The sequence below is a fragment of the Herbaspirillum sp. BH-1 genome (assembly GCF_002870055.1).
GTDB classification, from domain to species: domain Bacteria; phylum Pseudomonadota; class Gammaproteobacteria; order Burkholderiales; family Burkholderiaceae_D; genus Herbaspirillum; species Herbaspirillum frisingense.
Genome location: NZ_PKOI01000005.1, coordinates 286,429 through 336,566, shown reverse-complemented (window position 1 = coordinate 336,566; position 50,138 = coordinate 286,429). Strand labels below are relative to the sequence as shown.

At 63.8% G+C, this 50,138-nt stretch carries 45 protein-coding genes and 1 pseudogene (1 of these 46 running past the window's edge); 23 read left to right on the top strand and 23 right to left on the bottom strand.

Annotation, left to right across the window (positions count from 1 at the left end; all coding sequences use genetic code 11):
- Positions 1-306: 306 nt before the first annotated feature.
- Positions 307-1,644: a DUF6402 family protein gene (locus HBH1_RS09805; protein ID WP_102662590.1), complete on the top strand. Its 1,338-nt coding sequence runs from the start codon at positions 307-309 to the stop codon at positions 1,642-1,644.
- Positions 1,638-2,060 (top strand): hypothetical protein, encoded by a 423-nt coding sequence (locus HBH1_RS09800; protein ID WP_102662589.1) that lies wholly within the window; start codon positions 1,638-1,640, stop codon positions 2,058-2,060. Before HBH1_RS09805 ends, HBH1_RS09800 begins: the two co-directional genes overlap by 7 nt.
- A 200-nt stretch (positions 2,061-2,260) precedes the next feature.
- Here HBH1_RS09800 and HBH1_RS09795 read toward each other — a convergent pair whose 3' ends face one another.
- The 6 genes from HBH1_RS09795 to HBH1_RS09770 form a co-directional block, all read right to left on the bottom strand.
- A complete protein-coding gene (locus HBH1_RS09795; RefSeq protein ID WP_102662588.1) occupies positions 2,261-3,361 on the bottom strand; it encodes a porin in 1,101 nt (366 codons plus the stop codon).
- 527 nt (positions 3,362-3,888) lie between these two features.
- The gene (locus HBH1_RS09790) at positions 3,889-4,665 is read right to left on the bottom strand and encodes a peptidylprolyl isomerase (RefSeq protein ID WP_006712622.1); all 777 of its coding nucleotides are present in this window, start codon (positions 4,663-4,665) and stop codon (positions 3,889-3,891) included.
- A gap of 91 nt (positions 4,666-4,756) precedes the next feature.
- Positions 4,757-5,041 carry a BolA family protein gene (locus HBH1_RS09785; RefSeq protein ID WP_006712621.1) on the bottom strand — a complete coding sequence of 95 codons (285 nt, stop codon included), beginning with the start codon at positions 5,039-5,041 and terminating at the stop codon, positions 4,757-4,759.
- Entirely contained in the window at positions 5,038-5,658 is a 621-nt protein-coding gene (locus HBH1_RS09780) for a septation protein A (RefSeq protein ID WP_102662587.1), read from the bottom strand. Before HBH1_RS09780 ends, HBH1_RS09785 begins: the two co-directional genes overlap by 4 nt.
- Positions 5,659-5,791: 133 nt before the next feature.
- Positions 5,792-6,187, bottom strand: a complete 396-nt coding sequence (gene msrB / locus HBH1_RS09775) for a peptide-methionine (R)-S-oxide reductase MsrB (RefSeq protein ID WP_006712619.1) — start codon at positions 6,185-6,187, stop codon at positions 5,792-5,794.
- A gap of 64 nt (positions 6,188-6,251) precedes the next feature.
- Positions 6,252-7,727, bottom strand: a complete 1,476-nt coding sequence (locus HBH1_RS09770) for a protein adenylyltransferase SelO (RefSeq protein ID WP_102662586.1) — start codon at positions 7,725-7,727, stop codon at positions 6,252-6,254.
- A gap of 173 nt (positions 7,728-7,900) precedes the next feature.
- On the opposite strand from HBH1_RS09770, the gene HBH1_RS09765 reads away from it, so the two are divergent.
- The 5 genes from HBH1_RS09765 (at position 7,901) to HBH1_RS09745 (ending at position 11,907) form a co-directional block, all read left to right on the top strand.
- On the top strand, positions 7,901-8,836 hold the full coding sequence (locus tag HBH1_RS09765; RefSeq protein ID WP_102662585.1) for a branched-chain amino acid ABC transporter permease: 936 nt from the start codon (positions 7,901-7,903) through the stop codon (positions 8,834-8,836).
- Positions 8,837-8,838: 2 nt separating this feature from the next.
- Positions 8,839-10,062 carry a branched-chain amino acid ABC transporter permease gene (locus HBH1_RS09760; RefSeq protein ID WP_102662584.1) on the top strand — a complete coding sequence of 408 codons (1,224 nt, stop codon included), beginning with the start codon at positions 8,839-8,841 and terminating at the stop codon, positions 10,060-10,062.
- Between the two features lie 8 nt (positions 10,063-10,070).
- Positions 10,071-10,829, top strand: a complete 759-nt coding sequence (locus HBH1_RS09755) for an ABC transporter ATP-binding protein (RefSeq protein WP_102662583.1) — start codon at positions 10,071-10,073, stop codon at positions 10,827-10,829.
- Complete coding sequence (locus tag HBH1_RS09750) at positions 10,822-11,532, top strand: ABC transporter ATP-binding protein (RefSeq protein WP_102662582.1); 711 nt, start codon at positions 10,822-10,824, stop codon at positions 11,530-11,532. Before HBH1_RS09755 ends, HBH1_RS09750 begins: the two co-directional genes overlap by 8 nt.
- Before the next feature lie 93 nt (positions 11,533-11,625).
- Entirely contained in the window at positions 11,626-11,907 is a 282-nt protein-coding gene (locus HBH1_RS09745; protein WP_102662581.1) for a hypothetical protein, read from the top strand.
- Positions 11,908-11,966: 59 nt separating this feature from the next.
- Here the strand turns inward: HBH1_RS09745 and HBH1_RS09740 are convergent, their stop codons facing one another.
- The 3 genes from HBH1_RS09740 to HBH1_RS09730 all read right to left on the bottom strand — a co-directional run bounded on the left by HBH1_RS09740 (position 11,967) and on the right by HBH1_RS09730 (position 15,641).
- Positions 11,967-13,274 carry an MFS transporter gene (locus tag HBH1_RS09740; protein ID WP_102662580.1) on the bottom strand — a complete coding sequence of 436 codons (1,308 nt, stop codon included), beginning with the start codon at positions 13,272-13,274 and terminating at the stop codon, positions 11,967-11,969.
- Between the two features lie 138 nt (positions 13,275-13,412).
- Complete coding sequence (locus HBH1_RS09735; RefSeq protein WP_102662579.1) at positions 13,413-14,171, bottom strand: SDR family oxidoreductase; 759 nt, start codon at positions 14,169-14,171, stop codon at positions 13,413-13,415.
- A 36-nt stretch (positions 14,172-14,207) separates the two neighbouring features.
- On the bottom strand, positions 14,208-15,641 hold the full coding sequence (locus HBH1_RS09730; protein WP_102662578.1) for an aldehyde dehydrogenase family protein: 1,434 nt from the start codon (positions 15,639-15,641) through the stop codon (positions 14,208-14,210).
- 304 nt (positions 15,642-15,945) lie between these two features.
- On the opposite strand from HBH1_RS09730, the gene HBH1_RS09725 reads away from it, so the two are divergent.
- The 3 genes from HBH1_RS09725 to HBH1_RS09715 all read left to right on the top strand — a co-directional run bounded on the left by HBH1_RS09725 (position 15,946) and on the right by HBH1_RS09715 (position 19,147).
- A complete protein-coding gene (locus HBH1_RS09725; RefSeq protein WP_077237178.1) occupies positions 15,946-16,722 on the top strand; it encodes a FadR/GntR family transcriptional regulator in 777 nt (258 codons plus the stop codon).
- A 41-nt stretch (positions 16,723-16,763) separates the two neighbouring features.
- Positions 16,764-17,705 carry a LysR substrate-binding domain-containing protein gene (locus tag HBH1_RS09720; protein WP_102662577.1) on the top strand — a complete coding sequence of 314 codons (942 nt, stop codon included), beginning with the start codon at positions 16,764-16,766 and terminating at the stop codon, positions 17,703-17,705.
- 260 nt (positions 17,706-17,965) lie between these two features.
- Positions 17,966-19,147, top strand: coding sequence for a GGDEF domain-containing protein (locus HBH1_RS09715; protein ID WP_102662576.1), 1,182 nt, complete (start codon positions 17,966-17,968; stop codon positions 19,145-19,147).
- Positions 19,148-19,160: 13 nt separating this feature from the next.
- Here the strand turns inward: HBH1_RS09715 and HBH1_RS09710 are convergent, their stop codons facing one another.
- The 3 genes from HBH1_RS09710 to imuA are packed head-to-tail and all read right to left on the bottom strand — an operon-like array spanning position 19,161 to position 24,597.
- Positions 19,161-22,418 carry an error-prone DNA polymerase gene (locus tag HBH1_RS09710; protein ID WP_102662575.1) on the bottom strand — a complete coding sequence of 1,086 codons (3,258 nt, stop codon included), beginning with the start codon at positions 22,416-22,418 and terminating at the stop codon, positions 19,161-19,163.
- 9 nt (positions 22,419-22,427) lie between these two features.
- A complete protein-coding gene (locus HBH1_RS09705; RefSeq protein WP_102662574.1) occupies positions 22,428-23,912 on the bottom strand; it encodes a Y-family DNA polymerase in 1,485 nt (494 codons plus the stop codon).
- On the bottom strand, positions 23,839-24,597 hold the full coding sequence (gene imuA, locus HBH1_RS09700; RefSeq protein WP_102662573.1) for a translesion DNA synthesis-associated protein ImuA: 759 nt from the start codon (positions 24,595-24,597) through the stop codon (positions 23,839-23,841). Before imuA ends, HBH1_RS09705 begins: the two co-directional genes overlap by 74 nt.
- 239 nt (positions 24,598-24,836) lie before the next feature.
- Here imuA and HBH1_RS09695 point away from each other — a divergent pair, with 239 nt between their 5' ends.
- The 3 genes from HBH1_RS09695 (at position 24,837) to HBH1_RS09685 (ending at position 26,258) form a co-directional block, all read left to right on the top strand.
- Positions 24,837-25,127, top strand: a complete 291-nt coding sequence (locus tag HBH1_RS09695; RefSeq protein ID WP_102662612.1) for a nucleotidyltransferase family protein — start codon at positions 24,837-24,839, stop codon at positions 25,125-25,127.
- Positions 25,124-25,513, top strand: a complete 390-nt coding sequence (locus HBH1_RS09690; protein ID WP_102662572.1) for a HepT-like ribonuclease domain-containing protein — start codon at positions 25,124-25,126, stop codon at positions 25,511-25,513. Before HBH1_RS09695 ends, HBH1_RS09690 begins: the two co-directional genes overlap by 4 nt.
- A 397-nt stretch (positions 25,514-25,910) precedes the next feature.
- On the top strand, positions 25,911-26,258 hold the full coding sequence (locus HBH1_RS09685; RefSeq protein WP_102662571.1) for a KGG domain-containing protein: 348 nt from the start codon (positions 25,911-25,913) through the stop codon (positions 26,256-26,258).
- Between the two features lie 248 nt (positions 26,259-26,506).
- Here HBH1_RS09685 and HBH1_RS09680 read toward each other — a convergent pair whose 3' ends face one another.
- Positions 26,507-27,262 (bottom strand): YoaK family protein, encoded by a 756-nt coding sequence (locus HBH1_RS09680; RefSeq protein WP_102662570.1) that lies wholly within the window; start codon positions 27,260-27,262, stop codon positions 26,507-26,509.
- Between the two features lie 246 nt (positions 27,263-27,508).
- Between HBH1_RS09680 and HBH1_RS09675 the strand changes: the two genes are divergently transcribed.
- Entirely contained in the window at positions 27,509-27,763 is a 255-nt protein-coding gene (locus HBH1_RS09675) for a hypothetical protein (protein WP_102662569.1), read from the top strand.
- A gap of 361 nt (positions 27,764-28,124) precedes the next feature.
- On the opposite strand, the gene HBH1_RS09670 is transcribed toward HBH1_RS09675, so the two are convergent.
- Positions 28,125-28,655 carry a CBS domain-containing protein gene (locus HBH1_RS09670; RefSeq protein WP_102662568.1) on the bottom strand — a complete coding sequence of 177 codons (531 nt, stop codon included), beginning with the start codon at positions 28,653-28,655 and terminating at the stop codon, positions 28,125-28,127.
- A gap of 374 nt (positions 28,656-29,029) precedes the next feature.
- Here HBH1_RS09670 and HBH1_RS09665 point away from each other — a divergent pair, with 374 nt between their 5' ends.
- The 3 genes from HBH1_RS09665 to HBH1_RS09655 all read left to right on the top strand — a co-directional run bounded on the left by HBH1_RS09665 (position 29,030) and on the right by HBH1_RS09655 (position 30,468).
- Positions 29,030-29,317, top strand: a complete 288-nt coding sequence (locus HBH1_RS09665; RefSeq protein WP_166757899.1) for a PQ-loop domain-containing transporter — start codon at positions 29,030-29,032, stop codon at positions 29,315-29,317.
- Positions 29,318-29,509: 192 nt separating this feature from the next.
- Positions 29,510-30,082, top strand: a complete 573-nt coding sequence (locus tag HBH1_RS09660) for a DUF4142 domain-containing protein (RefSeq protein ID WP_102662567.1) — start codon at positions 29,510-29,512, stop codon at positions 30,080-30,082.
- 146 nt (positions 30,083-30,228) lie between these two features.
- The gene (locus HBH1_RS09655) at positions 30,229-30,468 is read left to right on the top strand and encodes a hypothetical protein (RefSeq protein WP_102662566.1); all 240 of its coding nucleotides are present in this window, start codon (positions 30,229-30,231) and stop codon (positions 30,466-30,468) included.
- Between the two features lie 421 nt (positions 30,469-30,889).
- On the opposite strand, the pseudogene HBH1_RS09650 reads toward HBH1_RS09655, so the two are convergent.
- The 4 genes and pseudogenes from HBH1_RS09650 to HBH1_RS09635 form a co-directional block, all read right to left on the bottom strand.
- A pseudogene (locus HBH1_RS09650) lies at positions 30,890-31,432 on the bottom strand (type 1 glutamine amidotransferase domain-containing protein); the annotation flags it as partial.
- A gap of 70 nt (positions 31,433-31,502) precedes the next feature.
- Positions 31,503-31,715 carry a hypothetical protein gene (locus HBH1_RS09645; protein WP_006465236.1) on the bottom strand — a complete coding sequence of 71 codons (213 nt, stop codon included), beginning with the start codon at positions 31,713-31,715 and terminating at the stop codon, positions 31,503-31,505.
- Between the two features lie 256 nt (positions 31,716-31,971).
- Entirely contained in the window at positions 31,972-32,238 is a 267-nt protein-coding gene (locus HBH1_RS09640) for a hypothetical protein (RefSeq protein ID WP_102662564.1), read from the bottom strand.
- A gap of 2 nt (positions 32,239-32,240) precedes the next feature.
- Entirely contained in the window at positions 32,241-33,935 is a 1,695-nt protein-coding gene (locus tag HBH1_RS09635; RefSeq protein WP_102662563.1) for a thiamine pyrophosphate-binding protein, read from the bottom strand.
- 208 nt (positions 33,936-34,143) lie between these two features.
- Between HBH1_RS09635 and HBH1_RS09630 the strand changes: the two genes are divergently transcribed.
- The 4 genes from HBH1_RS09630 (at position 34,144) to HBH1_RS09615 (ending at position 40,787) form a co-directional block, all read left to right on the top strand.
- Positions 34,144-35,220 carry a non-homologous end joining protein Ku gene (locus HBH1_RS09630; RefSeq protein ID WP_102662562.1) on the top strand — a complete coding sequence of 359 codons (1,077 nt, stop codon included), beginning with the start codon at positions 34,144-34,146 and terminating at the stop codon, positions 35,218-35,220.
- Positions 35,217-37,862: a DNA ligase D gene (ligD, locus tag HBH1_RS09625; RefSeq protein WP_102662561.1), complete on the top strand. Its 2,646-nt coding sequence runs from the start codon at positions 35,217-35,219 to the stop codon at positions 37,860-37,862. The genes HBH1_RS09630 and ligD overlap by 4 nt, the downstream gene beginning before the upstream one ends.
- A 181-nt stretch (positions 37,863-38,043) precedes the next feature.
- Complete coding sequence (locus HBH1_RS09620) at positions 38,044-39,162, top strand: nucleotide excision repair endonuclease (RefSeq protein WP_102662560.1); 1,119 nt, start codon at positions 38,044-38,046, stop codon at positions 39,160-39,162.
- A 239-nt stretch (positions 39,163-39,401) separates the two neighbouring features.
- On the top strand, positions 39,402-40,787 hold the full coding sequence (locus tag HBH1_RS09615; protein ID WP_199181557.1) for a hypothetical protein: 1,386 nt from the start codon (positions 39,402-39,404) through the stop codon (positions 40,785-40,787).
- A gap of 73 nt (positions 40,788-40,860) precedes the next feature.
- On the opposite strand, the gene HBH1_RS09610 is transcribed toward HBH1_RS09615, so the two are convergent.
- From HBH1_RS09610 to HBH1_RS09590, 5 genes are all read right to left on the bottom strand, one after another.
- Complete coding sequence (locus tag HBH1_RS09610; protein ID WP_102662559.1) at positions 40,861-41,658, bottom strand: transporter substrate-binding domain-containing protein; 798 nt, start codon at positions 41,656-41,658, stop codon at positions 40,861-40,863.
- A 66-nt stretch (positions 41,659-41,724) separates the two neighbouring features.
- Entirely contained in the window at positions 41,725-42,381 is a 657-nt protein-coding gene (pdeM, locus tag HBH1_RS09605; protein WP_102662610.1) for a ligase-associated DNA damage response endonuclease PdeM, read from the bottom strand.
- Entirely contained in the window at positions 42,381-44,981 is a 2,601-nt protein-coding gene (locus HBH1_RS09600) for a ligase-associated DNA damage response DEXH box helicase (protein ID WP_102662558.1), read from the bottom strand. The genes pdeM and HBH1_RS09600 overlap by 1 nt, the downstream gene beginning before the upstream one ends.
- Positions 44,953-46,650: an ATP-dependent DNA ligase gene (locus HBH1_RS09595; protein WP_102662557.1), complete on the bottom strand. Its 1,698-nt coding sequence runs from the start codon at positions 46,648-46,650 to the stop codon at positions 44,953-44,955. The genes HBH1_RS09600 and HBH1_RS09595 overlap by 29 nt, the downstream gene beginning before the upstream one ends.
- A complete protein-coding gene (locus HBH1_RS09590; protein ID WP_102662556.1) occupies positions 46,643-47,704 on the bottom strand; it encodes a ligase-associated DNA damage response exonuclease in 1,062 nt (353 codons plus the stop codon). Before HBH1_RS09590 ends, HBH1_RS09595 begins: the two co-directional genes overlap by 8 nt.
- Positions 47,705-48,065: 361 nt before the next feature.
- On the opposite strand from HBH1_RS09590, the gene HBH1_RS09585 reads away from it, so the two are divergent.
- On the top strand, positions 48,066-49,007 hold the full coding sequence (locus HBH1_RS09585) for an HDOD domain-containing protein (protein ID WP_102662555.1): 942 nt from the start codon (positions 48,066-48,068) through the stop codon (positions 49,005-49,007).
- Between the two features lie 510 nt (positions 49,008-49,517).
- Positions 49,518-50,138, top strand: partial view of a transporter gene (locus tag HBH1_RS09580; protein ID WP_199181556.1) — the 5' portion only. 120 nt of this gene lie beyond the right edge of the window; the window shows 621 of its 741 coding nt (coding positions 1-621); its start codon is at positions 49,518-49,520; its stop codon lies off the right edge, out of view.

Genomic DNA, 50,138 nt, shown 5'->3' with positions numbered 1-50,138 from the left:
AGCTCCGGACCCACCGCCGAACTACGCTGTGGTCCAGCCTATATTCCTTGGCAAGCCCTCTGGCACTGCCTCCCGCCAGATATTTCTGCACTACTTCCTGCTTGAACTTCACATCGTACTTCGCCATGAAAAACACCCCAAAGGTTGGATTTATGTCCAACTTTTGGGGTGCAGTTCACATGGGGTTTTTTTATTGCCAGACCGTGTGTCGACTGCGATGCAGTCAAGCTGGCTCTTTGGACGGCAGATCAGCACGATTTCGGACGTTAGCATGTTGGGCTCATCATTTCCCCATTCGAGAGTCACATGGCAAAGGTCAGGAAAGTCCCTTATTACGTAATCGAACGTTCTCTTCTGCGAAGTCCGCGCTGGCGGCTATACAAGGGCTCGGCCGGCGCGGTTCCCATCAATACATTTCAAACGATTTCCTTCGATCGGCTCCCACCAGGCTCGGCTACGAAAGCAGACCCCCTACTACCCAATGTGACGCCGGGAGGTGTACGAAAGGAAAAAACGCGCGAAGAAAAAAATAATCCGGGAAGTCCTGATAGGCCGGAATCAGCGACTCAGCAAAAGCGGATTTCTCTATTTCGACAGCGCTATATCGACGCTGAAGATCGGGAAAAGCTTGCGATCTTCGATCTTCAGGATATTCCGGCAGCGATGGAGAAAATGGGGTGGCCAGTCGCGGCCAAAGCGGCAAGAAGGTGGTTTTCTGGCCAAGCACATGTCTATAACGATCAGCCTGATTCTGAACAGCCGCTGGATGACTCGATCGTGTCACTGCGGTGGGTGCTTGGATATAAGGCCGTCAAGAGTAAATTTGACGAGTTGCTTCGCTCAGATATTTATTCCGAGAAGGCGCTCGCGTTGGTGGAGCGTAAATTGCTTGAGCGGGTTCGCGATGCCTTCCAGCGTTCTCAAAGTGCCAAGCCAAACCTAAACTTTGAGACAGAGATCATCAACTCAGACCTCCGACAGTTTCATATTGACTGGCACTTCCAGCGAAAGAAAATAAGCACGTTTGACACCTCAGATTGGGACTGGATGACGCCGACTGATTTAACTGCGACGCTAGGAAATTTTCTTCTGTATGTAGCGATAGGAAGAGTTGAGGTTCAGGGGCAGCGATATTTTGATTACAGCCAGAATCCTTATCGGTACTGTATGGACGCGGAAGCCAGGATGACCCATGTCTACGTGTATTTGAAGGACAACTACTCTTTCAATGACAAGGACCCGGCAAATAGCCAGTATCTCGGTCACTGGAACAAGCATGGAATGACTTCTTCTTTGGTGATGGCTGCCAATGAGCTACTTGGTCAGTATTATCCGTCAGTGAAAATGCGTCTGAAAGGCGGAAAGAAGGAGGAATACAGAGTGGACTGGGACTATCTACCTTTTCCGCAAAAGCCGCTTGATAAGCCAATCGACACGCGACGTTCCTTTTTGAGGAAATTTGTGGAGATGGATGTTTATTGGCCTGTATTCAACCGCTCCTACAATGATTGGAGAGCGCGCAACGACCAGGGTGAGGATTTCATGATCTACAGTAAGCCTGAACTTCATAAGCTGGAAACTCCCATCACGATCAAACTCGGTACGTTAAGCCGTCCCTGCAAAGCCGGATCACCCATATGCTGAGTAGGTCCGCCCTGATGTTTGTTTCGGCTTTCCTGATATTCGCGATCTATCTTGGCTTATCCGGAGGACACAAGGTTGATTGCGGCAGGTTCGACTACACGGAAAGATTAAATGGCGGATCAAAGGAAATTCTAGGGCAGCAATACCTCATCACCATTTGCGGCAGCGGCACCGGCAATGGCGGGTTGTATGCCGATGATCCTCCTGACGTCGCTGAAATAAAGGTCTCAGATAGAGCGGGACACGTGCTGGTCAGGAGATACCTGACGATCGAATGGGATAACCCCTTGGGTCACCGGGCCTTGAGTATCGATCACGCCGGGATCAACTATCAGGACGACGCGGATCAAAAAAATTACGTCATTCCAGTACCACCATCTTTTTCTGAGCAATTAAAGGCCAAATTCCTGTTTTAGAGCGTTTATCCAGTCAGGATGAGGTTCAGCCGACCGGAGGAGCGGATGAAGTTACTTTCAGGAGCTTCCACAGTGCTGCTGGTAAGCACCAAAAAACAAAAAAGCGCAGTTCCGAAAGGAACTGCGCTTTTTCTTTCTGCTTTCTGAATGCTTCCCGTTGTTAGCACGCTCTCCCAGGGGAGAGCGCCTTCACGCCCGGATCAGAAGATGTGACGAATGCCAACACCCAGGGTGGTGACGTTGTCCTTGCCGGCGGCCTGGCCGGTCAGCTCGTAGCGGGCTGCGTCCTTGGCCTTGTTGTAGTCCACGATGGTGTACAGCTGGGTGCGCTTGGACAGCGCATAGTCAGCCCAGGCCACCACGGCGTAACGCTTGCCGTCGCCGACATTGCCCACGCCTGCTACCGAGGCGTTCTGGCTCTTGTCGTAGTAGAAGGCGCCAGTCAGGGACAGGGCGGCGGTTGCCTGGTAGGAAGTACCCAGGAAGTAACCCTTGTCCTTGCGCTGCACGCCAGCGATGCCGCCCGCCGAGGCGGTGCTGTTGCTCATGGCCATGTAGGCAGCGGTGGTGCCGGTGCTGTCCTTGATGTTGTAGTAGCCGCCGAACAGCTTGGCTGCGCCGATCTGGTAGGACGCCGACAGGTTGTAGGTGGTGTCCTTGTTGTCGCTGTTGGTGGCGCTCACGGTTTGCTGCCAGCCGCCGCCGACCGAGAACGGGCCGGTGGTGTATTGCAGCGAGCTGCTGATCTGGCTACCGCGGCGGGCCGAACCGGCTTGTTCGCCAGCGGCGTAGGACAGGCCGACGTTGAAGCCGCTGAAGCTGCCGTAGTACTTGATCATGTTGCTGTTGCGCACCAGGGTGCCAGCAGCCGGCAGCCAGGAGTTGCTGTCGTAGTTACCGACGGTCAGCGGGTCGAAGTGGTCAGCCATCAGGTCGAACAGGGGCGTGTTCTGACGGCCGATGGACACCTTGCCGAAGCTGCCACCCAGGCCAACCCAGGATTGACGGTTGAAGATGGTGTTGGCCTGGCTCATGCTGCCGTTATCACCGTTGAAGCCGTTTTCCAGCTGGAACATGGCCTTCAGGCCGCCACCGAGGTCTTCGGTACCCTTGAAGCCCAGACGGCTGTTGGCGATGGCGCCGTTATCCATGCGCACGTTGCTGTTGCCCTGCGCATTGTCGCTGCTCAGATAGCGGATGCTGGTATCGACGATGCCATAGATGGTCACGGTGGATTGGGCAAACGCGGCGCCGCCGGTGGTCAGGCCGGCTGCCAGCAGCAGCATGGAACTCTTCTTCATAGGTATCTCTCCTGAAAGCACGAATGTTGTGTTGTTGATGGCGTCGTGGATCAGCCTTGTGTGCTTCTCCCCGAAACACCTTTTTCTTGGCTGCGAACCGGGACTCCCTTGCTTCCTGCTCCCGTGGCGATTCGCAGCCTGTCCCTATTTGGAACAGGAACGAAGAATATCAGAACGATGGTTCGTAAATTGCGCAAAATGGTGCAGGTTTATTCTTCTTTTTTAATTATTTAGTGAATTTATATGTTTATAAAAAATTTATTGGATAAATCTTTTATAAGAATAAATCTTCACTATGACGTAGAAGATGGTGTTCCCGTAGGGCGGGAAGGCATCAAAAAGCCGCTTTTGGGAGAAATTGCGAAGGATTTGGACGTTTTTTTGACGGCTACCGCATGAGTTGTGCGTCAATTCGTAGCTAAAAAGCAACATGCCCGGCAAGGAAACCTTGTCCGGGCATGTCGGTGGAGGGCGGTGGAAGACCTGGGTCTTCCATCAGCCACTCGGGCTGCGCAGGCGGGAGGGGCTTATTGCACCTTGGCCTTGGCGCGCAGTTGTTCCTGATAGGCCTGCAGCTTCTTCTGTTGCAGGGCTTCAGCGATCTGCGGCTTGACTTCTTCCAGGGTCGGGACCTTGGCGGCGCGCACGTCTTCCAGCTTGATCACGTGCCAGCCGAACTGGGTCTGCACCGGAGTCTGGGTGATGTCCCCCTTCTTCAGGGCCACCATGGCGTCGGAGAACGGCTTGACGAAGGAGGCCGGGCTGGCCCAGTCCAGATCGCCACCGTTGGCGGCCGAACCGGTGTCCTTGGATTGCTTGGCCAGGTCTTCGAACTTGGTGCCGGCCTTCAGCTTGGCGATGATGGCTTCGGCGTCTTCCTTCTTGTCCACCAGGATGTGGCGGGCGTGGTATTCCTTGTCGCCGGCCTGGGCCTTGAACTTGTCGTATTCGGCCTTGATGTCGGCGTCCGACACCGGGTTCTTCTTCAGGTAGTCGGCGATCAGGGCGCGGATCACGATGGACTGGCGGGCCAGTTCCAGCTGGTTCTTGACGTCGGTGCTGTTGGCCAGGCCTTGCTTGTCGGCTTCCTGCATCAGGATTTCACGGTTGATCAGCTCTTCCTTGATGGCGCCGCGCAGTTGCGGGCTATCAGGCTGGCCTTGCGCAGTCATCTGCTTGACCATCAGTTCGGCGCGGGAGGACGGAATCGCCTTGCCGTTGACGACGGCCAGGTTTTGGGCGAAGGCCGGGATGGAAGCAATTGCGAACAGCAGCACCAGCAGACGAGCGGGTTTGAATGTCATTGTTGAATCCTAGAAAAGAAAGGAATGAATCAAAACGGAGAAAAAAACAGGAGGGGGCTTGATAAGCAGGCGTCGGTCTTTGTTCTTGGTCTCAGTTCTTTGCCTCTGACGGGGAGAGCGCCACTATGGCCAGCGCATGGATCTCCTGCTGCATCAGGTCGGACAGGCAATCATACACCAGCCGATGGCGGTTCAACCGATTTTTGCCCTCGAACAAGTCTGAAACCAGGCGGATCCTGTAATGTCCTCCGCCCGAGGCTGCACCCGCATGTCCGGCATGCTGGGCAGACTCATCTTCGACCAGACATTCGGCTGGCGAGAAAGTTGCAGTCAGACGTGAACGAATGCGTTCTGCACGGGTATCGGCGCCACTCATTCGGCATCCTTCATGTACTTCGACAGGAACAGGCTCTGGCCGATGATGAAGGCAAACATCAGGCCCATGCTGCCGAACATCTTGAAGTTGACCCAGGTGTCGAGGGCATAGTTGAAGGCGATGTAGAGATTGAGCACGCCCATGGCGGCGAAGAACACGATCCAGGCCAGGTTCAGGCGCGGCCAGATGGCTTCGGGCAGGGTGACCTGCTTTTCCATCATGACGCGGATCAGGTTCTTCTTCATGAACAGTTGCGACACCAGCAGGGCCAGGCCGAAGGCCCAGTACAGGATGGTCGGCTTCCACTTGATGAAGGTATCGTCACGGAAATAGATGGTAGCGCCACCGAAGACCACGATGATGGCCAGGGACACCCACAACATGCCATCCACCTTGCGACGGCGCAGCAGCAGCCAGGCGATCTGGCCCAGCGAGGCGATGATGGCCACGGCCGTGGATAGCAGGATCGGTGCCTGGGTGGCGGTGACGGCACCGGCCGACATGGCGCCACCCAGGTATTGCATCACCAGGTCCTGGGCGGCCGAGGGATGGCCTTCGGCCCATTTGAAGACGCCGAAAAACAGGATGACGGGGAACAGGTCGAACAGGAACTTCATCGGTTGGCTTCTTCAGGAAAAGTCAGTAAACGGTTGATCGGCGATCATCCGGCCCGTGCTGCCCGTGCTACATGTGTTGCATGTGTTGCATGTGCCGCATGTATTGCCAGCGGTGCAGCGCGGGCCGCCAGGCTTATGCCGGGTCGAAACGCAGCGAAGCCGAGTTGATGCAATAGCGCAGTCCGGTCGGCGGCGGGCCGTCCGGGAAGACGTGGCCCAGGTGGGCGTCGCAGACGTTGCAGATGATCTCGGTGCGAATCATGCCATAACTGCGGTCCACTTTCTCGCGTACGTTGGCCGGATCGATGGGCTCGAAGTAGCTCGGCCAACCGCAGCCGGAGTCGAACTTGGCATCCGAGGTGAACAGCGGCGTGTCGCAGCACACGCAGGTGTAGGTCCCGGCTTCGTGGTGATCCCAGTAACGGCCGGTGAAGGCGCGCTCGGTGGCGGCTTCGCGGGTGACCTGGTATTGCACGGGGTCAAGTTGCTCGCGCCATTGGGCTTCGGTCTTTTCTACTCGTTGGGTCATGCTTGGCTCCTTGGTGATGACGGGCGATGCCGGCATTAACTGTATTAGCGGAATGAATGGCCGTTCAGGAAGAACAGCTCACTTCCAGATGGCTGGCCCAGTCGGGGGGCAGGTCGGCATAGCGGTCGAATTCAGGCTGCTCGTCGAAGGGGTGGCGCAGGATGGTCTGCAGGCGCGCCACCTCGGTGAAATCCTTCTGTTGCGCCTTGTCGATGGCGACCTGGGCGAGGTAATTGCGTAGGACGTATTTGGGGTTGACCGCATGCATTGCAAGGCGGCGGCCGGCGTCGTCGCTGTCCTCGGCGCGCAGGCGGGCGCGGTATTGCGTGGCCCAGGCATCGAAGGCGGGGCGATCGATGAAAAGGTCACGCAGCGGCTCGTCGTTGGCTTTATTGCCGATCTGCAAGTCGCCCAGGCGGCGGAAGAACAGCGTGAAATCGACATGACCTGCCTGCAGCAGGGCGAACATGGCCTCGATCAACTGGCTGTCGTCGGCGCGCTGGGTGCGCAATCCCAGCTTGGCATGCAACAGCGCATCATGCTGCGCCTGGAACACGGCCTCGTAATCGGCCAGCGCGGCCTCGGTGGCCTCTACCGAACCGATCAGGGGCAGCATCGCCTGGCCCAGCGCAAAGCAGTTCCACTGGCCGATGCGCGGCTGCATCTGGTAGCTGTAGCGGCCCTGGCTGTCGGTATGGTTGCAGATGTGGCGGGCGTCGAAGGCTTCCATGAAGCCGAAGGGGCCGTAATCCAGCGTCAGGCCCAGGATGGACATGTTGTCGGTATTCATCACCCCATGCATGAAGCCCACTGCCTGCCATTGCGCCATCAGCGTCGCGGTGCGGCGGGTGACTTCCTTCAGCAGGGCCTGATAGGGGTTTTCTTCCCGCAATAGTTCCGGATAGAACTGCTCCAGGACGGCATCACCCAATACCTTGAGATCGTCAAACCGCTGGTTGTAGTACCAATGCTCGAACGAGCCGAAGCGGATGAAGCTGGGAGCCATGCGGGTCACCACCGCTGCGATCTCGGCGGTTTCGCGCTGCACGCGCTGGTCCGAACCGATCACGGTCAGGGCGCGGGTGGTGGGGATGCCCAGCGCCGCCATGGCTTCCGAACAGAGGAATTCGCGGATCGAAGAGCGCAGCACGGCACGGCCGTCGCCCATGCGGGAGTAGGGCGTCTTGCCGGCGCCCTTGAGCTGCAGTTCGATGCGTCCCTGACCGCTGGCTGCCGGCAGGTCGCCCAGGGTGATGGCGCGCCCATCGCCCAATTGACCGGCCCAGACGCCGAACTGATGGCCCGAATAGACTGCCGACAGCGGCTGCGAGCCCGGTGCCAGCTGGTTGCCGGCGAAGATGTCGAGAAAGCCGCGATCCTCCGGTGCCGGGCGGGCCAGTCCGATGGTGGCAGCGGCCTCGTCGCTGAAACCGACCAGGTAGGGATCGGGCAGGGGCGTCGGTTGCAGCCGGGTGTAGAAGGCCGGGGGCAGGGCGGCGAAGCCGTTGCCTAGCGGCGAAAGCAGATAAGGATGGGTCATAGGCAGCCTGTGGGGCCCAAAGCGGGCCACAATCCGCTATTTTGACAGAGAAGCGCGAATCCCATAGGATCGCTCCACTTTTGCGTCCGGCCGCGCTCGGCCCGGCGCCTCGATGCTGTCTGACCCGGTCTGACTCCTATTGAACCCACCGCATCCCTGGCAAGGCTGGCAACTTGGAATTCGCGCTGATCACCTTCCTCAACGGCCTGGGCTACGGCTTCCTGCTGTTCCTGCTGTCCTCGGGCCTGACGCTGATCTACAGCATGATGGGCGTGCCCAACTTCGCCCATGCCAGCTTCTACATGCTGGGGGCGTACGTCGCCTATGCGATTGCCGGCGTGCTGGGCTTCTGGCCGGCGCTGCTGATCGCACCCCTGCTGGTGGGCGCGGCCGGCGCGCTGGTGGAGCATTACGGCCTGCGCATCGTGCACCGCTACGGCCATGTCCCGGAATTGCTGTTCACCTTCGGCCTGTCCTATCTGGTGGTGGAACTGGTGCAACTGGTGTGGGGCCGCTCGCCGGTGCCTTACCGCATCCCGCCGGAACTCGATGGCACGCTCTTCACCCTCTATTCGACCAGTTTCCCCATCTACCGTGGCTTCATGCTGCTGGTAGCGGCGCTCATGCTGCTGGCCTTGTGGCTGCTGCTGCGCCATACCCGCATCGGCCTGCTGATCCAGGCGGCGCTGACGCACCCGCAGATGGCCGAGGCCCTGGGGCATAACGTGCCGCGCGTGTTCATGCTGGTGTTCGGCGGCGGCTGCGCGCTGGCCGCGCTGGCCGGGGTGATCGGCGGCAATGCCTTCGTCACCGAGCCGGGCATGGCAGCCGCCGTGGGCAGCATCATCTTCGTGGTGGTGGTGGTGGGCGGGCTGGGTTCGCTGGCCGGGGCCTTCATCACCTCGCTGCTGATCGGCCTGATGCAGACCTTCGCGGTGGCGCTGGATGTGTCCCTGGCCAGTCTGGGCGTGCAGGTGCCCAGTGGCAGCGCGCTGGCGCCACTGGTGCGCCTGACGCTGGCCCAGGCGGCGCCGGTGCTGCCCTATCTGCTGCTGGTGGTGATGCTGGTGGTGCGCCCCAAGGGGCTCATGGGCAAGCGGGAGGGCTGAGCATGAAGCGCATCGTCCTGCCCTGGCTGTGCCTGGCCCTGCTCCTGCTGGCGGCACCGCTGGTGTTTCCGCAAAGCGCGGCATTGTCGCTGCTCTCGCAGATGGGGACGATGGTCTTGCTCTGCCTGTCCTACAACATGCTGCTGGGCGAGGGCGGCATGCTCTCCTTCGGCCACGCAGTGTATTCGGGCCTGGGCGCCTTCGGTGCGATCCACCTGATGAACCGCATGAGCGAAGGCGCGCTGGCCTTCCCGCTGACGCTGGTCCCCCTGGCGGGCGGCCTCACCGGCGCCCTGTGCGGTGTCGTGCTGGGCTATCCCACCACGCGCCGCGCCGGCACCACCTTTGCCATGATCACGCTGGGGCTGGTGGAACTGGTCTCGGCCTGCGTGCTGATGTTGCCCGAGGTCTTCGGCGGCGAGGGTGGCATCTCCGGCAACCGGGTCGTCGGCGCGCCGGTGCTGGGCATCAGCTACGGGCCGCAGATCCAGGTCTACTACCTCATCGCCGGCTGGCTGCTGGTCTGCGCCATGGCCATTTGCGCGCTGCGCCACACGCCGCTGGGACGCATCCTCAATGCCGTGCGCGACAATCCGGAACGCGCCGCCTTCATCGGCTACGATCCGCAGCGGGTGCGCTACCTGGCGCTGATCCTGTCGGCCTTCTTTGCCGGCGTCTCGGGCGGGCTGTCGGCCATCAATTTCGAGATCGTCAGCGCCGAATACGTGGGCGCGCTGCGCTCCGGCGCCATCCTGCTGTTCACCTTCATCGGCGGCACCGCCTATTTCTATGGCCCCATCGTCGGCGGCGTGGTCGGCGTGCTGTTCTCGTCCTGGCTCTCGGCCTATACCCAGGCCTGGCAGCTCTATCTGGGCGCCTTCTTCATCCTGATCGTCATGACCACCCCGGGCGGCCTTGCCAGCCTGATCGACCGCGGCTGGCGCACCTGGCGCGATGGCGCCTTCGACCGGCGCCTGGTGTGGCGTCTGGCAAGCTGGCTGCTGGCCGCGCTGGTCACGCTGGCCGGCGTGGTGCTGGCCACCGAGATGGCCTATCAGGCCAGCCTGGGCAGTCTGGCCGAAGGCAGCGATGGCGCGGCGCCCCTGCAGTGGTGGGGCGGGTCCATCGATGTGCATGCGCCGCTGCCCTGGATCACCGCCGCCATGCTCATCGTGGCCGGCGCGACGGCGCTGACCGTGTGGCGCCGGCAGGGGGCGGGCCGATGAGCGCGCCGATGAGTACGCCGTTTTCCCTGGACATGCAGGGCCTGACCAAGGCCTTCGATGGCAGCCAGATCCTGCGCGGCGTGGATCTGCAATTGCATCCCGGTGAGCGCTGCGCATTGATCGGGCCCAATGGGGCCGGCAAGTCCAGCCTGTTCAACCTGGTGTCGGGCCGTTATCGGGCTGATAGCGGGCGCGTGCTGCTGTACGGGCGGGACATCACGCAGTGCTCGCCACAGCAGATCAATCGCCAGGGGTTGGCGCGCAGCTTCCAGATCACGAGCCTCTTCCCGCGCCTGACCGCGTTCGAGAACGTGCGCTGCGCCTTGTTGTGGACACTCGGCTACCGCTACGCCTTCTGGCGCCGCCTCGGTCAATTGCACGACGCCAGCGCCCGTGCCCAGGCGGTGCTGGAGCGTGTCGGGCTGGGCGCGCGCGCGCAGGTGCCGGCCGGCGAACTGAGCTACGCCGAGCAGCGTGCCCTGGAACTGGCCGTCACCATTGCCGCCGATGCCGCCGTGATCCTGCTGGACGAACCCACGGCCGGCATGAGCCGGGCCGAGAGCGCGGCGATGGTGGCCCTGATCCGCGAAGTCACGGTGGGCAAGACCCTGCTGATGGTGGAACACGACATGCAGGTAGTCTTCGACCTGGCCGACCGCATCGCGGTGATGGATAACGGCCGCGTCATCGCCTGCGACAGCGCCGAGCGCATCCGCGCCAACCAGGAAGTGCAGGCGCTCTACCTGAACCGGAGGCGACATGGCTGACACCCTGCTCAGCGTCCACGACCTGCAGGCCTGGTACGGCCAGAGCCACGTGCTGCAGGGTGTCTCGCTGGAAGTGCAACGGGGAGAAATCGTCAGCATCCTCGGACGCAATGGCGCCGGCCGCTCCACCTTGCTCAAGGCCCTGATGGGCCTGGTGCGCAGCAGCGGCGACATCCGCTTTGCCGGCGCCAGCATCGCCGGTCTGCCCACCCATGCGATTGCCCGGCGCGGGATGGCTTATGTGCCAGAGAGCCGGGACGTCTTTCCCACCCTGAGTGTGGCGCAGAACCTGCTGCTGGGCCGCCAGGGCGCGCGCCAGCCGGTCGACGCCTGGCGCGAGGAAGAGGTCTATGAGTTGTTCCCGGCGCTGGCCAGGCGTCGCCAGGTCGCGGCCGGATCGCTGTCAGGCGGGGAGCAGCAGATGCTGGCACTGGGCCGCGCGCTGCTGGGCAATCCATCGCTGGTGCTGATCGACGAGCCCACCGAAGGCCTCTCGCCACAGATGGTGGAACAGGTCGCGCATTACCTGACGCTACTGCGCCGCCGGCAGGTGGCGGTGCTGCTGATCGAGCAAAAGCAGGCAATCGCCCTGGACCTGTCGCAGCGGGTCTATGTCATGGGGCGCGGCGAGATGGTCTTTCACGGCACGCCCGCCGCGCTGGAGGCGGATGCTGCCGTGCAAGCGGAGTGGCTGGCGCTGTAGCCGACAGGACGCGCCTGGTTCTGCCCGCATGGTCGATGGTGGTAACACCTGCCCGCAGGCAGAATCGCCGCTTTACCTGCCGATGAGACTGTCATGCTGCCCTGGCTGATCCTGATGTCCTGCGCCGTACTGGCGCTCTTCGCCGCCGACCGCGCCTGGCTGCGCCACATCAGCCGTGAGGACCGGCCCCTGCACGATCCCGACGGCTACCTGGAGATGACCGCCCGCATGACCGAGCTGTGCCACGGCGACCGGGGCAGGGTGGATGCCCTGCTGGCGCTGCAGCGCCAGCGCCATCCCCAGGCCACGCAGGCCGAGGTAGTCCGGCTGGCCATGCGTGAGCTGCTGGAACCGCAATCGTCCTCCCACCCCTGAAACGACAAACGGCGGCTCCAGGGAGCCGCCGTTCTGCGTTCAGCGTTCAGCGAAGCAGATTACTTGTTGACCAGCTTGGCCGGCAGGGTCAGCGTCAACAGACCGCCGATCACCAGCGAGGCCGCCAGCACGTACATGCCGGCATTGGTGCTCTGGGTGGTGTCCTTGAGCCAGCCCACCAGGAAGGGACTGACGAAACCTGCCAGGTTGCCCAGCGAATTGATCAGCGCAATCCCGGCAGCCGCTGCGGTCCCGGACAGGAAGGCCGTCGGCAGGCTCCAGAACAGCGGCAGCGTGGTCAGGATGCCGACGCTGGCCAGCGTCAGCGAGGCCATCGCCAGGGTGGTGTTGTGGTCATAGACGGTGGACAGCAGCAAGCCGATGCAGCCCAGGAAGGCCGGAATGGCCACGTGCCAGCGGCGCTCGCGACGGGCGTCGGCGCTACGGGCGATCAACACCATCGCGGCGGCGGCGAAGGCATAGGGAATGGCCGTGAGCAGGCCCACATTGAGCGGATCGGTCACGCCGGTGGTCTTGATGATGGTCGGCAGCCAGAAGCTCACGCCGTACAGCCCCATGACGAAGCAGAAGTAGATCAGCGCGCCCAGCCAGACCCGGCCATTGGAGAACATGGCGCCCAGGGAAAGGTGTTCCTTCTGGCTTTCCTCGTGGCTGATATTGGTTTCCAGCAGGCGCTTTTCATCTTCGTCGAGCCAGTCGGCATCGCGGATGCGATCCTTCATGTACAGGATCACCAGCACGCCCAGGATCAGCGAAGGAACCGCCTCCAGCAGGAACATCCACTGCCAGCCGGAATGGCCCCAGACGCCCGGCATGGCATGCATGATCCAGCCCGAGAGCGGGCCGCCGATCACGCCCGAGAGCGCGATGCCGGTCATGAACAGCGCGGTGATCTTGCCGCGTCGCGCTGCCGGGTACCAGTAGGTCAGATACAGGATCACGCCCGGGAAGAAGCCGGCCTCGGCCACCCCCAGCAGGAAACGCATGATGTAGAACATCTGTGGCGTGGTCACGTAGGCCATGGCGCCGGAGATGATGCCCCAGGTGATCATGATGCGGGCGATCCACAGGCGCGCCCCGACCTTGTGCAGGATCATGTTGCTGGGGACTTCGAAGACGAAATAGCCCAGGAAGAAGATGCCCGCGCCCAGGCCATAGACGGTATCGCTGAACTTCAGGTCCTGCAGCATCTGCAGCTTGGCGAAGCCGACGTTGACCCGGTCCAGGTAGGAGGCCACGTAGCACAGGAACAGCAGGGGCAACAGGCGCCAGGTGACCTTGGCGTAGGTGGCGTCTTCAAAGGATGCGCGTGCGCCGTCGGCAGCCGCGCCTGCTTGATAAGTCATGTCTCGCTCCAGTAGATTTTTTGACGTTATGTTGTTTTACGTCGCCGACCCTTCTGTGTGGCCGGCTGACGGTGCCCAGCATTGTAGTGGCGGGGGCAGGATTGTCAAAGCAATATCGCCCCGCGCACATGAAGGTGTTTACACGCAGCGCCCGCCATCGACCTCGATGCACACGCCGGTGACGAACTGGGCTTCGTCCGAACCCAGGTAGAGGCAGGCATTGGCGATGTCCTCGGGGGTCGAGAAGCGACCCATGGGGATGGTGGCGACGAACTTCTTGCGGTTTTCCGGGGTGTCGGGCACGCCCATGAACTCGGCCAGCAGGCCGGTGGCCGAGATCACCGGATTCACGCAGTTCACGCGGATCTTGTCGGGACCCAGTTCGGCCGCCATCGACTTGCTGGTGGTGATGACCGCGCCCTTGCTGCCGTTGTACCAGGTCAGGCCGGGACGCGGACGCACGCCGGCGGTGGAGGCGATATTGACGAAGGCGCCGCCGCCGACCTGGCGGAAGTAGGGCACGAAGGTCTTGGCCGAGAGGAAGATACTCTTCACATTGACGGCATAGACACGGTCGAATTCTTCCTCTTCCACTTCCAGCATGGGGCGGTTGCGGTGGGTGGTGCCGGCATTGTTGACGACGATGTCGAGCTTGCCGAACTGTTCCAGGGCGGTGGCCAGCAACTGGTCCATATCGGCCCGCTTGGACACGTCGGCGCGGGCGAACACCGCCTTGCCACCGGCGCGCTTGATCTCTTCGACCACCCGCAGGCCGCCGGCCTCGCCGATGTCGGCCACGACGATGGCCGCGCCTTCACGGGCATAAGCCTTGGCGATCCCCTCGCCGAAACCCGAACCGCCACCCGTGACGATGGCTACCTTGTCTTGCAAACGCATGATGTGTCTCCTTGAAAAATTGGGATTGAAACGATCTCAGCCGTGGCGGATGGCGATGGTCTTGAGGACCGTGAAGCCATAGAGCGCCTCGAAACCTTTTTCACGCCCGTGGCCGCTGGCCTTGACGCCGCCGAAGGGCAGTTCCACGCCGCCACCGGCGCCATAGTTGTTGATGAACACCTGGCCGCTGCGGATGGCCCGCGCCAGGCGCATCTGGCGCCCGCCATCGCGGGTCCAGACGCTGGCCACCAGCCCATAGTCGGTGCCGTTGGCCAGGGCGATGGCCTCGGCCTCATCCTCGAAGGGCATGGCCGCCAGCACCGGGCCGAACACCTCTTCCTGCGCCAGCCGGTGACGCGCGGGCACATCGCGCAGCAGGGCCGGGGCCTGGTAGAAACCGCTGGCCGGTGCACCGGGAGCGACTTCGCCCTGCGCCACCAGCGGGATGCCGTCGCGCCGGGCATCGGCGAGGAAGCCGGCCACGCGCTCCTGCTGGGTCTTGCGGATCAGCGGGCCGCAATCCAGGTCCATCTGCGAAGAACCGACCCGCAGTTGCGAGAACAGTCCCGATAGCCGTTCCAGCACCTGCTCATAGGCGCCGCGCTGCACCAGCAGGCGGCTGCCGGCGGAGCAGGTCTGGCCGGCGTTCTGCACGATGGCATTGACCACCACCGGCAGCATGGCCTCCATGTCGGCATCCTCGAAGACCACCTGCGGCGACTTACCGCCCAGTTCCAGGGTGACCGGCGTATGGTGGTCGGCCGCGCCGCGCACCACCAGCTTGCCCACGTTGGGCGAGCCGGTGAAGGACACATGGTCCACGTCCGGATGCTTGACCAGCAGGTCGCCAGCCTCATGGCCGTAACCGGTCACGATATTGAGCGCACCCTCCGGGAAACCCACCTCGGCCGCCAGCTCGGCCACCCGCAGGATGGACAGGCAGGCATCTTCGGCCGGCTTGACCACGCAGGTATTGCCGGCCGCCAGGGCGCCGCCCACGCAGCGCCCGAAGATCTGCATCGGGTAGTTCCAGGGCACGATATGGCCGGTCACCCCGTGCGGCTCGCGCAGGGTCAGCACCGTATAGCCGGCCTGGTAGGGAATGGTCTCGCCATGCAACTTGTCGGCGGCGCCGGCATAGAACTCGAAATAGCGCACGATGGCGGCCGCATCGGCGCGTGCCTGCTTCATCGGCTTGCCGCAATCGCGGCCTTCCAGTTGCGCCAGTTCTTCCTGGTGATCCTGCAGCTTGTAGGCCAGTTTCATCATCAGGCGGCTGCGCTCGGCCGCCGACAGCTTGCCCCAGGCGCCCTCATAGGCGCGGCGGGCGGCGCCGACGGCGCGGTCGATGTCGGCGGCATTGCCGCGGGCGATGGCCTCGAAGGGCTGGCCGTCGGAAGGATCGATGACGGGGATGCTCTCGCCGGAGGCGGGGGCGACCCAGCGGTTGTCGATGAAGTGCTGTTTCATGGCGGTGCTGTCCTTGGGTGGTAAGCGCAAAGCGCAACTGGAGTGGAGCAGGTGGAGCAAGGTGAAGTAAAACGCAGCAGGCGGCATGGACGAGGTCAATCCCGGACGCACGGTCCGCGGGCTGGCCTGGAAGGGGCTGGTCTCCTGAGTCGTTTTGCTTTTTGTGGTGAGCCAATCTAAGCCAGGGCGAACAAGCTGTCAATTGAATTTACTACTTTGCTGACTGCCTGCATCGCCAGGGTGGCGGGGAGGGTGGCAAATCCGCTACCATGCGCAACGTCCATTCCAGTCTCCCGGAGCATCGATGCCCAACCCCAGCAAACCGGCGCGCCCCGCCGCGTCCAGCGAACTCCTGAGCCTGGCTGCCGCCGGCCTGGGTCCGGTGCGGCCGGAACGTTTTGCCGAGCGCGTCTATGAGACCTTGTTCCATGCCATCGTGGAAGGGCGCATCGCAGTGGGCAGCAAGCTGCCTTCCGAGAATGACCTTGCCACGCTGTTCGAGGTCTCGCGCCCGGTGGTGCGGCAGGCGCTGGACCGGCTGCGCGAGGACCAGTTGGTGGAATCCCTGCGGGGTTCCGGGACCTATGTGAAGGAAAAGGCCGGTCTGGCCCCGGCACGTCCGGACGGCGAACCCGAAACCCGCATCGGTCACATCATGAACGGCCTGGAACTGCGCCTGGTGCTGGAACCCGAATCGGCCTACATGGCGGCCCTGCGTCGCAACAAGCAGGACCTGGACCAGATGGAGCGCCTGCTGGAAGGCTTCGAAGAGGCCAACCGGGTCGGCGGCATCGCCCACCATTACGACTTCGGCTTCCATGAAGCGATTGCCATGGCCACCGGCAACCTGCGCTTCGTGCAGGTGATGAAGACGCTGGAATACGATGTCAGCCACGCCGTGAACATGCTGCGCCACCTGATGCATATCCCGCCCTGGAAGCGCTCGCAGGACGCCATGGATGAACACCGCCAGATCTTCGAGCTGATCCGGCTGCAGGATGCCGAAGGCGCCCGGCGCGCCATGCGGGGCCACATCGAGAATGCGCGTACCCGCATGTTCAATAGTCGTCCGGGCCTGTAAAACAATTTGACAACTCGCTGGACAGCAGGGAAAACCTTCGCATGGAATTACGCCAACTGCGCTACTTCGTGGCCATCGTCGATCACGGCTCGCTCTCGCGGGCGGCACGGGTGCTGCACATCGCCCAGCCGGCGCTGACCCAGCAGATCCGCCAGCTGGAAGACGAGATGGAAGCGCAACTGCTGCACCGCTCGGCCCAGGGTGTGATCGCCACCGATGCCGGCAAGGTCTTCTATGAGCACGCGCTGGCGATCCTCAAGCAGGTGCAGGACGCCAAGCAGGCCGTGGCGCAATCCACCGACAAGCCCTCGGGTACCGTGGCGCTGGGTATTCCGCAGAGCGTGTCCAATGCGCTGGCCTTGCCACTGTTGAACGCGGTGCGTTCCACCTATCCGGAAATCACGCTGCAACTGACCGAGGAACTGACCGGCAACCTCATCACCCAGCTCAAGTCCGGCCGCATCAACCTGGCGGTGCTGTTCGATGATGGTCAGCTGTCCTCGTTCGCGGCCACGCCGATGATCGAGGAAGAGATGCTGTACATCACCCGCACCAAGTCGCAGTACGGCGTGGCCGGGCGCAAGGGCGTGCCGCTGGCGCGCGCCATCCAGGCACCGCTGATCCTGCCCGGCCTGGCCCATGGCGTGCGCCCGCGCATCGAAAACCTGGTACGCGCCCAGGGCATGAGCCTGGACAATGTCATCGAGATCAATTCGGTGGCCATCCTGAAGTCGGCCATCCTGGCCGATATCGGCGCCACCATCCTGCCGGTGGCGCCGCTGCTGGCCGACATCGAGCGCGGCGACATGGTGGCCCATGCCATCGCCGGCGAAACCATCTCGCGCACCCTGGTCTTATGCGCTTCCCGCAACATCCCCCTGACCACGGCAGCGGCGGCCGTGGAGCGACTGGTGCTGGACGTGACCGACCAGCTGTGCCGCTCCGGCCAATGGGGGCATACCCGCGTGCTGGAACGTGAATGAAGCCGAAATGACGCTGTAATGAAGGGTGCAGATATATTGCCAGCCCGGCAATAACGTTCACTTTTCATGTCATATTGCTGAAAATCACTATCATTCCGGCGGCTTCGGTTACACTGACGGCGTCCTGCCTGTGTCGTCTTTCCAGGCCGTCAGATGCCTGGCAGTAGCACCGGATGGGGTTCCGGAAGCTTGCCTGCAGGCCTGACCGGACACTCTCCCGTTCTGCAATCTTCACCCGTCCCGTGGACGGGCTTATCCGGATGAATCCATTCACCGCCAGCCTGGCGCTGGCCATCGTTCAGTTTTGCAGTGGCGTGATCATGACGGGCCTGTTCATCAGCACGCCCTCGGAGCGCTTCACCCGCCTGTGGGCGCTGTCCGGGGTACTGGCGGCACTGGGCATCTGCACTACTGTGGTCGCCTATGCCGGCCTCGGCGGCACGCTGCGCGCGCTGGGCCTGTTGCTGGGCAATACGCTGCTGTTTTCCTCCGGGATCGTGGCCTGGAGCGGCCTGCGCAGCTTCTACCAGCGCCGCTCGGCCTGGTGGCCGGGCCTGCTCATCGTGGTCTATGCCGCGGCCTTTGCGGCGCTGCTGGCCTCCGAATCCACGTTCACCCAGCGCGCCTACCTGGCTGTCTGCGGGCTGCAGGTGGTGTTCTGCCTGGTGCTGTGGGAATTCCTCAAGGGACTCTCCGGCGCGCTGGCCGAGCGTTATCCACGCTGGACCTTCGGTCGCTGCGTCGGTATCGGCGCCTTGCTCATCCTCAGCGCCAGCTATGTCAGTCGCTTCTTCATCTCGCTGCGCCATCCGGAACTGTTCGAACCGCCCGAGATGAGCAACCTCGGGGTCGTCCTGATCTACCTGATTCCCATCAGTGGCACCCTGTTGCTGTCGGTGGCGCTGATGATGATCTATTTCGAACGCCTGCTGGCCGACAAGCAGCGCCTGGCCACCGTGGATGAGCTGACCGGCACCCTGAACCGCCGCGAGCTGGTGCGCTGTGGCGAACTGGTGCTGGAGCAGACGGTACAGGCCAGACAGGTGCTGACCCTGGCCTTCATCGACGTCGACCATTTCAAGCGGATCAACGATACCCACGGCCACCAGGTGGGTGACCGCGTGCTGGCCGACATCGGTGCACTATTGCGCCAATGCTGTCGCCAGAACGGTCTGCTGGGCCGCTATGGTGGTGAAGAGTTCTGCGCGGTCTTCCCCGGCCTGGCCGAGGTGCAGGCACGACAGATCGCCCAGCACCTGCTGGAGACGGTGCGCCAGCATGACTTCGGCCATGGCCAGCCAGTCACCATCAGTGTCGGCCTGGCCGTGCTCACACCGGGCCAGATGCTGGGGTGGGATGCCCTGGTGCACCAGGCCGACCTGGCCCTGTACCGGGCCAAGAGCGAAGGGCGCAATGCCTTCCGCATGGCGCTGGCCGCCTGAGTCAGCCAATCCATCAGAAGAAATCACGGCTGCGCGGCTGCAGTTCCCCGAGCAGGTGGGTCCAGTCCTCCAGGCGTCCGGCCACCAGATGGCGCACCTCTCCCTGGCATTGCCAGCTTCCGTACACGCCCAGCAGGCGCGCATTGAGCACTTCGCTGCGCTGTCGTTCCAGCACCGCCGGCCAGATGATGACGTTGGCCGACCCGGTCTCGTCTTCGATCGTCATGAAGATCACCCCCTTGGCCGTACCCGGCCGCTGGCGCACCGTGACGATGCCGCAGCAGCAGGCGAACTGGCGGTTCTGCAGCGTGTTCAGATCGGCCACGCTCATGAAGCGGCGGCGCTGCAGGGTCGGTCGCAGCAGGGCCAGCGGGTGGCGGCGCAGGGTCAGGTTCATGGCGCGGTAGTCGTCGATGATCTGCTCGCCTTCGCCGGGTGTCTCCAGTTGCACCGCATCGTCACCGCGTGGCGCGCTGCGCAGCAGGTCACGGTCGGGTACCGCACCCACCGCATGCCACAGGGCCTGACGCCGATGGCCGGCCAGTTCGCGCAGGGCATCGCCGGCCGCCAGCGCCTGCAGGGCATGGCGATCCAGGGCGGCGCGCCGGGCCAGGTCGTCGACATCGGCAAAGGGGTGCTCGGCGCGCGCCTGCTCGATGCGCTGCGCCGCCTCGGCCGGCATGCCGCGCAGCAGGCTCATGCCCAGCCGCACGGCCGGACGCGCCGGCCCGGAGGTGGACTCCAGGGGCAGCTCCAGCGTGGACTCCCAGGCGCTGCGCACGACATTGGCCGGCAACACCCGCACCCCATGCCGGCGCGCATCCTGGATCAGTTGCGAGGGCGAATAGAAGCCCATGGGCTGGCTATTGAGCAGGCCGCACAGGAAAGCCTCCGGCTCATGGCACTTGAGCCAGCTGCTGAAGTAGGTCAGCAGGGCAAAGCTGGCGGCATGGCTTTCCGGAAAGCCGTATTCGCCGAAGCCCTCGATCTGGTTGAAGATGCTTTCGGCGAATTCGCGTGAATAGCCATTGTCGGTCATGCCCAGCACCAGTCGCTCATGGTGTGGCCCCATGCCACCCTTGCGCTTCCAGGCTGCCATGGAGCGGCGCAGGTCATCGGCCTCGCTGGGGGAATAGCCGGCGGCCTCGATGGCCACGTCCATCACCTGTTCCTGGAAGATGGGGATGCCCAGGGTGCGCTCCAGCACCTTCCTGATCTTGCCGCTCTTGCTGGTGTTGTCGGGATACTCGAAGCTGCCGCCATTGCGCACCAGCTCACGCCGGCGCAGGTAGGGGTGGACCATGCCGCCCTGGATCGGACCGGGCCGCACGATGGCCACCTGCACCACCAGGTCGTACTGGGTACGTGGCTGCATGCGCGGCAGCATGCTCATCTGGGCCCGGCTCTCGATCTGGAACACGCCGATGGTATCGGCCTTGCAGATCATCTCGAAGGTGACCGGATCTTCACGCGGGATATCGTACATCTGCATCACCTGCGGCAAGCCGCGCCGCAGGCTCACCAGCTCCAGCGATCGACGCAGGGCGGTGAGCATGCCCAGCGCCAGGACATCCACCTTGAGCAGCCGGAGCGACTCCAGGTCGTCCTTGTCCCATTCGATGACGGAACGGTCTGGCATGGCGGCGTTCTGGATCGGCACCAGCCGCGACAATTGCCCGCGTGCGATCACGAAGCCCCCGGTGTGCTGCGACAGGTGGCGGGGAAAGCGCAGCAGCTTGCCGGTGATGCTGGCCCACAGCCCGATCTGCGGCAGTTCCGGGTCCAGCCCGGCTTCGGTAAAGCGCGCCAGCAGTTCTTCGCGGCTGTCGAACCAGTGCTGCGACTTGGCCACCGTATCGACGATGGCCGGGTCCACCCCCAGCGCCTTGCCCACCTCGCGCAGCGCGCCACGCGGGCGATAGCTGTGGACGGCGGCGGCCAGGGCGGCACGGCGGCGGCCGTACTTGCGGTAGATGTGCTGGATCACTTCTTCACGGCGCTGGTGTTCGAAGTCGACGTCGATGTCGGGCGGCTCGTCGCGCTTTTCGCTGATGAAGCGGGCAAACAGCAGGCGCGTGGAGGTGGGATCGACCTCGGTCACCCCCAGGCAATAGCAGACCGCCGAATTGGCCGCCGAGCCCCGACCCTGGCACAGGATGCCGCGCGAACGGGCGAATTGCACCAGGTCATAGACGGTCAGGAAGTAGGCTTCATAGTGCTTGCTGCCGATGAGCGCCAGTTCCACCTCGATCTGTTGCCGCACCTCGCCGGGCAGCCCCTGCGGATAGCGTCTGGCGGCACCGGCCAGGGTTTCCTGGCGCAGGTAGTCGGCCGGGCTCATGCCCAGCGGCACCAGCTCGTCCGGATATTCATAGCGCAGCTCGGCCAGACTGAAGCGGCATTCGGCGGCGATGGCCAGGGTCTGCTCCAGGGTCTGCCGCGTGTGCACCAGCGACAGCCGCATTCGTGGCCGCAGGTGTTGCTCGGCGTTGGGCGCCAGCGCATGGCCGCATTCCTGCACCGGCTGGCCCAGGCGGATGGCGGTCACCACATCCTGCAGGTATTTGCGTGAGCGCTGGTGCATCTGCACGTCGCCCACCGCCACCAGTGCCAAGCCATGGCGCCGTGCTGCCTGCTCCAGCGCTTCGCGGTGCAGTTCGTCCAGGGGGCGATACAGGCGTGTGAGGCCGACCCAGGAGCGTCCGGGCGCCAGGCCGGCGAACCAGCGCAACTGGGCGTCCAGGGTGTCTTCACCGACCGCGTAATCCGGCACCAGGATCAACTGGCAATCGGGCAGGGCGCGCAGGTGCGACAAGGCCGGCGGCGGCTGGCTCAGGTCTTCCGGGGCCAGCAGGTACTGGCCCTTTTCGGCACGCGTGCGGGCCAGGGTGACCAGCTCGGAGAGATTGCCGTAACCCTCCCGGTTCCTGGCCAGCGCAACCAGGGTCAGGCGGGCCAGCGGGTGCTCGGGGTCTTCCCGGAGTTGGGTAAAGCGGAAGCAACTGCCGATGATCAGCCTGAAATCCAGGCTCTGGTTCTTGCTGACCTGCTCCTGCCAGGCCGCATGGGCGCGCACCACCCCGGCCAGGGTGCATTCGTCGGTGATGGCCAGGGCGCGATAACCCAGGGCGATGGCGCGCTCCACCAGTTCCTGGGCATGCGAGGCGCCCTGCAGGAAACTGAAGTTGGTGCGGCAATACAGTTCGGCATAGTCGGGCAGGCCGCTGTCATTGCCATTACCAGTACCGATGCCAGGGAGAGGGGCTTGCATACAGTGCTCCTAGCCGAACAGTCCGTGCAGGAACCACTGCGGTTCTTCGTCGCTGGCCTCGCCGCCACGCCATTGCCGGAAAATCCAGTAATAGGCATGACGCGCATCGCGGGCGGTGAAGTAGTCGCGGGTCAGCGGGCGGCCTTCCCACCAGCCGGCTTCGATGCGTTCCGGCGGCGAGGTGAATTCCAAAGGTGTGCGGTAGAACGGCTTGTGCTGCTGCATGCGCAGGGGCAAGGGCTCTTCCAGCAGCCATAGCGGGCGCGGTGGCAGGCGCGCCGGATCAGTCACCAGCGGTGCCGGCAATGTGGTCGCCGGCTGCATGACGCTGCACCAGCGATTGGCGATCTCGGGCCGATGATCGGCGCGGGGCACGGCCTGGCGCACCTTGTCCGCGCCCAGCCGGGCCACCAGCAGTTCCAGCAGGCGTTGGTGATCTTCCGGGCTGCCGCCGGGTTCGGGGAAGAGCAGTTCGCTGGCGGCCTGCATGGCTTGCAGTTCCTCGGCCGCCAGTCCCAGGGCGATGGCCGGCGCCGGCAGGCTGGAGCGGGCCAGCTTTTCCTTGACCAGGGTATGCAGGTGGTCTTCCTGCCAGGCCGGCACCGACAGGGCGATCCGCAATTCGGTCGGCGCCACGGCCTGGCGACCGCGTTCGTGCTCCAGCCACAGGTGTAACTGCTTGATGCTCAACTGGCGCGCCGCCAGCCAGCCGGCCAGTTGTACCAGCAGCCCCTGGGCATAGGCGGCCAGGATGTCGGTGTGCTCGATGCGGTCGGGCAGCTCCACGCGGGCCTTGAAGACCGGCGGCGCCACCACCCATTCATGCAGTTCCGGCAGGTCGCCATAGGCACGGTCCAGCATGTCCAGCAGCGCCCGGCCGCAGCGCCGTTGCAGGCCGGGGCGCGGCAGCCGCCGCAACTGGCCCAGCTGGCGGCAGCCCAGGCCATGCAGCCATTCGAGGTGGGCCTGGGCGGCACTGAGCAAGATCACCGGCAAGCGATCCAGGCGTCGTTGCAGGGAACCGCTGCGCAGGGTACGCACATTGCCGTAGCGCGCCAGCATCCAGGCCCCGGTCGCGGTGACGCCAGAAGACAGGGTGGCCGACACCCCGAGCCGGGCGATGGTGACGCCAATCTTGCGGCACAGCGCCCGCATGCCGCCGAACAGGCGCAGGCTGGCGCTGACGTCCAGCAGCACACAGGCGTCCGGGGCCAGTGTGACCTGGGGCGTGTATTGCAGCAGGGCCAGCGCTGTCTGTTCCAGCAGACCCTGTTCGCGCAGCGGGTCACGCTCCTGCAGCAGCGCCTGCGGCGCCAGCAGTTGCACGCCACCGCGCCGCATGCCTTCCTGCACGCCCAGCGCGCGCGCAGGTGCCGACAGCGCGGTGACGCGCTCGCGCTCGAAGACCACCGCCGGGGCTTCATCCAGCCAGTTTGGACGGAATGCTTCCAGCGGCAGCAGTGGCAGGTGTACGGCGATCCACAGTGGGGACATGGCGTTGCAGATTCGGTGAAGGCGTCAGGGGAAGAAACAGGCTTTGTTCGCGCAGCGGCCCGCGCCGCTTGAGAAAGCCGATCTCCAGTCCGTCCCGCGCAGCCTGCAGCGTCAGCCGCAAGGGCGCGGGTGAGGGCTCGCGCGCGCAGGACCAGGGACGCAGCATGAAAAACAGGGTTTGCCCGGCTTGCGCCGCCACATGCAGCCGGCGCAGCAGATCGTGCTCACCCTTGCGCAGCCTGGGTTGCCACATCAGCAGCGCGTGACAGCTATCGGCGCGCAGGACTTGCTCCGCTGCCCAGCAGGCATCGACCGCGTTATCGGCCTGCAGATGCAGCAGCCGGGCCGCCTGCACACCCAGATGCACCCAGCCGGGGGCATTGACCTGGTGCGGTGCCTGCAGCAGGGCGATGCGTTCGGCGCGGGTGATCCGGACGGCTCTTTGGGCGCTGGCTGGCGCTCGCGCCAGCAGTGGGCGCAGCAGGCGCAGTTCACCGATGCCATCCTGGGGCAGCAGCAATTCGATCAGCGCCCCGGTCGGCCAGCCACGTCCCGGCAACTCGGCATCAAGCGCCTCGAAACCGCTGGACACCCCGTGCCCACCCCCACGCGCCAGCTGGGACGCCAGCCAGAGCGAAGGATGGATGTTTTCCGGACGATGCACCGGGGACGATGGAGGCAACATGGTGGAGCAGACGTACTGGTGAAGACGAAGATAACTGTATAAATATACAGTAATTGTTTTGGAGTGTGACAAAAACTGCGGATGAGCGGGCAAAAGACTGAAGCTCTTGTTGAGGAGGGCGACCTGGTCGAGTTCGGGGGCGAAGAGGGGGCATCGGTGCATTGCGATTCTGGAAAATGCTTTTAGAATGGCATTCCTGCCCCGGCCATTGCAGTGAGTTTCGACAAGAAAGGATGCCCATGCGCCCCTCCGTTGCGCTTGACATGAAGAGAATTGCAGTGCGGGAAGCCGTAGGCCGCTTCCGTACCGCGAACCTGCGCGTCTTCGGCTCGGTGCTGCACGGCACCGACCAGGACGGTAGCGACATTGACCTGCTGGTTGACGCACTGCCTGGGGCCACCCTGTTGGACCTGGGCGATCTGGAAGATGAGTTGAAATCGCTGCTCGGCGTCGATGTCGATCTGCTGACGCCTGAAGACCTGCCGCCGACGTTCCGGGCCAAGGTGCTCGCTGAGGCGCTGCCGGTATGAGTGAACACCATCGGTTGCCCGACTACCTTGACCATATCCAGCAAGCTGCGACCGATGCGTGCAGCTTCGTGAAAGGACTGGAGAAAGCCGACTTCCTGACTGACAAACGCACCCAGCAGGCCGTCATCATGAGCCTCATCATCATCGGCGAGGCAGCCACCAAGGTGATGGATGCTTATCCTGAGTTCACGCAGGTGCATGCTCAAGTGCGATGGCGCAGCATGCGAAATATGCGCAATCGCATGGCCCATGGCTATTTCGACATCAATCTCGATGTGGTGTGGGAGACGACTCAAGTATGGTTACCGGAATTGCTCACGCAACTATCTGCTGTGCGTGAAATGGATTCCAGAGGCATTTCCGATGATCAAGGTGCTCAACCCTGACTCTCGCCACATTGCTCCGACTGCAAACATCCAACACTGCTTTTCAGCTGCATTTCTCCAGACCATGGACTGAATCTGAATTGTATTCAGTCCTTTCCAGCGCTCTAGCCCCCAGATTGCCTCGGCGCCCGCCCCGAGCATGCTTCACTTTGGCATTCAGAAATACGCTTATTTTGTTGCCATAAGACAAGCTCATCTTCACCGATTCCTACATTTCCTACAGTCAGTACTGACAAGGGCTGGGGAGCTCTTCCGATAGTGAGGTTCGGTGAGGCTTTCTACACTGCAGACGTGGACAGATGTTTTGTGCCGCCGGTCAGCTCGCGCAGGGCAGTAGGGCAGGCAGGTGGCAGGTTCGTCCGCTCAACCTCGACCAACCAAAGACAAGGAGTCACACATGGCAAATTCACAAAATCCGGGGACCAGCAATCGCGGCTTTGCCGCCATGGACAGGGAAAAGCAGCGTCAGATCGCCAGCATGGGCGGCAAGGCAGCCCACGCCAAGGGTGCAGCCCATGAGTTCAGCTCCGCCGAAGCACGCGAAGCCGGACGCAAGGGTGGCCTGAACAGCCACGGTCGCAAGAATGCCGCTGCTGCCGCGGCTGCTGCAGCACAGAATGGCCAGAACGGCACTACCGCCAGCACCTCGGCGCAGCCGCAGATGAGCCAGAGCACCCCGTCGGAGCATACCCAGGGCACCCAGCAGCCACAGCAGTCCGACAGCACGCCCCAACAGCAAGGCTGATGAGGGCATGGCACCTCAGGCAATGCTTGTCGCATCCGTCGCTTTTCACCCATGGAGTTGAGAACTGCAGGGACCAGCGACCAGACAGGTCGATAACAAGAAAACGAAAGGCGCGCAGAGCGCCTTTTTTGCGTCTGGTTTTCCGAAATCTCTTAACGGGAATCGAGAATTCCTAATTTAGGAGGCTGAATTCGGGTTTTTATCGAAATTCCTTAATTTTCCCGGCGAAGTCGGGCATTTATACGCCTTCAGGAACGTGCCAGGTCATCCATCATCGGCACCAGCGCCAACACGAACAATCCCGCCGCCAGCGGCATGGTCGCCACAAAGCCCACGGCCTTGAATCCGAGCGCGCCTGCCACGCCCCCCACGAAGAACATCAGCAACAGGGAAGACAGCAGCATGAACTTGCGGCGCGCCCCAGGGACCGGGTCTTCCTGGTGCATTTCGCCGGGCTGGCGCGGGGCCAGGGTCCAGTAGCACATCTTGCCGATCTCGATGCCGATGTCGGTGACCAGGCCGGTCACGTGAGTGGTACGGATTTCGGAGCGGGAAATCTTGCTGATCATGGCGTTCTGCAAGCCCATCACGAAACACAGCAGCGCCACCGTGACCGGCACGAACAGCAGCCGATGGTTCTCCAGATTGCTGCCCAGGATGCCGAAACACAGCAGCAGCATGGCTTCCAGCATCAGGGGCATGGCATATTCGCTGTGCAGGCCGCGGCGCCTGGCCCAGTTGATCATCACCGCCGAGCAGGCGGCCCCCAGCAGGAAGGACAGCAGCGCGCTGGCGCCCGAGACCAGCAGCAAGGTCTCGCCCAGGACCAGATTGTCGGCCAGGGAGGAGACGATGCCCGACATGTGCGAGGTGTACTGCCCGACCGCCAGGAAGCCGCCGGCATTGACGGCACCGGCGATGAAGGCCAGCGAACGCCCCAGGTGGCGATTGGACAGGTCGGTGCGCGCCGGACTGGTGAGACGGCGCAGGTAATTGATGGGCATGACGGTTCCAGGTAAAAGCAGACGCGTCAAGAAACAGACCTCATGCAACGCGCCAGGGGGAACTCATCTTCGCCCCTTCCTACGTAGATCCCCGGCGGCTTCTTGCTGTCTTTTCCTTCAGCGTTTTTTATCCTGACAAGAATACTTCTTCTTGGCCCAAGGCGGTGGCCGATGCACCGATGGCTGACCTGCATCAGCTTGCCGCCCCGGGAATCTTCCAGACTTTCACTTTTTCAGGAGCCTTCCATGAGCATCCCCATCGATATTCCTGGCGGCGACAAGCTCGACGAGTTGCGTACGCCTGTGCTGCAGCCTGGCGTACAGCAGGCCAAAGGCGGTGGATTTCGCGGTATCGTCCTGATCGGCGCCAATGGCCAGGACCCGGCGTCCACCCACGTCTGCGAAGCGCTGCGCAGCAACAGCGATGCGGCCTATGCCGATGCGCTGGACTACATCGCCGTACAACGGGAACACGGGGGCCAAGCAAGAGGCGGGGTTTAGAGCCGAGGAGGGAGCGGCAATCGGTTAAGGCGGCAAAGGCGGCAAATCCCGCAGGCAAAAAAATGGCCGCCTGGGGAGGCGGCCTGAGGGGGAGGGATATAAGACGCCGAGGATCGGGGGAATCTTCGGAGAATTTCTGCTTATGAAAACGACTCGTGGGGATAAACCGATGGGGGATGGACAGTGTTCATGGCAGGACGGAGGGGGACGTTCTTGCCGGAATTCGGGTCCTCGGTTTCGAGTTCGTTGGAATGCATAGTAGCGATGCACTGCAAAAAAGAAGATCGGACAGTACCCGATTGATGCGTAGGAAAAAACCTACACGCCAAGTTGTCGCTCCTGCCCGACACCCGCGCCAGGCCTAGCTTCGGCCCAGATTGACCTCGCTCAGATCACCGTCCCTGACTTCCGGCAGGGCATAGCCGTCGGCGGAGGCGGGATCGATGCTGCCACGGGTGGGGGCTGCGGGCAGCGATATCTCCGCCAAAGCCTCGCCCACACCGCGATTCTGCGTCTTGGCGGCGACATCGCCCAGGCTGACCATGCCCACCAGATTGCGCTCGCGATCCATGACCGGCAGGCGGCGGATCTGGCGCTGCACCATATCGTCCAGCACATCGTCCACCGGTTCATCCTCGTAACACCACAGGACATCATGGCTCATCACCTCGGTCAGAGGCATGGTCTCGGTCAGGCGATTGGGCGCGACGGCGCGCAGGACGATGTCGCGGTCGGTGACCAGACCCACCAGCCTGCGCTGTGTATCGCAGACGGGCAGGGCGCCGACATCAAGGGCTTCCATGGCCTGGGCGGCATGGATCACGGAATCGTCAGGGCTCAAGGTATGGGCGCCACGTGTCATGACGTCGGCAATGGTGCGGGTAGCGTGCATGTTGACCTCCTGGGAAAGAATGGAAAAGGGTGGGAAAAGCCTCGAAAGCGGAAGACCGAAATTGGCTAGTGTGACTTGTGCAGTGTTCTTCAGGCCGCCAGGCAGGCGACCGTCACATTCACTACATCCACTGCCACTACTCTTCCAGCCTAAGCAAGCCGCACGCATGCCGCAATGCCACAGCGCCCCATTGTCGGGTCGGCAGATTCGCGCAGGGCTGCGCGAATGCACCGACGTGCCGCCGCATCACCGGCCATCCGCGGACTCTTCCTACAGTGGCTTGCGAGGCCGGCCGACTGCATGGCTGGCCTGGCTGCTTCACCATCGCTGCATCGACCGCTTCCCGGGGCTGTACGGGCTCCCACCAAACCATCATGTCCGATCACATTACTGACCTCATCGGCTGGGGCGCCACCCTGATCCTGCTGCTGACCATCTCCTCGCAGGTCTATGAGCAGTGGCGCAGTCGTTCCACCCAGGGCGTGTCGCACTGGCTGTTTGCCGGGCAACTGGCGGCCTCGGCCGGTTTCGTGACCTACAGTCTGCTGCAGGGCGACTGGGTGTTCGTGGTGTCCAATGTCTTCCTGCTGGGGACGGCACTGCTGGGGCAGATCCTGTACCTGCGCAATCGTCGTCGCCAGCGGTTGCAGGAGCAGGCCTGAGGCGGCCAAGCTGACAGCTCGCCCTCCTGCCACATGGATGCTTCCCTCGCGCTCATCGATTCCTACAGGTTTCATTGGCGCTGTCTGATGCAAGGCAGACGCCATCCTTACTACAGTATTTGCATGACATGCCACGCAGGGCATCGCGGGCTCACCCTCTTTAGCTCAACCATAACCACAAGGAGTATCGCCATGCGTTCCATTCCCTTCGCCTCTTCGGATCTGATGACCCGCCATCGCACCCGCCGCCTGCTGGGCGCAGGTGCATTGTTCATTGCCGGCGCCACGCTGGCCTTGAGCGCCTCGGCCGACTCCGTCACCAGCAAGGACAAGAGCTTCATGACCAAGGCCGCCGAGGCCGGCAATGCCGAAATCGCGGCCAGCAAGGTCGCGCTGGAAAAGAGCAGCAATCCGGCCGTCAAGGATTTCGCGCAGAAGATGATCGACCAGCATGGCACCGTGGGCGACGAACTCAAGCAATTGGCTTCCAGCAAGGATGTCACCCTGCCTACCGAACCGAGCATGGCCCAGCGCGCCAAGATTGCCATCCTCGAGAAGCTGTCCGGCAACACCTTCGACAAGCGTTATGCCAGCATGATCGGAGTGTCGGCCCATGAGGATGCGGTCAAGCTGTTCCAGAAGTCCTCTACCTCCGCCGATGACCCGGATGTGAAGAATTTTGCCGCCAAGACCCTGCCGGGGCTCAAGGAACATCTGAAGATGGGCCGCGACCTGAAGAGCAAGGTGGATGCCGCCAAGAAATAAGGCCATCCAACCCTGCCCATGATGGGGGCGGTCCCGCGAAAAAGGCAAAAAGCCCTTTCGCTGCCGCCTTCATCGACTATGCTGATAGCAGCCTTGCCCCGCCCGTCATGACGTCCCGTCTCGCCACCGTGCCGAGGAGACTTGCCATGAAACACTTCGCCAAATCTGTTGAACAGCAGCAAGCCGGTCACTTCATGCCGCGCGTGACCAAGCTGGACAAGCACAAGTACGTCGCCTATCTCGATACCCGCATCGATCACCTCTGGCATATGGACCTGCACGACCTGAAGGGTCAGCCGGTACGTATCTGCAAGAAGCGCAAGGAAGCCGAGAAGGTCGCCCTGGCATTGCTGGAACAAGCCAAGCGCCGCCCTGGCGCAGCGTAGGGGCTGATGCATTGACGTGATGTCGGGGGTGTAACAGCTGTCCCGATGATGTAGTTGCCGTCCGTAACGCAGGTTGCGGACGGCATTTGCGTTTTCGCCGCAAGCTTCCGGTTACAGGTTCCAAGTCTTCAGGTCTGCAGAGACGAAACTACGCAGCAAAAGGCAAAACGCAAAAAAGAGGGGATCGCCCCTCTTTCCGTATGAAGCCGTATGCAGCCCGATGGTTCAGACCCGATCAGCCATCGCTTTGCGGCGACTGGCCATGGGCCACGGCAAAGGCCTCGTTTTCATGGCTGGGTGGGGCGGCGGGGGCACTGCCTTTTTCCGACAGACGCGGCCTGGTGGTGTCAGCCTCGCCACCGGCTTCGGTCAATGCCGGCTCGCCGCCCGTTGCGTCAGGCTGCTGGCCCTGCTCGCGACGTTGCTGCTCATCCAGCAGCTTCATGAATTCATTGTTGAAGGCCGGAATGTCGGTGGGTTTGCGGGAGGAGACGAAGTTTTCGTCCCGAACCACTTCCTGGTCCACCCACTGGCTGCCGGCATTCTTGAAGTCGTCCTGCAGGCTGGGCCAGCTGGTGACGGTGCGGCCCTTGGCGATGCCGGCCGAGATCAGCAGCCAGCCGCCGTGGCAGATGGAGGCGATGGGCTTTTCCGCATCATTGGCGGCGCGGATGAAATTGCGGGCCTGCGGCAGCAGGCGCATGGCGTCGCCGTTGACGACACCACCAGGCAGCAGCACCGCGGAGTAGTCCTCGGGGCGGGCCGTGTCCAGGCTACCGTCCACGGACACCGATTCTCCTTTGTCGACATGCTTGAAGCCCTGCACGCTGTCGGTCTTGTCGGAGAGGATGTGCACGGTGGCACCGGCGGCTTCCAGCGCCTTTTTCGGCTCCAGCAGTTCGGCCTGCTCAAAACCGTCGGTCACCAGGACCGCGACCTTCAATTGTTGATAGCGATTGCTCATGTTCAATCTCCCTGATGGAAAAAGGGCGGCCGGCATGCACCGGCCGCCCTCGTTGGGGGCGGATGACGGATCAGTCCGGGGTGTTCTGGCGAACCTTGTTGCGGTTCTGGTGATCGTTGCTGGCCTTGTCCATCTCGGGCGCCTTTTCGATGCGCGTGATGTTGGAGGTGGCCACCGGGTCACTGCCCGGGAAGCTCATCTCGTTGGCTTCGTCCAGCGCGACTTCCGAAGGGGTGTCGTACTGGTTGGGACGATGATCCTTGTTCTGTTTGCTTGCGCTCATGATGACCTCCTTTAACTTTGAAATATCAGTCTTCGCGATGTATGTAGTCCTTTTGCAGATCTCTTGCAGACCTGATCGGATCGACGCATCGGTCAAACGATGTGCAAACGATGTGACCGGTGAAACCCAGCTTACTGTGCCGTCCGGGGCTGCGGTATAAGCCAGCGGCGCAAGCCTGCGTAAGAATGCAGGCAATGCTGCAGTAATGCGCCTCTATCTGCCTTTATGTGCCTCTATGCGGCTCCGATGGCACCGTTCATGGCCATGGCGCCGGCGTCACATCCTCGAACTGCGCCTGCTGCTGGCCACCGGCAGGAATCGCATCGGGTTGACGGCCGGGGTGCAGCCTGCTGCCGGTCAGCAATTCCATTTCACGCTGAGAGGCCACGAAGGCGGCATCATCCAGGGGCTGCTCGGCTATCGGCCAGTGCGTCATGGCCCACTGCTTGTAGTCCTCGAAGCGGCGTTTCAATTCGCGGGCATAGTCCTCGCGTTGCTGCTCAATGCTCGTCTGGCTTTCCATGTTCAGCCTCCTTTCATGGCAATCAGGCTCTCGCGCACCTTGGCCAGGCCAAAGCGCCATATCTGTTCCATCTTGATGTGCGGCATGACCGGCAATTCGGACGGATCGATGAAGACATCCAGCACCGCCGGGCCGGGCGCGGCCAGCAGCTGCTGCAGGCTCTCCTGCAGCTCGTCGGGGGTGCGGGCGGTGAAACCCTGGCCGCCGCAGGCGCGCGCGAAGGCGGCGAAATCGGCATTGGGGAATTCCGAACCTTCGAAGGCGGGCATGCCGGCTTCTTCCATTTCCAGGTGGACCAGGCCCCATTCGCGGTTGTTGAAGACCACCACCTTCAAGGGCAGCTTGTGCTCCACACTGGTCATGAACTCGCCCAGCAACATGGTGAAGCCACCGTCGCCCACTGCCACCACGACCTGCCGCTGGCGATCCAGCGCCTGGATGCCGTTGGCCTGGCCCAGCGAGGTGCCGACGGCGGCATTGTTGAAGGAGGCCAGGATGCGCTGCTGCCCGCGCTGGCGGATCCAGTTGCCACACCATAGCGTCACCACGCCGGTATCGACCACGAAGGTCGCATCGTCGTCGGCCAGGTCGCTCAGCGTGCGGGCCAGGCTCTGCGGCTTGATCTTCTTGTGCTGACGCTTGATGTCGGCGGCGCTGTCGAGCTTGGCGTTCCAGCGTTCGCGCTCGCCATTGACCTTCTGCAGGAAACTGCCGTCGGTCTTGCCCTCGACCTTTTCCAGCAGCGCCCGCACGCTGGGACCGACCGAGCCGGTGATCCCCAGCGTGACCGGCGCCCGCCGACCGAGGACGAAGCCGCGTTCGTCGATCTGGATCACCTTGGACTTGGTGGGCAGGAATTCCGAATAGGGGTAGTCCGATCCCAGCATCAGCATCAACTCCGCCGCCTGCAGCGCATCGGTGCCCGGCGCGCCGCCGATCAGGCCGACCCCGCCGATCCAGTGCGGGTGGTCATAGGCCATCAGGTCCTTGCCGCGGAAGGTGTGCATCACCGGTGCCTGCAACTTGCTGGCCAGGGCCAGCACCTGGTCGATGGCGCCCCGGCAGCCATTGCCGGCAAAGATGGCGACCGAGCCGGCAGCGTTGATCAGTTCGGCGGCGGCCTGGATGTCGGACGGCGGCGGCGCCAGTTCGGCGCGCTCGCGCAGGGTGTGCAGGCTGGGGACGGTATGGGAGGTACGGGCACCGATGATGTCGGCCGGCAGGTTCAGGTGGGCTACGCCGCGTTGGGCGTAGGCCTGGGCAATGGCCTGGTGGAAGACTGCAGGCGCCTGGTCGGCGCTGGTGACGATCTGGCTGTAGGCCGCGACGTCGCGAAAGAGCAGGTCGGGTGAATTTTCCTGCAGATAATCGGTACCTCGACGCGCGGCTGGCACGCCGCCGGAGATGGCCAGGACCGGGGCGTGGTCCTTGCGGGCTTCATACAGGCCCGCCACCAGGTGGTTGGCGCCGGGGCCGGTGGTGCCGCAGCAGACCGCCAGGCGACCGGTCAGCTTGGCCTGGCCGGCGGCGGCCAGGGCCGCACCTTCTTCGTGGCGCACGCCTATCCATTCGATGCGCTTGTCGCGACGGATGGCGTCGGTGAGGGGATTCAGGGCGTCACCGACGACGCCGAAGATCTGGCGCACCCCGATCTGGTACAGGGTGTCGATGAGGATTTCTGCAACGGTGGCGGACATGTCGGCTCCATGGACGAGGATGAGTCGTTCAAGGGTAAGACGCCATCCGGCGCGGCTGTATCGGTCTATCCGGTAAATCCGTGTAGGAGAAGGTGGAGAAGGGCGCGCGGCTGCGGCACATTCCTACGCCGGCTTCATCCGCCGGCCGACTGCGGCAGCGGGGCCGGGCTCGCATAATCGGCGCATCAGCAAGACTGTGGAGGAAGCGATGCGACGCGCACTATGGAAAGGGGCGATCAGCTTCGGGCTGATCAATATCCCGGTCGAACTCTATACCGCCGAGAAGCATGACGAACTGGACTTCACGCTGCTGGACAAGCGTGATCTGTCACCGGTGGGCTACAAGCGCTACAACAAGAAATCCGGCCGTGAAGTGCCGTGGGAAAACATCATCAAGGGCTATGAATACGAGGACGGCAAGTTCGTCCTCATGTCCGACGAAGACCTGCGCCGCGCCAATGTGGAGGCGACCCAGAGCATCGACATCCAGAGCTTCGTGGAGCGCGAGCAGGTCCCCATCCTGTATTACGAGCAACCTTACTTCCTGGCCCCGGCCAAGGGGGGCGACAAGGCCTATGCGCTGCTGCGCGAGACCCTGCTGGCCAGCGACAAGATGGCCATTGCCCAGATCGTCATCCGCACCCGTCAGCACCTGGCCGCCCTCATTCCGCAGGGCGACATGCTGCAACTGATCACCTTGCGCTACCCCAGCGAATTGCGCGCACCGGACGACCTGCCGGTGCCGTCGCGCAAGTCGAAGAAGGCGGCGGTGAGCCGGCAGGAGGTGGAGATGGCACGCGCCCTGGTGGATCACATGTCGGCCGAGTGGGAGCCCGAGCAGTTCCATGACACCTATCGCGATGACGTGCTGGGCCTGATCAAGAAGAAGATCAAGAGCCGGCAGACCCATGAGGTTGCCGAACCCGACGAAGCCGCCGCGCCCGCCAGCAGCGGGGCCAAGGTGGTGGACCTGATGGCGCTGCTCAAGAGCAGTCTGGACGGGCGCGGCAAGGCGTCGGCCAAGGCGCGCAAGAGCGGTCGCGACGATGCGGATGAAGAAGAGGGAAAGGAAGAGGACCAAGATAAGCCGACCCAGGGCGCCAAAGTCCACAAGCTGCCTGACCGCAAACCTGCTGCCAAGCGTAGCAGCACCCGCAATGGCGCCAAGGCCACCGCTGGCACCACGAGCGCCAAGAGCAGCAGTAAAAGCAGCAAAAGCAGTAAAAGCAGCAAAAGCAGTAAAAGCGCCAAAAGCAGCGGCACCTCGCGCAGGGCACAGGCATGAGTGCTTCGTCCCTGGATCGCTATCATGCCAAGCGCGACTTCACGCTCACTCCGGAGCCCTCCGGCAAAGGCCGCCGGTCAGCCCGGGCGGGCGAGGACGGCTTGCACTTCTTCATCCAGCGCCACCATGCACGGCGCCTGCACTACGACTTCCGCCTGGAACTGGATGGCGTACTCAAGAGCTGGGCCGTTCCCAAGGGGCCGAGCCTGGATCCACATGACAAGCGGCTGGCCGTGCGGGTGGAAGACCATCCGCTGGACTATGGCACTTTCGAAGGCGACATCCCGGAACATCAGTACGGCGCAGGCCATGTGGTGCTATGGGACCGCGGCCAGTGGCTGCCGCAGGGCGACGTGCACGCCGGCCTGAAGAAGGGCCATCTCAGTTTCGAACTCCAGGGCGACAAGCTGCAGGGACGCTGGGCGCTGGTCCGCATGGGCAAGCCGGCGGCCGATGGTAAGGAAAACTGGTTGCTCATCAAGGACGATGACGATGCCGCCCGCAGCGGCAAGGCAGCCGCGATCACCGAATTGCGGCCGGAAAGCGTCAAGGATCGCGGTGACGAGGTGGGCGCAGGTGACAAAGGGCAGGAGAACCAGCGAGCGGCCCGGCCGAAGAAAGCATCCAAGTCCTCCAGACAGCCACCCTCCAGCGCAGAGGCAGCAGACGCCCAGCCACGTCCAACCAAGCTGCCGGATACCATGGACGCGCAACTGGCGACGCTGGTCGATCAGGCGCCGCAGGGTGATGAATGGCTCAGCGAACTGAAGTTCGATGGCTATCGCGGCCTGTGCCGCATCGACGCCGGTCGGGCCGCCATCTTCACCCGCGAAGGCCTGGACTGGAGCCATCGCTGGCCGATCCTGGTCAAGGCCCTGGAACGACTGCCGGTGGACGATGCCTGGATCGACGGCGAAGTGGTGGCGCTGGACGAGAACGGGCAGATCAGCTTCGAGGCCCTGCAGACCCTGGCGCGCGGCGACCGGCAGCAGGCCAATGGCATCCGGCTGGCGCTGTATGCCTTCGATCTGCTGTTCCTGAATGGTCACGACCTGCGGGAGGTTCCGCTCCTGCAGCGCAAGGAATTGCTGCGCACCCTGATTCCCGGCGCGGATGAAGACGGACTGCTGCTCTACAGCGAACACATCGTCGGCCATACCGATGAGGTGTTCCAGCACGCCTGCCAGCATGGCATGGAGGGCATCGTGGTCAAGCGCGCCGCTGCCCCCTATACCGGACGTCGCGACCGCAACTGGCTCAAGCTCAAGTGCGAGCATCGCCAGGAATTCGTGATCGCCGGCTATACCGAGCCGGCTGGCCAGCGCAGCGGATTCGGTGCCATTCTGGTGGGCGTCCATGACGACAAGGGACAGCTGCGGTATGCCGGACGGGTCGGCACCGGTTTCGATGATCGCCTGCTGGAGCAGCTGTTGAAGCAGTTCCGCAAGCTGGAGCGGGACCAGCCGGCCTTCGTCAACCCGCCGACGGGGCAGCAGCGGCGCGGCGTGCACTGGCTGGCCCCCAAGCTGGTGGCCGAAGTCAGGTTCGCGCAGTGGACCCGCTCGGGGATTCTGCGGCACGGCAGTTTCCTGGCGCTGCGGGAGGACAAGCAGGCCCGTGACATCGTGCGCGAGACGGAGCAAGCCCTGGCGCAGCCGGCCGATGAAGGCGATGAGGGCGATGAGAGCGGTAACAACGATAAGGCCGGTGGCAGCAAAGCTGCGACCAAGGCGGATCTCTCCCGACCCGTGACGGTCGCAGGGGTGAAGTTGACGCATCCTGGCAAGATCCTCTTCCCCGACACCGGCCTGACCAAGCTGGAACTGGCCCGCTACTACCAGAGTGTGGCCGGGTTCATCCTGCCCGAATTGAAGCAACGGCCCTTGTCGCTGGTGCGCTGTCCGGACGGGCAGGGTGGTCAATGCTTTTTCCAGAAGCACATCGGGCAGGGGATGCCAGAGGCGATTGACGCCATCGAGGTCCCGGAAGGCGAGGGCAGCGCCCGATACATGATGGTCAACGATGTTGCCGGCCTGGTGGCGACGGTGCAGATGGGCGTGCTCGAACTGCATGCCTGGGGCGCCACCGGCCGTGCGCTTGATAAGCCCGACCGGGTGGTGTTCGACCTCGATCCCGCGCCGGATGTGCCCTGGGCTGCGGTCGTGGAGGGTGCGCAGCTGGTGCGCGGCCTGCTGCAGGAGATAGGCCTGGCGTGTTACCTGAAGACCTCCGGGGGCAAGGGCCTGCATGTGATGGTGCCGATCCGTCCTGATCATCGCTGGGATGTGGTCAAGGACTGGGCGCACCGGGTGGCCGCTCATCTGGCCCGGGTGCTGCCGGACCGTTTCATTGCCCGCATGAGCAAGGCGGCGCGTCAGGGCAGGATTTTCATCGATTACCTGCGCAATGCCCCGGGAGCGACCACCGTGGTCGCCTATTCGGTACGCGCCCGGGCGGGGGCGTCGGTGTCGGTGCCGATCACCTGGGAAGAGCTGGAACAGGGCATCACGGCCGATCATTTCAAGGTCGCCACCATGCCGCAGCGGCTCAAGGACCTCCAGGACCATGATCCCTGGGCCGGTTTCGGCAAGGCCAGGCAGCGGCTGAGCAAGGCCATGCTGGACGCCTTCGAGCCCGTCTGAACCAGGTTCGTGCGCTGGCGGCGCTGTGGCCGCCAAGCTGGGCAGGGCGGCAATGTCCTACACGATCTTCATCTTCCTGCCGACTGTGGGCGCGGCGGGCCAACTTCATAATCCACTTTAACTTCAAGGCCTGGTGCATCCGGGCCTTCTGCAAAACCCGTAGAGCACGTCCAGACGTGTCATGAATACCAAGAAGGAATTGGCCCACGCCATGAATACCCTCAGCCACCGCACTTCGCTGACCCAGCTTTTCACCCGTCCCCTGCAGGCCGCCATGCCTTCCCTGATGCCACACGCGAGCGCCGTGGCGCCGGGTGGTGCCGCGCCGCGCAAGCTGCCGGCAGCACTGGTGGAGCGCCTGCTGGCCCAGGAAGGACAGCGCGGCATGGGGGCCCCCGGTCATCCGCTGGCCACCTTCAATGCGCCCCAGCCTGCGGCGCATCGGGCGGCGACCTTCAGCTATCCCTTGCATATCGAGCGTGCCAGCATCGAGGCCTTGCCCAATGCCTGCGGCGTCTACATCTTCCGTGGCGTGGACGATGCCCCGCTGTACGTGGGGCGTAGCGTCAACCTGCGCAGCCGCGTGCTGGCGCATCTGCACAACCATGAAGAGCAGTTCCTGATCGGCCAGACCCGTCGTATCGAGTGCCGCCGCACGGCCGGCGAACTGGGCGCGGCCCTGCTGGAAAACTCTCTGCTGCGCGACCTGCGCCCGGCTCACAACAAGAAGCAACGCAGCAAGCGCGGCTTGTTCACCCTGCGCCTGAGCGCGGAGGGCCAGCCACAGGTCACGCAGGTGGCCGAGCGTGAATTCAGCCGCGCCGAAAACCTGTTCGGCATCTTCACCAGCGAACGCGCGGCGCAGGAAGCGCTGCACAAGCTGGTGCAGGGCCATGGCCTGTGTTCCATCGTCACCGGGCTGGAGCAGCCGGGCGGTTTCGGCATGGCCTGTTTTGGTCGCCAGATCCGTCGCTGCCGCGGCGCCTGCACCGGCGAGGAATCCCCCGAGCAGCACCATCAGCGCCTGATGCAGGCGCTGGAAGACCTGCGCATCCTGCCCTGGCCCTACGCCGGCCCGATGGGCATCGTTGAACAGGGCGAGGGCTGGCAGCAGGTGCATGTGATCGATCACTGGCGCTACCTGGGCTCGCTGGATCGCGACCACCGCCAGCTGCCGGCCCGTCCGGCGGCCAGCCTCAAGGGTTTTGACCTGGACAGCTACAAGCTGGTGATCCAGCCCTACCTGCTGGGCCAGCTGGACCTGCGCCCGCTGCCGGGACTGCCGCTGTCGGCCGGCTGAAGCGGCGGGTCTGGCGCTCGCTGGTGATTCACGGGTGATCCTCGGTCATCTTTGGTACTTCTCGGCAATTCCCGGGCGCCCGGCGTCCGGTTCAGCCAGTCCCATTCTGCTGGAAGCTTTCTTCCGTTTTCCTTGCGCGGTGCTGTCGTTCTTTGCTGGTGCCGCGCTGTCCCTGTTTTTCCCGTTCTCCCCGTTCTCCCCATTCTCCCAATCCCTTGACTGCTCATCCCTTCCATTCCATGCGACGACGACTCCCACGCTATGCGGCCACCCTGGTGCTGGCCGCGCCTGTCTCCCTCTCGCTGGCCCAGGCGGCCGAGCTTAGCGGTCTGTGCCGCAACGACCTGACACTGGACAAGGATCAACTGGCCGCCAGCCTGATCCGCACCTATCCGGTCAGCACGGCCTATCTGTCGGTGGGCAAGGAGCCCGCACCGCTATCCTCGCCACGGGCGCTGGTGGCCTGGCTGCTGCAGAAGCGCGCCGCTGAAAAAGCCAGCGGACAGGCCTGTCAGGGCGATAGCTGCAACGTCGATCACATGGCCGAAGAAGTGCAACGGCTGCTGGATGGCAAGGATCCCCAGATCAAGCCGAGCGGCCGCAGTGATGTGACCGCCTTTTTCCGCGACAACAACCGGGCGGGGCTGAGCTGCACCACGGCCCAGGCCACGCCCGCCATGGCCTATGCCGGCTCCGCCCTGGCCATGGGGGTGGCGCCAACGGCAGCGGGTGGTGCTGCCACGCCGGCGGCCGGCCCGGCCACGCCGGCAACATCGACAACATCGGCACCGGCTGTCGCGCAACAGGCCGGCTGGATGGATCACGTGCGCGTGCGCGGCAATCCTGACCAGCTCTCCATCGATCACCGCGACAAGGCCGGCTTTGCCTCGGTGGACCGGGCCCGGCTGGCGCTGGCCAATGACGACGTGGCGCAGTCGCGGACCAATGATGTGGTGGTCTACACCGGTTATTCGCTGGACAAGCGCCCCTTGGGCGAGCCGGGCAGTACCTATGAGGCGGTGCCCTATGTCGGTTTCAAGCAGAACCGGGTGACCACTTATGATGCCGGCAATCGCGACGTCACCACCACGCGTACCACCCAGGTCGGGATGCTGTCGGCCTTCCACTTCGCCCATGCCGATACGGCCAATACCGAAGACCTGACCGCGCGTCCCGACTACCTGATCAACAACACCGATGGCAGCCGCCTGCTGACGGTCAACTTCACCCTCACGCCGGTGCGGCCGGGTGGGCTCAATGATTTCCTGCGCTGGGGCAATGGCCTGGCGTTCAAGCCCATCCTGATAGGCCAGAGCCGTAACGGTATCTACATCAATCGCGGTGACCCGGATGTGTATGACCAGCATCGCGACTTCATCCGCCTGGGCGCGCAGGCCGGGTTCACGCTGTCGTCGACCAATCCGGCGCTGCCCTTCGATTTCACCACGACCTTTACAGGCCTGAAGGCGTTGCAGGGAGACCGCAGCATCCATTACTGGAAGTCGGTGCTGACCTACAACTTCAACCAGAACGTCGGTCTGAGCCTGGATTATTCCAATGGCCTGCTGCCCGATACCGGCGATGCGGAGCGCAAGTGGGGCCTGGCGGTGTCCTCGAAGTTCTGATGTCGATCCGGCGCTGCCATGCAAAACGGCGGGAATCCCGCCGTTTTTTGTTTTTTCCGGGTGGTCGTCCGTGTCAGTGGTAGGTGTTGGCCATCTTCTCGGGTAGCGGCACGCTGAGCCACTTCTGGACGATGCCGTTGAGCTCGCCGCTCTTCTTGGCCGCAGTCAGGATCTCGTTGACCTTGTTGAGCAGCGCCGGTTCGCCCTTGTTCAGGCCGACGGCGCAGGCCGACTCCTGGATGATGTACTTCAGCACGGGCTTGTTGTCGGCCACCCGTTCGGCCAGCGCATGGGCCACGAAGTCACCGGTGCCGACCAGCTGGATCTGCCCGGAGGTATAGGCGGAGATGAGGGCATTGTTGTCCTCGTAACGCTTGATGTTGGCGCTGGTGGGTGCGCTCAGGGTCAGCTGCAGGTCCTGGAAGGTGCCACGCGCCACGCCGATGGTCTTGCCGGCCAGGTCGGCGGCGTTGCTGACCTTGAGGCTGGCCACGCCGAACACGCTGTTGTTGTAGGGCGCATAGGGCTGTGAAAAATCGATCACTTTTTCGCGATCCGAATTCTTGCCCAGCGTTGAAATGATCAGGTCGGTCTTGTGGGTCTGCAGGTAGGCAATGCGGTTGGCACTGGCCACCGGTACCAGTTGCACCCTCACGCCCATCTTGTCGGCGATGAGTCGGGCGACGTCGATATCCAGGCCTTGCAGGTGCATGTCACCGTCGATCGAGCCGAAGGGAGCAAAGTCCTGCGGTACGCCGATGCGCACCACCCCGGCCTTGTGGATGGCGGCCAGGCCGTCGGCGTGCGCGGCGACCGAGCTAAGGGCAGTCAGGCCGAACGTCAGGGCCAGCAGGCTAGTCTTGAATTTCATCTCCGGATTCTCCTTGTAATGGACGTGTCATTGCGCGGCCGATGATACGTCACATCGCAGCAAGGTTCAGTCAGGTAAGGGCAACACGCAATCGTCTGCAGCAAGAAAAATGCGCTGCCCGGGTTGGGCATGTATACGATAGCCCCCAGTAAAGTCGCCGAAAGCCGGCAACATGGCCCATTGGCCATCCACCACGAAACAGGGCAGGCGCAAGGCATCGCCCGCGGCGGCCAGCCGGTAGACCGGATGCACATGGCCGACGATGGCAAAGGCGCCGTCCACGGTCTGGGGGTGATGGCAGAACGCCAGGGGACCGACCCGCCAGGGTTCGTCCACGATCTCCATCGCCAGTGCTTCGGGCGGATCACCGGCATGGTGGTCATGGTTGCCGCGCACCAGCGTGAGGCTGAGACCGGCATTGCAACTGCGCCAGCGGGCCAGCGCCTGCAGGGTGCCTGCCACCCGCCCGGCGCGTGCGTGCAGGAAGTCACCCAGGAACACCACATGGCGCACCGCATGCCGCTGCACCAGCGTATCGATCAGGTCCAGGTTGGCCTGGGTGGTGCCGTGCGGCACCGGGATGCCACCGGCGCGGAAGGCGGCAGCCTTGCCGAAGTGGACATCGGCCAGGATCAGCATGGCGCGCTCGCGCCAGAGCAGGGCGCGTTCGGGCAGCATGGTCAGGGTCGCGCCGGCGGCGTCGAAGCTGGGGTATGGGCTCATCATCCTGTGTGGTTGCGGGGGCTGGAGCGGGGACGCGGCTGTGGCCTGGCCTGGGCGCTGGTCTTGTCGGCGGCACCTTCCAGCTCGCGCAGCATGCGCGCCACACGGTCGGCCAGCTTTTCGGTCGAGAGTTTTTCGCGGAAGCGTTCCACCATCAGCGGCAAGGCAAACGGCGTGGCCCGCTCCAGTGGCACCAGCGTGAGCGTGCGTTCGCGCAGTTCGGCCAGGGTGCAGCGCAGCCGTTCCAGTTCCAGCTCCTGTTCCAATACTTCGCGCTGGGCCTGGGTCAGCAAGAGGTTGCCGGCGTCGTGCTTGCGGAAGACCTCGAAGAACAGGGCCGAGGATGCCTGCAGCTGGCGTGCGCTCTTGCGCTGCCCGGGATGCCCCTGCGATACCAGCCCGGCGATGCGGGCGATTTCACGGAAGCGCCGTTGTGACAGCTCGGTGGCATTCAGGCTGGCCAGGACGTCCTCCAGCAGCCGCTCTTCGCTGAACAGGGCCAGGGCCTGCTGCGGTTCCAGGCGGTGCGCTTCGACCTTGTCCGCGCCCAGCAATTCGAACCCGTAGTCGTTGACGGCGATGGAGAAGGTCGCGGCACGCTCCCTGCTGAGGCGCCAGGCCAGCAGCGAGGCCAGGCCCATGTGCACCAGGCGGCCGGCAAAGGGATAGAAGAAGAGATGATGTCCTTCGCGGCTCTTGAGCGTCTCCACCACCAGCCGCTGCGCCGTGGGCAGGGCCGACCAAGCGTGCTGCAGATCCAGCAGCGGCCGCACGGCCTGCATCTCGGGACCGTCGAAGCGGCCTTGCGCGGCTTGTTCCAGGCGATCCAGCACGGCGTGCGCCAGGGTCGAGGACAAGGGCATGCGGCCGCCTTGCCAGCGCGGCACGGCACCGCTGCCGGCGCTGCTGCGGCGGACCCAGGCCGTCATCTCGTGCACGCGCACGAACTCCAGCACGCGCCCGCCGAAGAGGAAGCGATCGCCCGGTCGCAGGCGGGCGATGAAACCTTCTTCGATGGTGCCGATGCGTCCCCCCTTCATGTACTGCACATGCAGACTGGCATCGGCGACGATGGTGCCGATGTTCATGCGGTGGCGGCGTGCGATGGCCGGCAGCTCGACCCGATAGACGCCATCCTCGCCGGCCTGCACGCGGTGATATTCCGGATAGGCGCCCAGGCTTTGGCCGCCACGCACCACGAAGTCCAGCGCCCACTGCCATTGATCCTCGCGCAGATGGCGGTAGGACCAGGCCTGTCGCACTTCAGCCAGCAACTCGTCGGCACGGAAACCACCGCCCAGGGCGATGGTCACCAGATGCTGTACCAGCACGTCCAGGGGTGTGTCCGGTATCGGGCGCTGTTCCACCCGGCCGGCGGCGACGGCATCCTGGGCGGCGGCGGCTTCCACCAGTTCCAGGCTGTTGGTGGGTACCAGCGTGGCGCGCGAACTGCGCCCGGGCGAATGGCCGGAGCGGCCGGCCCGCTGCAGCAGTCGCGCCACGCCGCGCGGGCTGCCGATCTGCAGTACCCGCTCCACCGGGGTGAAGTCCACCCCCAGGTCCAGGCTGGAGGTGCAGACCACCGCCTTGAGGCGGCCGTCGCGCAGGCCTTGTTCCACCCATTCACGGACTTCGCGATCAAGTGAGCCATGGTGGAGGGCGATGATGCCGGCCCAGTCGGGGCGGGCCTCCAGCAGGTTCTGGTACCACAGCTCGGCCTGGGAGCGGGTATTGGTGAAGACCAGGGTACTGCCGCTGGCATCGATCTCGGTCACCACCGCCGGCAGCATCTGCAGGCCCAGGTGCCCGGCCCAGGCGAAGCGGGTGGCCTGTGGCGGCAGCAGGGTATCGATGAGGATGCGCTTGCGCTGTTCGCCGCGCACCAGCACGCCGTGTTCGGCGGCTTCGGGTCCCAGCAGGGCCTGCTGCGACTGCTCCAGGTTGCCGAGAGTGGCCGACAATCCCCACACCACCATCCCGGGCCGCCAGCGGCGCAGGCGCGCCAGGGCCAGTTGCACCTGCACGCCGCGCTTGTTGCCCATGAGCTCGTGCCATTCGTCGACGATGACCGCGTCCAGCTTGCCGAAGCGCTGGCGGGCATCCGCCTGGGACAGCAGCAGTGACAGGCTTTCTGGCGTGGTCACCAGGGCCTGCGGCAAGGACTTCATCTGGCGCGCACGCTCGCCGGAACCGGTGTCGCCGGTGCGCATGCCGGCTTGCCAGTGTGGCAGCAGATCGGCCAGCGGGGCTTGCAGGGCACGCAGGGTGTCGCCCGCCAGGGCGCGCATGGGGGTGATCCACAGGATGCGCAAGCCCTGGGCCGTGACGGGGGCGTCGGTCCGACCCAGGCCGGGTTCAGCATGCAGCAGCGCCCCGAACCAGACCGCATAGGTCTTGCCGGCACCAGTGCCGGCGTGCAGCAGGCCGCTGCGACCTTGCTGCGCGGCTTGCCAGACCTGGCGCTGGAAATCGAATATCTCCCAGTGGCGCTGGGCGAACCAGTCCTCGACGGCGGCAGGGATGACCGCCGCCTTTGACGGGCTTGCGCTGCGCCGTCTGGGCGGACGCTGGCTAGTGGTCTTGCTGGGCGGGCTGGGCATCTTCCTCGCTCTCGGTGACTGGGGACGACGGCAGCAGGGCGCGCAGGTTGTCCAGGGTGTCGGCCTGGTCGACGGTCTTGTCGACGCGCTGGCGCAGGATGCGCGGGAAGCGCACGGCAATGCCGGCCTTGTGGCGCGTGGACAGGGCAATGCCCTCGAAGCCGATCTCGAACACCATGGACGGCCGCACGCTGCGTACCGGTCCGAATTTTTCTATCGTGGTCTTGCGAATGGTCTGGTCGACCACGGCGATCTCGGCATCGGTCAAGCCCGAATAGGCCTTGGCGAAGGGCACCAGCTTGCGCTCGCCGCCGGCTTCAGCGGGCGTGTCCCAGACCGCGAAGGTGTAGTCGGTGTAGAGCGAGGCGCGCCGGCCGTGACCGGCCTGGGCATAGATCAGGACGGCATCGATGGAATAGGGGTCGACCTTCCACTTCCACCAGGTGCCGACGTTGCGGGTACGACCGATGCCATAGTGGGCATCGACCTGTTTGAGCATCATGCCCTCCACGCCACGCTGGCGCGAAGTGGCGCGCAGTTGTTCCAGCGCATCCCAGTCCGCTGCCACGATCTGCGGCGCCAGCATCAGGGCCGGCGCGGCGTGGCGCTGGACCAGTTGTTCCAGCCGGGCGCGGCGTTCTTGCTGAGGCAGGCCGCGCAGATCATGCCCATCCTGCTCCAGCAGGTCATAGGCGATCAGTCCTGCAGGCAGCTCGCCCAGCATTCTTGCAGTGAGATTCTTGCGACCGATGCGTTTTTGCAGGTCGGCGAAGGGCGCCACACGTTCGGCCTGTTGCCCGGAATCAGGCAGGCGGATCACGATCTCGCCGTCGATGACGGTACCGTCCGGCAGGTCCAGCGCGGCCAGTTCGGGGAAGCGTTCGGTGATCAGCTCTTCCCCCCGTGACCACAGCCAGTTGCTGCCGTGCCGGCGCACCAGCTGGGCGCGGATGCCGTCGTATTTCCATTCGATCTGCCACTGACCGACCGGCCCCAGCTGGCGCGGATGTTCAATCAGCGGATGGGCCAGGAAGAAGGGGTAGGGCTGGCCCCCCTGCAGGCGATGGTCCTGGCCGTCATCAGGGCCGATCAGGCGGGCGAAGCGTTCGGCGTCGGGGCGGGCGCGGCCATCGGTCCAGCCGACCATGCGCTGGGCCAGCAGCTTGGGGTCCAGCTGCGCGACGGCAGCCAGTGCACGGGTGACCAGCAGGCGCGAGACACCCACCCGGAAGCCGCCACCGATGAGCTTGGCGAGCAGGAAGCGGCCCTGCCAGTCCAGTTCATCCCAGGCCGCGAAGAGGGCGCTGCGGATCACTTCCGGTTCGGCACCGCGCAGGGGGGCGATGCGTTCCTGCATCCAGAAGGCCAGCCCGAAGTCGCTGGTGCGGGTCGGTGGCGGCAGGATGTGGGCAATGGTTTCGGCCAGGTCGCCCACGCTGTGATAGCACTCCTCGAAGAGCCACTCATCGATCTGCGCATAGGCCATTGCGCATTGCTTGAGCAGGCCGGTCGGCACCGCCTGGCGAGGCTTGCCACCCGCCAGGAAATACACCGCCCAGGCGGCGTCGGCGGCATCGGCACGCTGGAAATAGTCCTGCAAGGCGGCCAGCTTGCGGGTGGTGGAGGTGGTGGCATCCAGTTCGGCGTAGAGCCGCGAGAATTCACGCATGGCCGGACTGTTCCTGCGCAGTGGCTGGTGGCGCCGCGCTGCTGTCGTCGGCATCGTCGTCACCGTATTCAGTGGTGAAGGCCCCGGCATCGAGACCGTTCTGCCGCAACCAGCGCACCATGGTGGCGACCTGGCCGTGGGTGACGATGACCCGTTCGGCGCTGCTGGCGGCAATCGCTTCCTGCAGGGCCGGCCAGTCGGCATGATCCGACAGCACGAAACCACGATCCACGCCGCGCCGCCGCCGTGTGCCGCGCAGGCGCATCCAGCCGCTGGCGAAGGCATCGCTGTAGTCGCCGAAGCGGCGCATCCAGGGCGAGCCGGCGGCGGAGGGTGGGGCGATGATCAGGCTGCCGGCATAGGCATTGGATTTGCCGCGCCTGGTGGCTTCGGCTTCGCCGACCGTCGCGGTCGGCGGCAGGAAGACGCCGGCTTCGCGATAGAGCCGGTTCAGGGGTTCCACTGCGCCGTGGCAGACGATGGGGCCGATGCCGGCGTCGATGCCGTGCAGGATGCGCTGTGCCTTGCCGAAGGAATAGCAGAACAGCACGCTGGCCCGGCCCTCGGCGGCGTTGGCGCGCCACCAGCGGTTGATGTCCTCGAAAATCTCCGCCTGCGGTTGCCAGCGGTAGATGGGCATGCCGAAGGTGGATTCGGTGATGAAGGTGTGGCAGCGCACCGGGGCGAAGGCGGTGCAGGTGCCGTCGGCTTCGAGCTTGTAGTCGCCCGAGGCGACCCAGATGCATCCCTGCCACTCCATGCGCAATTGGGCCGAACCCAGGACATGGCCGGCCGGGTGCAGCGACAGGCGAACGCCGTTGTGGGTGATGCTTTCTTCGTAGTCCAGCGCCTGCAGGTGGATGTCCGCACCAAGGCGGGCACGCAGGATGCCGGCGCCGGGCGCGGCCGCCAGGTAGTGGGCATGACCCATGCGGGCGTGGTCGGCATGGGCGTGGGTGATCAAGGCGCGCGCCACCGGTCGCCACGGGTCTATGTAGAAATCGCCGGGTACGCAGTACAGGCCTTCCTTGCGTACCACTACCATGTCTTCCATGTCTGCTTTTTTCCTTGCGCTGTGCTTGGGCTCAATGTGCAGCCTGGGCCCGGATGCTTGTACCGGCTTTGAGCCGCTTTGTCTGTGCTTGTTTGTCCTTGTCTTCGCTTTGCCTCAGGTTTTTATGAAGCATTCATCGCTGTGGCCCGCTGAATCCGGACCGGATCAGCTTACCCGCACGCGCTTGCACAGGATGTCGGCGTGCGTCTTGCCGCCTTGTCAGCGAGAATGAAAAAAGAGACATTCCTTGTGCGTGGAGTTTGCAATGGCGCAACGCACAACGGTCATTAATTGGGTATCCTTGTGACCATCGCATCTGGCCTTGCGCCAGGCTCATTACCCGAGAACCCCACGAATCCTCATGTCTACCTACGTCGATCCCCTGATTTTCCGCGAACTGCAGGACTCCGAAGTCTTGCCAGCCCCGTCCGGGGTGCGTCTGCGGATCATGCAGATGTGCCAGCAGGAAGATATCGCCTTGCCTGACCTGGTGGCGCAGATCCAGGGTGACCCGGTACTGGCCGGGCGACTGATCCAGATCGCCAATATCCCCAACCTCAACAAGGGCCGGATGGTCGCTTCCGTCAATGTCGACCTGCTGTTGATGGTGGGCCTGCAGGCCGTGCGCCAGATGGCGCTGGCGATTTCCCTGACCGAATCGGCGCGCCGTGGCGATTGTGCCGAGTTCGACTATGACGCCTTCTGGAGCCGTTCCACCGCCATGGCTTGTGCCAGCCAGGCCCTGGCCGACTTGATCCCGGTCGCGCCGCCGGCGGAGATGTTCACCATCGGCCTGCTGGCGGATATCGGACGGCTGGCGCTGGCCTCGGCGCGTCCCAAGCGCTATGGCGAGATCCTGCGCGGCGTCGGGACGGATGCTCCCGCTGCCGCCCTGCGCCAGGAAGAGAAGCAGGCCTTCAGCTTCGACCACCTGGAACTGGCCGCCGCAATGATGCAGGACTGGCTGTTCCCCAAGCTGTTCTGCGAAACCGTCCTGCACCACAAGGCGGCCGATAGCACCGGTCTGGACGAGGAAGACCGCCAGCAGCGCCTGATCCGTCTGCTGGAGCTGGCCGCCTGCGTGGCCGATATCTGCGTGGCCGACGATGCCACCCGCGCCGCCTTGCTGCCGCACCTGCTGCAACTGGGCGAGCGTTTCGAGCTGCCCAGTTCCAGCCTGGAATACCTCTGCGCCCGCGTCTCCTGGGACTGGAGCGAGTGGGGTGCGATGCTCAAGATCCCCACCCGGGTGCTGCGCGAACTCGGTTCGGCACTGGCCGCCGCGACCGAACAACCGGGCTGATCCAGGTTTCGTTGCGGGGCAGATTTTGTCAGCAAATATCGACGCTTTTTGTTGCTGATTTGTCAGGCACCGATGGTACTATCCCCCTCGCTCTGGAAATGCAGTTCGCCTGCTGCGGCCTCGTGGCCTGGCCCCTGAAGTCTGGCCATCGCCACTTGGCATCACACGGCGGGTGTTCATGAACCGCGCTTCCAGACGCCTGCAAGGCCAGCTGAAGCCAGCCCGATGATGTTCCTTCCGTAAAAGCCACGGCATTTACCGCAGCCATCCATCAGGACATATTCATCAAATAGGCCTTGTCAGCGCTCTTTCTGTTCGGAATGCGCGACTTGCGCCTTTGGTATCGTGTTCTGAACATGCAACGGCGCGCTTTCCCTTCGGTTCGCTCCGACCACGTCTCTGTACTCCCCGCCTGCGGTGTGCGCTGTCACGTCCGCACGGGCGCGGCTGTGTCATCGTGGTGGCCGGGTAGCAATGCCGTACTGATCACAGCAAAAAATGGGGTCCACCATGAACAAGAAAATCCTGAGTCTTTCCTGGCTGTTGCTGGCGGCCAGCCAGTCGGCCTTCGCCGCGCACCCGCTGGTCACCGATGATGCCGGTGTGCAAGGTGCCGGCGGTATCCAGCTTGAAATGAACACCGACTGGAGCAAACAGAGCGGCGACGCCAGTCATGTCGGCGCGTTCACCTTCACCTATGGCGTCACTGACAAGCTGGACCTGTTCTTCAACCTGCCGCAGACCTTCCAGTCGCCCACCGGCACGGGTGTGGGGGACGTCTCGCTGGGCGCCAAGTGGCGCTATTACGAGGCCGAGGGCCTGGCGCTGGCCTTGAAGCCGGAATTCTTCATGCCCAGCGGCGAAGAAGAGAAGGGCCTGGGCAATGGCAAAAGCAGCGCCGCCCTGACCGGTATCGCGTCCTACGAAACCGGCCCCTGGACCTTGCACGGCAACCTGGGTGTGCGCGTCAACCGCTTCAAGCTCGACAGTGACCAGCAGTCGCAGCGCAAGACCCTGTGGCGCGCTTCGGCTGCAGTCTGGTACGGCCTGGATGAACAATGGCGCCTGGTGGCCGATACCGGCGTTGCCCAGAACCCGGATGCATCCAGCCGCAAGCTGCCTTCCTATGCG

What these genes read in the sequence shown, in the direction of transcription:
- HBH1_RS09695 (WP_102662612.1), top strand. Translation starts at nt 24,837, where the DNA reads ATGCGCCCCTCCGTTGCGCTTGACATGAAGAGAATTGCAGTGCGGGAA.
- msrB (WP_006712619.1), bottom strand. Translation starts at nt 6,187, where the DNA reads ATGACCCAACGAGTAGAAAAGACCGAAGCCCAATGGCGCGAGCAACTT.
- HBH1_RS09785 (WP_006712621.1), bottom strand. Translation starts at nt 5,041, where the DNA reads ATGAGTGGCGCCGATACCCGTGCAGAACGCATTCGTTCACGTCTGACT.
- HBH1_RS09705 (WP_102662574.1), bottom strand. Translation starts at nt 23,912, where the DNA reads ATGTCCCCACTGTGGATCGCCGTACACCTGCCACTGCTGCCGCTGGAA.
- HBH1_RS09715 (WP_102662576.1), top strand. Translation starts at nt 17,966, where the DNA reads ATGAATCCATTCACCGCCAGCCTGGCGCTGGCCATCGTTCAGTTTTGC.
- HBH1_RS09590 (WP_102662556.1), bottom strand. Translation starts at nt 47,704, where the DNA reads ATGGAAGACATGGTAGTGGTACGCAAGGAAGGCCTGTACTGCGTACCC.
- HBH1_RS09780 (WP_102662587.1), bottom strand. Translation starts at nt 5,658, where the DNA reads ATGAAGTTCCTGTTCGACCTGTTCCCCGTCATCCTGTTTTTCGGCGTC.
- HBH1_RS09690 (WP_102662572.1), top strand. Translation starts at nt 25,124, where the DNA reads ATGAGTGAACACCATCGGTTGCCCGACTACCTTGACCATATCCAGCAA.
- HBH1_RS09790 (WP_006712622.1), bottom strand. Translation starts at nt 4,665, where the DNA reads ATGACATTCAAACCCGCTCGTCTGCTGGTGCTGCTGTTCGCAATTGCT.
- HBH1_RS09735 (WP_102662579.1), bottom strand. Translation starts at nt 14,171, where the DNA reads ATGCGTTTGCAAGACAAGGTAGCCATCGTCACGGGTGGCGGTTCGGGT.
- HBH1_RS09610 (WP_102662559.1), bottom strand. Translation starts at nt 41,658, where the DNA reads ATGAAATTCAAGACTAGCCTGCTGGCCCTGACGTTCGGCCTGACTGCC.
- HBH1_RS09745 (WP_102662581.1), top strand. Translation starts at nt 11,626, where the DNA reads ATGCTGCCCTGGCTGATCCTGATGTCCTGCGCCGTACTGGCGCTCTTC.
- HBH1_RS09685 (WP_102662571.1), top strand. Translation starts at nt 25,911, where the DNA reads ATGGCAAATTCACAAAATCCGGGGACCAGCAATCGCGGCTTTGCCGCC.
- HBH1_RS09755 (WP_102662583.1), top strand. Translation starts at nt 10,071, where the DNA reads ATGAGTACGCCGTTTTCCCTGGACATGCAGGGCCTGACCAAGGCCTTC.
- HBH1_RS09730 (WP_102662578.1), bottom strand. Translation starts at nt 15,641, where the DNA reads ATGAAACAGCACTTCATCGACAACCGCTGGGTCGCCCCCGCCTCCGGC.
- HBH1_RS09595 (WP_102662557.1), bottom strand. Translation starts at nt 46,650, where the DNA reads ATGCGTGAATTCTCGCGGCTCTACGCCGAACTGGATGCCACCACCTCC.
- pdeM (WP_102662610.1), bottom strand. Translation starts at nt 42,381, where the DNA reads ATGAGCCCATACCCCAGCTTCGACGCCGCCGGCGCGACCCTGACCATG.
- HBH1_RS09740 (WP_102662580.1), bottom strand. Translation starts at nt 13,274, where the DNA reads ATGACTTATCAAGCAGGCGCGGCTGCCGACGGCGCACGCGCATCCTTT.
- HBH1_RS09710 (WP_102662575.1), bottom strand. Translation starts at nt 22,418, where the DNA reads ATGCAAGCCCCTCTCCCTGGCATCGGTACTGGTAATGGCAATGACAGC.
- HBH1_RS09620 (WP_102662560.1), top strand. Translation starts at nt 38,044, where the DNA reads ATGAATACCAAGAAGGAATTGGCCCACGCCATGAATACCCTCAGCCAC.
- HBH1_RS09630 (WP_102662562.1), top strand. Translation starts at nt 34,144, where the DNA reads ATGCGACGCGCACTATGGAAAGGGGCGATCAGCTTCGGGCTGATCAAT.
- HBH1_RS09600 (WP_102662558.1), bottom strand. Translation starts at nt 44,981, where the DNA reads ATGCCCAGCCCGCCCAGCAAGACCACTAGCCAGCGTCCGCCCAGACGG.
- ligD (WP_102662561.1), top strand. Translation starts at nt 35,217, where the DNA reads ATGAGTGCTTCGTCCCTGGATCGCTATCATGCCAAGCGCGACTTCACG.
- HBH1_RS09800 (WP_102662589.1), top strand. Translation starts at nt 1,638, where the DNA reads ATGCTGAGTAGGTCCGCCCTGATGTTTGTTTCGGCTTTCCTGATATTC.
- imuA (WP_102662573.1), bottom strand. Translation starts at nt 24,597, where the DNA reads ATGTTGCCTCCATCGTCCCCGGTGCATCGTCCGGAAAACATCCATCCT.
- HBH1_RS09750 (WP_102662582.1), top strand. Translation starts at nt 10,822, where the DNA reads ATGGCTGACACCCTGCTCAGCGTCCACGACCTGCAGGCCTGGTACGGC.
- HBH1_RS09660 (WP_102662567.1), top strand. Translation starts at nt 29,510, where the DNA reads ATGCGTTCCATTCCCTTCGCCTCTTCGGATCTGATGACCCGCCATCGC.
- HBH1_RS09585 (WP_102662555.1), top strand. Translation starts at nt 48,066, where the DNA reads ATGTCTACCTACGTCGATCCCCTGATTTTCCGCGAACTGCAGGACTCC.
- HBH1_RS09675 (WP_102662569.1), top strand. Translation starts at nt 27,509, where the DNA reads ATGAGCATCCCCATCGATATTCCTGGCGGCGACAAGCTCGACGAGTTG.
- HBH1_RS09805 (WP_102662590.1), top strand. Translation starts at nt 307, where the DNA reads ATGGCAAAGGTCAGGAAAGTCCCTTATTACGTAATCGAACGTTCTCTT.
- HBH1_RS09615 (WP_199181557.1), top strand. Translation starts at nt 39,402, where the DNA reads ATGCGACGACGACTCCCACGCTATGCGGCCACCCTGGTGCTGGCCGCG.
- HBH1_RS09725 (WP_077237178.1), top strand. Translation starts at nt 15,946, where the DNA reads ATGCCCAACCCCAGCAAACCGGCGCGCCCCGCCGCGTCCAGCGAACTC.
- HBH1_RS09680 (WP_102662570.1), bottom strand. Translation starts at nt 27,262, where the DNA reads ATGCCCATCAATTACCTGCGCCGTCTCACCAGTCCGGCGCGCACCGAC.
- HBH1_RS09760 (WP_102662584.1), top strand. Translation starts at nt 8,839, where the DNA reads ATGAAGCGCATCGTCCTGCCCTGGCTGTGCCTGGCCCTGCTCCTGCTG.
- HBH1_RS09795 (WP_102662588.1), bottom strand. Translation starts at nt 3,361, where the DNA reads ATGAAGAAGAGTTCCATGCTGCTGCTGGCAGCCGGCCTGACCACCGGC.
- HBH1_RS09770 (WP_102662586.1), bottom strand. Translation starts at nt 7,727, where the DNA reads ATGACCCATCCTTATCTGCTTTCGCCGCTAGGCAACGGCTTCGCCGCC.
- HBH1_RS09640 (WP_102662564.1), bottom strand. Translation starts at nt 32,238, where the DNA reads ATGGAAAGCCAGACGAGCATTGAGCAGCAACGCGAGGACTATGCCCGC.
- HBH1_RS09655 (WP_102662566.1), top strand. Translation starts at nt 30,229, where the DNA reads ATGAAACACTTCGCCAAATCTGTTGAACAGCAGCAAGCCGGTCACTTC.
- HBH1_RS09635 (WP_102662563.1), bottom strand. Translation starts at nt 33,935, where the DNA reads ATGTCCGCCACCGTTGCAGAAATCCTCATCGACACCCTGTACCAGATC.
- HBH1_RS09665 (WP_166757899.1), top strand. Translation starts at nt 29,030, where the DNA reads ATGTCCGATCACATTACTGACCTCATCGGCTGGGGCGCCACCCTGATC.
- HBH1_RS09670 (WP_102662568.1), bottom strand. Translation starts at nt 28,655, where the DNA reads ATGCACGCTACCCGCACCATTGCCGACGTCATGACACGTGGCGCCCAT.
- HBH1_RS09720 (WP_102662577.1), top strand. Translation starts at nt 16,764, where the DNA reads ATGGAATTACGCCAACTGCGCTACTTCGTGGCCATCGTCGATCACGGC.
- HBH1_RS09645 (WP_006465236.1), bottom strand. Translation starts at nt 31,715, where the DNA reads ATGAGCGCAAGCAAACAGAACAAGGATCATCGTCCCAACCAGTACGAC.